Origin of the sequence: Gottfriedia acidiceleris (assembly GCF_002128425.1) — a bacterium.
GTDB classification, from domain to species: domain Bacteria; phylum Bacillota; class Bacilli; order Bacillales; family Bacillaceae_G; genus Gottfriedia; species Gottfriedia acidiceleris.
Window position 1 is genome coordinate 115,344 of sequence record NZ_NESS01000002.1, and the last position, 57,671, is coordinate 173,014.

58 protein-coding genes, 3 pseudogenes and 2 other annotated features (1 of these 63 only partly in view) are annotated in these 57,671 nt (G+C 32.5%); of the genes and pseudogenes, 49 read left to right on the top strand and 12 right to left on the bottom strand.

Annotation, left to right across the window (positions count from 1 at the left end; genetic code table 11):
- On the top strand, window positions 1–200 hold the end of the coding sequence (locus B6K90_RS04445) for an ABC transporter ATP-binding protein (RefSeq protein WP_088011550.1). 508 nt of this gene lie to the left of the window's left edge; 200 of the gene's 708 nt are visible here — the last part of the coding sequence; the start codon falls outside the window, past its left edge; the stop codon is at window positions 198–200.
- A 51-nt stretch (window positions 201–251) separates the two neighbouring features.
- On the opposite strand, the gene B6K90_RS04450 is transcribed toward B6K90_RS04445, so the two are convergent.
- Window positions 252–680, bottom strand: a complete 429-nt coding sequence (locus tag B6K90_RS04450) for a hypothetical protein (RefSeq protein ID WP_088011551.1) — start codon at window positions 678–680, stop codon at window positions 252–254.
- A gap of 211 nt (window positions 681–891) precedes the next feature.
- Window positions 892–1,071 (top strand) — a binding site (T-box leader).
- Window positions 1,072–1,151: 80 nt separating this feature from the next.
- Between B6K90_RS04450 and B6K90_RS04455 the strand changes: the two genes are divergently transcribed.
- The 4 genes from B6K90_RS04455 (at window position 1,152) to B6K90_RS04470 (ending at window position 4,000) form a co-directional block, all read left to right on the top strand.
- A complete protein-coding gene (locus B6K90_RS04455) occupies window positions 1,152–2,537 on the top strand; it encodes a glycine--tRNA ligase (protein ID WP_088011552.1) in 1,386 nt (461 codons plus the stop codon).
- A gap of 126 nt (window positions 2,538–2,663) precedes the next feature.
- Window positions 2,664–3,386, top strand: coding sequence for a Bax inhibitor-1/YccA family protein (locus tag B6K90_RS04460; RefSeq protein ID WP_088011553.1), 723 nt, complete (start codon window positions 2,664–2,666; stop codon window positions 3,384–3,386).
- Window positions 3,387–3,500: 114 nt separating this feature from the next.
- Entirely contained in the window at window positions 3,501–3,695 is a 195-nt protein-coding gene (locus B6K90_RS04465; protein WP_088011554.1) for an NETI motif-containing protein, read from the top strand.
- A gap of 62 nt (window positions 3,696–3,757) precedes the next feature.
- Window positions 3,758–4,000, top strand: a complete 243-nt coding sequence (locus B6K90_RS04470) for a DNA alkylation repair protein (RefSeq protein ID WP_088011555.1) — start codon at window positions 3,758–3,760, stop codon at window positions 3,998–4,000.
- A 261-nt stretch (window positions 4,001–4,261) separates the two neighbouring features.
- Here the strand turns inward: B6K90_RS04470 and B6K90_RS04475 are convergent.
- The 4 genes and pseudogenes from B6K90_RS04475 to pyrE all read right to left on the bottom strand — a co-directional run bounded on the left by B6K90_RS04475 (window position 4,262) and on the right by pyrE (window position 7,336).
- Window positions 4,262–4,731, bottom strand: a pseudogene (locus B6K90_RS04475) (GNAT family N-acetyltransferase).
- A gap of 226 nt (window positions 4,732–4,957) precedes the next feature.
- On the bottom strand, window positions 4,958–5,503 hold the full coding sequence (locus B6K90_RS04480; RefSeq protein WP_088011922.1) for a GNAT family N-acetyltransferase: 546 nt from the start codon (window positions 5,501–5,503) through the stop codon (window positions 4,958–4,960).
- Between the two features lie 46 nt (window positions 5,504–5,549).
- Window positions 5,550–6,794: an MFS transporter gene (locus B6K90_RS04485; RefSeq protein ID WP_088011556.1), complete on the bottom strand. Its 1,245-nt coding sequence runs from the start codon at window positions 6,792–6,794 to the stop codon at window positions 5,550–5,552.
- Window positions 6,791–7,336, bottom strand: a complete 546-nt coding sequence (gene pyrE / locus B6K90_RS04490) for an orotate phosphoribosyltransferase (protein ID WP_088011557.1) — start codon at window positions 7,334–7,336, stop codon at window positions 6,791–6,793. The genes B6K90_RS04485 and pyrE overlap by 4 nt, the downstream gene beginning before the upstream one ends.
- A gap of 258 nt (window positions 7,337–7,594) precedes the next feature.
- Here pyrE and B6K90_RS04495 point away from each other — a divergent pair, with 258 nt between their 5' ends.
- From B6K90_RS04495 to ileS, 5 genes and pseudogenes are all read left to right on the top strand, one after another.
- A complete protein-coding gene (locus tag B6K90_RS04495; protein ID WP_088011558.1) occupies window positions 7,595–8,209 on the top strand; it encodes a Type 1 glutamine amidotransferase-like domain-containing protein in 615 nt (204 codons plus the stop codon).
- Between the two features lie 144 nt (window positions 8,210–8,353).
- Window positions 8,354–8,756, top strand: a pseudogene (locus B6K90_RS04500) (GrpB family protein).
- Window positions 8,757–8,976: 220 nt separating this feature from the next.
- The gene (locus tag B6K90_RS04505; protein WP_088011559.1) at window positions 8,977–9,882 is read left to right on the top strand and encodes an alpha/beta fold hydrolase; all 906 of its coding nucleotides are present in this window, start codon (window positions 8,977–8,979) and stop codon (window positions 9,880–9,882) included.
- Between the two features lie 79 nt (window positions 9,883–9,961).
- Window positions 9,962–10,555, top strand: coding sequence for a DUF2441 domain-containing protein (locus B6K90_RS04510; protein WP_088011560.1), 594 nt, complete (start codon window positions 9,962–9,964; stop codon window positions 10,553–10,555).
- A gap of 184 nt (window positions 10,556–10,739) precedes the next feature.
- Window positions 10,740–10,985, top strand: a binding site (T-box leader).
- Between the two features lie 51 nt (window positions 10,986–11,036).
- On the top strand, window positions 11,037–14,117 hold the full coding sequence (ileS, locus tag B6K90_RS04515) for an isoleucine--tRNA ligase (RefSeq protein ID WP_088011561.1): 3,081 nt from the start codon (window positions 11,037–11,039) through the stop codon (window positions 14,115–14,117).
- 107 nt (window positions 14,118–14,224) lie between these two features.
- On the opposite strand, the gene B6K90_RS04520 is transcribed toward ileS, so the two are convergent.
- Entirely contained in the window at window positions 14,225–14,827 is a 603-nt protein-coding gene (locus B6K90_RS04520; RefSeq protein ID WP_088011562.1) for a LysE/ArgO family amino acid transporter, read from the bottom strand.
- Between the two features lie 99 nt (window positions 14,828–14,926).
- On the opposite strand from B6K90_RS04520, the gene B6K90_RS04525 reads away from it, so the two are divergent.
- A complete protein-coding gene (locus tag B6K90_RS04525) occupies window positions 14,927–16,348 on the top strand; it encodes an aminotransferase-like domain-containing protein (RefSeq protein WP_088011563.1) in 1,422 nt (473 codons plus the stop codon).
- Window positions 16,349–16,508: 160 nt separating this feature from the next.
- Here the strand turns inward: B6K90_RS04525 and B6K90_RS04530 are convergent, their stop codons facing one another.
- A complete protein-coding gene (locus tag B6K90_RS04530; protein ID WP_088011564.1) occupies window positions 16,509–17,714 on the bottom strand; it encodes a cytochrome P450 in 1,206 nt (401 codons plus the stop codon).
- Window positions 17,715–17,942: 228 nt separating this feature from the next.
- Here B6K90_RS04530 and B6K90_RS04535 point away from each other — a divergent pair, with 228 nt between their 5' ends.
- Both B6K90_RS04535 and B6K90_RS04540 read left to right on the top strand, forming a co-directional pair.
- A complete protein-coding gene (locus B6K90_RS04535) occupies window positions 17,943–18,485 on the top strand; it encodes a GNAT family N-acetyltransferase (protein ID WP_088011565.1) in 543 nt (180 codons plus the stop codon).
- A 133-nt stretch (window positions 18,486–18,618) separates the two neighbouring features.
- On the top strand, window positions 18,619–19,275 hold the full coding sequence (locus B6K90_RS04540) for an HAD family hydrolase (RefSeq protein ID WP_088011566.1): 657 nt from the start codon (window positions 18,619–18,621) through the stop codon (window positions 19,273–19,275).
- Window positions 19,276–19,326: 51 nt separating this feature from the next.
- On the opposite strand, the gene B6K90_RS04545 is transcribed toward B6K90_RS04540, so the two are convergent.
- Window positions 19,327–20,841 (bottom strand): MDR family MFS transporter, encoded by a 1,515-nt coding sequence (locus B6K90_RS04545; RefSeq protein ID WP_088011567.1) that lies wholly within the window; start codon window positions 20,839–20,841, stop codon window positions 19,327–19,329.
- Between the two features lie 647 nt (window positions 20,842–21,488).
- Between B6K90_RS04545 and B6K90_RS04550 the strand changes: the two genes are divergently transcribed.
- The 9 genes from B6K90_RS04550 (at window position 21,489) to B6K90_RS04590 (ending at window position 29,676) form a co-directional block, all read left to right on the top strand.
- Window positions 21,489–22,961, top strand: coding sequence for a flavin monoamine oxidase family protein (locus B6K90_RS04550; protein WP_407920499.1), 1,473 nt, complete (start codon window positions 21,489–21,491; stop codon window positions 22,959–22,961).
- A 238-nt stretch (window positions 22,962–23,199) separates the two neighbouring features.
- Complete coding sequence (locus tag B6K90_RS04555) at window positions 23,200–23,529, top strand: hypothetical protein (protein WP_088011568.1); 330 nt, start codon at window positions 23,200–23,202, stop codon at window positions 23,527–23,529.
- 31 nt (window positions 23,530–23,560) lie between these two features.
- Window positions 23,561–24,046 carry a hypothetical protein gene (locus B6K90_RS04560; RefSeq protein WP_088011569.1) on the top strand — a complete coding sequence of 162 codons (486 nt, stop codon included), beginning with the start codon at window positions 23,561–23,563 and terminating at the stop codon, window positions 24,044–24,046.
- A 2-nt stretch (window positions 24,047–24,048) separates the two neighbouring features.
- Entirely contained in the window at window positions 24,049–24,972 is a 924-nt protein-coding gene (locus B6K90_RS04565) for an ABC transporter permease subunit (protein WP_235821709.1), read from the top strand.
- On the top strand, window positions 24,969–25,961 hold the full coding sequence (locus tag B6K90_RS23580; RefSeq protein WP_088011570.1) for a peptide ABC transporter permease: 993 nt from the start codon (window positions 24,969–24,971) through the stop codon (window positions 25,959–25,961). The genes B6K90_RS04565 and B6K90_RS23580 overlap by 4 nt, the downstream gene beginning before the upstream one ends.
- A 220-nt stretch (window positions 25,962–26,181) precedes the next feature.
- Window positions 26,182–26,604 carry a GNAT family N-acetyltransferase gene (locus tag B6K90_RS04575; protein ID WP_088011571.1) on the top strand — a complete coding sequence of 141 codons (423 nt, stop codon included), beginning with the start codon at window positions 26,182–26,184 and terminating at the stop codon, window positions 26,602–26,604.
- Window positions 26,605–26,810: 206 nt separating this feature from the next.
- Entirely contained in the window at window positions 26,811–27,860 is a 1,050-nt protein-coding gene (locus tag B6K90_RS04580; RefSeq protein WP_088011572.1) for an ArsR/SmtB family transcription factor, read from the top strand.
- Between the two features lie 56 nt (window positions 27,861–27,916).
- Entirely contained in the window at window positions 27,917–29,182 is a 1,266-nt protein-coding gene (locus B6K90_RS04585; protein WP_088011573.1) for an MFS transporter, read from the top strand.
- Window positions 29,183–29,256: 74 nt separating this feature from the next.
- Entirely contained in the window at window positions 29,257–29,676 is a 420-nt protein-coding gene (locus B6K90_RS04590) for a hypothetical protein (protein ID WP_088011574.1), read from the top strand.
- Window positions 29,677–29,746: 70 nt separating this feature from the next.
- Here the strand turns inward: B6K90_RS04590 and B6K90_RS04595 are convergent, their stop codons facing one another.
- The gene (locus tag B6K90_RS04595) at window positions 29,747–29,980 is read right to left on the bottom strand and encodes a hypothetical protein (protein ID WP_088011575.1); all 234 of its coding nucleotides are present in this window, start codon (window positions 29,978–29,980) and stop codon (window positions 29,747–29,749) included.
- A gap of 915 nt (window positions 29,981–30,895) precedes the next feature.
- Between B6K90_RS04595 and B6K90_RS04600 the strand changes: the two genes are divergently transcribed.
- The 3 genes from B6K90_RS04600 (at window position 30,896) to B6K90_RS04605 (ending at window position 32,186) form a co-directional block, all read left to right on the top strand.
- A complete protein-coding gene (locus B6K90_RS04600) occupies window positions 30,896–31,390 on the top strand; it encodes a DinB family protein (RefSeq protein WP_088011576.1) in 495 nt (164 codons plus the stop codon).
- Window positions 31,391–31,640: 250 nt separating this feature from the next.
- Window positions 31,641–31,817: a hypothetical protein gene (locus B6K90_RS23585; RefSeq protein WP_167555274.1), complete on the top strand. Its 177-nt coding sequence runs from the start codon at window positions 31,641–31,643 to the stop codon at window positions 31,815–31,817.
- Between the two features lie 168 nt (window positions 31,818–31,985).
- The gene (locus B6K90_RS04605; RefSeq protein ID WP_069032402.1) at window positions 31,986–32,186 is read left to right on the top strand and encodes a cold-shock protein; all 201 of its coding nucleotides are present in this window, start codon (window positions 31,986–31,988) and stop codon (window positions 32,184–32,186) included.
- A 176-nt stretch (window positions 32,187–32,362) separates the two neighbouring features.
- Here the strand turns inward: B6K90_RS04605 and B6K90_RS04610 are convergent, their stop codons facing one another.
- Entirely contained in the window at window positions 32,363–32,530 is a 168-nt protein-coding gene (locus tag B6K90_RS04610) for a DUF3934 domain-containing protein (RefSeq protein WP_088011577.1), read from the bottom strand.
- Window positions 32,531–32,879: 349 nt separating this feature from the next.
- Here B6K90_RS04610 and B6K90_RS04615 point away from each other — a divergent pair, with 349 nt between their 5' ends.
- Complete coding sequence (locus B6K90_RS04615) at window positions 32,880–33,398, top strand: DinB family protein (RefSeq protein WP_088011578.1); 519 nt, start codon at window positions 32,880–32,882, stop codon at window positions 33,396–33,398.
- Window positions 33,399–33,490: 92 nt separating this feature from the next.
- Here B6K90_RS04615 and B6K90_RS04620 read toward each other — a convergent pair whose 3' ends face one another.
- Window positions 33,491–35,122 carry a P-loop domain-containing protein gene (locus tag B6K90_RS04620; RefSeq protein ID WP_088011579.1) on the bottom strand — a complete coding sequence of 544 codons (1,632 nt, stop codon included), beginning with the start codon at window positions 35,120–35,122 and terminating at the stop codon, window positions 33,491–33,493.
- 781 nt (window positions 35,123–35,903) lie between these two features.
- On the opposite strand from B6K90_RS04620, the gene B6K90_RS04630 reads away from it, so the two are divergent.
- Both B6K90_RS04630 and B6K90_RS04635 read left to right on the top strand, forming a co-directional pair.
- Window positions 35,904–36,479 (top strand): LysE family translocator, encoded by a 576-nt coding sequence (locus B6K90_RS04630; RefSeq protein ID WP_088011581.1) that lies wholly within the window; start codon window positions 35,904–35,906, stop codon window positions 36,477–36,479.
- Window positions 36,480–36,504: 25 nt separating this feature from the next.
- Window positions 36,505–37,282 (top strand): annotated as a pseudogene (locus B6K90_RS04635) (AraC family transcriptional regulator).
- A 233-nt stretch (window positions 37,283–37,515) separates the two neighbouring features.
- Here B6K90_RS04635 and B6K90_RS04640 read toward each other — a convergent pair.
- Window positions 37,516–38,439, bottom strand: a complete 924-nt coding sequence (locus B6K90_RS04640; RefSeq protein ID WP_088011582.1) for a DMT family transporter — start codon at window positions 38,437–38,439, stop codon at window positions 37,516–37,518.
- A gap of 228 nt (window positions 38,440–38,667) precedes the next feature.
- On the opposite strand from B6K90_RS04640, the gene B6K90_RS04645 reads away from it, so the two are divergent.
- The 21 genes from B6K90_RS04645 to B6K90_RS04745 all read left to right on the top strand — a co-directional run bounded on the left by B6K90_RS04645 (window position 38,668) and on the right by B6K90_RS04745 (window position 57,633).
- Window positions 38,668–39,150: an Lrp/AsnC family transcriptional regulator gene (locus B6K90_RS04645; protein ID WP_088011583.1), complete on the top strand. Its 483-nt coding sequence runs from the start codon at window positions 38,668–38,670 to the stop codon at window positions 39,148–39,150.
- A 155-nt stretch (window positions 39,151–39,305) separates the two neighbouring features.
- Window positions 39,306–39,575: a helix-turn-helix domain-containing protein gene (locus tag B6K90_RS04650; RefSeq protein ID WP_235821710.1), complete on the top strand. Its 270-nt coding sequence runs from the start codon at window positions 39,306–39,308 to the stop codon at window positions 39,573–39,575.
- Window positions 39,576–39,866: 291 nt separating this feature from the next.
- Window positions 39,867–41,132, top strand: a complete 1,266-nt coding sequence (locus B6K90_RS04655) for a S1C family serine protease (RefSeq protein ID WP_167555275.1) — start codon at window positions 39,867–39,869, stop codon at window positions 41,130–41,132.
- 483 nt (window positions 41,133–41,615) lie between these two features.
- On the top strand, window positions 41,616–42,389 hold the full coding sequence (locus tag B6K90_RS04660; protein ID WP_088011586.1) for an SDR family oxidoreductase: 774 nt from the start codon (window positions 41,616–41,618) through the stop codon (window positions 42,387–42,389).
- 35 nt (window positions 42,390–42,424) lie between these two features.
- Entirely contained in the window at window positions 42,425–43,174 is a 750-nt protein-coding gene (locus B6K90_RS04665; RefSeq protein ID WP_088011587.1) for a 2-phosphosulfolactate phosphatase, read from the top strand.
- 63 nt (window positions 43,175–43,237) lie between these two features.
- Window positions 43,238–44,476 carry an acyl-CoA dehydrogenase gene (locus B6K90_RS04670; protein ID WP_088011588.1) on the top strand — a complete coding sequence of 413 codons (1,239 nt, stop codon included), beginning with the start codon at window positions 43,238–43,240 and terminating at the stop codon, window positions 44,474–44,476.
- Window positions 44,477–44,509: 33 nt separating this feature from the next.
- Complete coding sequence (locus B6K90_RS04675) at window positions 44,510–45,262, top strand: SDR family NAD(P)-dependent oxidoreductase (protein ID WP_088011589.1); 753 nt, start codon at window positions 44,510–44,512, stop codon at window positions 45,260–45,262.
- Between the two features lie 60 nt (window positions 45,263–45,322).
- Window positions 45,323–46,945, top strand: a complete 1,623-nt coding sequence (locus tag B6K90_RS04680; protein ID WP_088011590.1) for a long-chain-fatty-acid--CoA ligase — start codon at window positions 45,323–45,325, stop codon at window positions 46,943–46,945.
- A 163-nt stretch (window positions 46,946–47,108) separates the two neighbouring features.
- Window positions 47,109–47,678, top strand: a complete 570-nt coding sequence (locus B6K90_RS04685; RefSeq protein ID WP_088011591.1) for a TetR/AcrR family transcriptional regulator — start codon at window positions 47,109–47,111, stop codon at window positions 47,676–47,678.
- A gap of 82 nt (window positions 47,679–47,760) precedes the next feature.
- Window positions 47,761–48,162: an acyl-CoA thioesterase gene (locus B6K90_RS04690; protein WP_088011592.1), complete on the top strand. Its 402-nt coding sequence runs from the start codon at window positions 47,761–47,763 to the stop codon at window positions 48,160–48,162.
- Window positions 48,163–48,192: 30 nt separating this feature from the next.
- Window positions 48,193–49,260 carry a phosphotransferase family protein gene (locus tag B6K90_RS04695; RefSeq protein ID WP_088011593.1) on the top strand — a complete coding sequence of 356 codons (1,068 nt, stop codon included), beginning with the start codon at window positions 48,193–48,195 and terminating at the stop codon, window positions 49,258–49,260.
- Window positions 49,261–49,284: 24 nt separating this feature from the next.
- Entirely contained in the window at window positions 49,285–50,064 is a 780-nt protein-coding gene (locus B6K90_RS04700) for an enoyl-CoA hydratase/isomerase family protein (protein WP_088011594.1), read from the top strand.
- 21 nt (window positions 50,065–50,085) lie between these two features.
- Window positions 50,086–51,069, top strand: coding sequence for a quinone oxidoreductase family protein (locus B6K90_RS04705; RefSeq protein ID WP_088011595.1), 984 nt, complete (start codon window positions 50,086–50,088; stop codon window positions 51,067–51,069).
- A gap of 47 nt (window positions 51,070–51,116) precedes the next feature.
- Complete coding sequence (locus B6K90_RS04710; RefSeq protein ID WP_088011596.1) at window positions 51,117–52,295, top strand: acyl-CoA dehydrogenase family protein; 1,179 nt, start codon at window positions 51,117–51,119, stop codon at window positions 52,293–52,295.
- A gap of 18 nt (window positions 52,296–52,313) precedes the next feature.
- Window positions 52,314–53,072 carry a 3-oxoacyl-ACP reductase FabG gene (fabG, locus tag B6K90_RS04715; RefSeq protein WP_088011597.1) on the top strand — a complete coding sequence of 253 codons (759 nt, stop codon included), beginning with the start codon at window positions 52,314–52,316 and terminating at the stop codon, window positions 53,070–53,072.
- Window positions 53,073–53,092: 20 nt separating this feature from the next.
- A complete protein-coding gene (locus B6K90_RS04720) occupies window positions 53,093–53,542 on the top strand; it encodes a MaoC family dehydratase N-terminal domain-containing protein (protein ID WP_088011598.1) in 450 nt (149 codons plus the stop codon).
- Entirely contained in the window at window positions 53,539–53,943 is a 405-nt protein-coding gene (locus B6K90_RS04725) for a MaoC/PaaZ C-terminal domain-containing protein (protein WP_088011599.1), read from the top strand. Before B6K90_RS04720 ends, B6K90_RS04725 begins: the two co-directional genes overlap by 4 nt.
- Window positions 53,944–54,085: 142 nt before the next feature.
- Window positions 54,086–54,928: a hypothetical protein gene (locus B6K90_RS04730; protein WP_088011600.1), complete on the top strand. Its 843-nt coding sequence runs from the start codon at window positions 54,086–54,088 to the stop codon at window positions 54,926–54,928.
- 250 nt (window positions 54,929–55,178) lie between these two features.
- Window positions 55,179–55,610: a GNAT family N-acetyltransferase gene (locus B6K90_RS04735; protein WP_088011601.1), complete on the top strand. Its 432-nt coding sequence runs from the start codon at window positions 55,179–55,181 to the stop codon at window positions 55,608–55,610.
- A 34-nt stretch (window positions 55,611–55,644) separates the two neighbouring features.
- The gene (locus tag B6K90_RS04740) at window positions 55,645–56,709 is read left to right on the top strand and encodes an undecaprenyldiphospho-muramoylpentapeptide beta-N-acetylglucosaminyltransferase (protein WP_088011602.1); all 1,065 of its coding nucleotides are present in this window, start codon (window positions 55,645–55,647) and stop codon (window positions 56,707–56,709) included.
- Window positions 56,710–56,808: 99 nt separating this feature from the next.
- A complete protein-coding gene (locus tag B6K90_RS04745; protein ID WP_088011603.1) occupies window positions 56,809–57,633 on the top strand; it encodes a GNAT family N-acetyltransferase in 825 nt (274 codons plus the stop codon).
- The last annotated feature ends 38 nt before the right edge of the window (window positions 57,634–57,671 follow it).

Consider the following 57,671-nt stretch of genomic DNA (forward strand, 5'->3'; position numbering starts at 1 on the left):
TTATCGTTGAACAAATATTTGAAATCATTGAGCAACTAAACAAACAAGGGATGACAATTTTATTAGTAGAACAAAACGCATACCAAGCATTACAAATTGCTCACCGTGGCTATGTTATTCAAACTGGAGAGATTCAAATGGTTGGTGAAGGTAAGACATTAATGAATAATGAAGAAGTGAAAAAAGCATATTTAGCTTAATTAAAAAAGTCAGTTCATTTATCAATAATGAACTGACTTTTTTGTGAAATATTATCTATTAGAAATAAATTCCGAAATTTTTAATTGCTCTTCACTTGAAGCATTGTTAATTGAAGATTGAAGTGATTCCTCTAGTAAACTACGATTCTTGTAAAAATCTTCATGTTTACTATTATAATAGTACTTCACTGCTTCTAAATCTGAGAAAAACTCTTTTCCAACCTTTAGAAGAAATGTTACTGGAAGTCCTTCGATCACTACTGTATTTACATTTTCAGAAATTTCATTTACCGTACTGTTTGAAGTTGAAATCATTTCCTCGTTTAATTCTTTAACAAGTAATTGTTCGAACCCTTTTATTTTATTGTTTCTTTTGTTTACGATTCGCTTTTTGTTTGTCTTTAATAAACGAATGGAATGATGTTTATCAAGCAATACTGCTGAACGTTTCTTTTTCTTTGAAAAAATGCTGCTACTCAAAACTAGCACTCCCTTCTGATAGTTAGGTATATAAATAAAACAACTTTTCTATCATACCAAGTAATGCTCATACTGTAAAGGTTTTATCTTTACATGTTAGTTTTCCAAAAAATATTCAAAAAATTCACCGTATTTTTTTATCATAAATGTTCATAATAATATTTGACTTAATCATTGTCACTTTGTTAAAATAACAACATATTATTTATTACATATAACGTTGACGGAAAGAAGTACCTAAAGATCATTTTGCTTAGCGAGTTGAGGATAGTGTGAGCTCAATCAAAACCTTTAGCGAAAGGCATTCCTGAGTTAATTCTTAAAGTGGACAATTTTTTTAATTGTCAACTAGGGTGGAACCGCGGGTGCATATACAGCTCTCGTCCCTAGGCAGAAAATGCCTAAGGATGAGAGCTTTTTTATTTCATTCTTGCATTTTCAAAAAACAATTGAAAATTGGAGGCGAATGAAATGTCAGAAAAATCAATGGATGTCGTTGTAAGTCATGCTAAACACAGAGGATTTGTATTCCCAGGTTCTGAAATTTACGGAGGTTTAGCAAATACGTGGGATTATGGTCCACTAGGTGTTGAATTAAAAAATAATGTGAAAAAAGCTTGGTGGAAAAAGTTTGTTCAGCAAAGTCCATATAATGTTGGTTTAGATGCTGCAATCTTAATGAATCCACGTACATGGGAAGCATCAGGTCATATTGGTAACTTTAATGATCCAATGATCGATTGCAAAAATTGTAAAACTCGTCATCGTGCAGATAAATTAATTGAAAATGCACTTGAAGAAAAAGGAATGGAAATTATCGTTGATGGTCTTCCATTTTCAGAAATGGCTAAATTAATTGAGGAACATAAAATTGCGTGTCCAGATTGTGGTAGCCATGATTTTACAGATATTCGTCAATTTAACCTAATGTTTAAAACATTCCAAGGTGTTACTGAATCAAGTACGAATGAAATTTTCTTACGTCCTGAAACAGCGCAAGGTATTTTCGTAAACTTTAAAAATGTTCAACGTACGATGAGAAAGAAAGTTCCATTTGGTATTGCTCAAATCGGTAAAAGTTTCCGTAACGAAATTACTCCAGGAAATTTCACGTTCCGTACTCGTGAATTCGAACAAATGGAGCTTGAATTCTTCTGTAAACCAGGTGAAGAGTTAGAGTGGTATTCTTATTGGAAAGAAACTGCAAATAAATGGCTTTTAGCTTTAGGAATGAAGGAAGAAAATCTTCGTTTACGTGAACATAGTGCAGATGAATTATCACACTATAGTAACGCGACTACTGACTTTGAATATAAATTCCCATTTGGTTGGGGCGAGTTATGGGGCATTGCGTCTCGTACAGATTATGATTTAAAACAACATATGGAATATTCAACAGAAGATTTCACATATCATGATCCAATTACAAATGAAAAATACGTTCCATATTGTATCGAGCCATCATTAGGTGCAGATCGTGTTACATTAGCATTTTTAATTGATGCTTATGAAGAAGAGGCATTAGAAGATGGTACTTCACGTACAGTAATGCGTCTACATCCTGCATTAGCACCGTATAAGGCAGCGATTTTACCATTGTCTAAAAAATTATCAGAAAATGCACAAGAAGTATTTGCTACTTTAGCTGAAGATTTTAATGTTGATTTCGATGAAACTGGTTCAATTGGTAAACGTTATAGACGTCAAGATGAAATCGGTACACCTTTCTGTATCACTTACGACTTCGAATCAATTGAAGACGGAAAAGTTACAGTTCGTGACCGTGACACAATGGAGCAAACTCGTGTTGCAATAAGTGAACTTCAATCATTCTTAGCAAATAAAATTAAATTTTAATTTAGTTTTTTAAATAAGGTGTCCTTTTGGACATCTTTTTTCATATATTTTACTAAAGCTTGTTTAAAGTTTAAGAAATTTACTAAAAATGGTAAAATGAAGGTATAAAATAAAGGAGGAGTTTAAATGAGGAGTTCAAATCCTATCTTAAATTCTGAACGATTGACAAAATCAAGACATTCAGCTCAAGCGATGACGTTAGGTGGGACAATTGGTAAAACAATAATCGCATTAATCTTACTAATCGCAACAGCAGGATACTCATTTTATTTAACGGCTACTGGAACACTTAATTCGAAAGTGTTTATAGGATGTTTAATCGTTGCATTTATTATTGGGTTAGTGACATCTTTTTCACCTAGAATTGCGCCGATTACTACACCAATTTATGCAGCAGTAGAAGGTATTCTAATTGGTAATATTTCAGCTGTTTACGAAGCAACTTATGGAATGATTGTACTACAAGCGGTTCTATTAACAATCGCAATTATTGCAGGAACATTAATTTGTTATGCTACAGGACTTGTGAAAGTAACGCACCGTTTTAGATCAATTGTTTTAGGTTTAACAATCGGAGTATTTTTATTTTATTTACTAACGATGGTCCTTCAGCTTTTCCATGTTCCAATTCCATATATCCATCAATCTGGTCCAATAGGCATATTTGTTAGTTTAGCGATTCTAGTTATTGCTTCATTAAATCTATTCTTGGACTTTGATCTAATTACGACAAGTGTTAGACAAGGGGCACCAAAAGAATTCGAGTGGTATTGTGCTTTTGGTTTATTAGTAACCGTCATTTGGGTTTATATTGAAGCACTTCGATTCCTTTCAAGGATTCGCGATTAAATAATTTTAGTCAGTCAGACCTTACTCTCAAATGAAAGTAAGGTTTTTTACTATATTTTGATTTAATTCGGATCTGTTTAAATAGAATTACAATAGTAGAAAGTAGGGAAATAGATGAGTAAGAAAAAATTTGAAGTCTTTGAAAACGAAACAATTAATGAGTGTTTAGAGAGAATGCAAAAAGAAGGCTACACACCAGTTAAAAGAATGGAAGTACCAATATTTTCAGAGCAAATGATCAATGGTAAGGTTGAAATCGAACCGACTGGAAGAAAGATTGTTTTTGAAGGAAAATTAAATAGGAATTAATATGAATAAATATAATAATTTAATGGAATAGTAACCTTATATGAATAAAATGAGGTGAAAATATGCATAAATTAGCATGTCCACGCTGTAAAACAAACAAAAGTAGATTTTATTTAATCGAACAAAACCCAAAAGCGGTTAAATTAAATGCTCAAAGCGGAGATGTTGAACGAGAAGAGTATGTTTCAAGTGGGCTTGATCCATTTTTTGTTCCATATAAGGGTCCAGAATATTTAGTTCAATGTGGAGCTTGTGGTTTAATTGACCAAAGTGTAATGTTTGAAAAAACAGCTGAGTCATTGTAAATAGATATTGTTTAGTGACAAAAATTAGTGCATGTCTAATCAATCACAAAAAAATAATAATATTAAAAAATTTTTTAAAATAATCAGATGAAAAGAATTTTGTATTTTATTTGGAAACCTTAAATATTACAACTTTTTTTACAACTGGTCAGAATGAAGAAGACTAAGCAGAATGCTTAGTCTTTAATTAATTTTGGAAGAAAGATATTCAAATCAACAAATAAAAAAATCCTTAAAACCTTGTCGTTGATTAAAAAAAGGTTAACAAATTTTTTTATAACCCACTAGTGTTAAATTTTCATTTAAACGTTTAGTTTCGCCAGTTAGGCTATAACCCATTTTTTCATATAAATAACAGTTACATTTTTCTTCTAAGATTGTTCTTAATTCCCAAGTAGTTGCTTGTGGGAATTGTCTTTCAATTAAATGGATAGCTTTCTGTGCAATTCCCATACCTTGGAATTCTGGTAAAATGAACATTGGACTGATCCAAAATTGTGTTTCTTCTTTGTAATAGATACATACCGCTCCTACAAGAGCACCCTCAAGCAAAATCTTATAAAATCCACCAGCAGGATAATTGATTCTTCTAATTACCTGATCAATTGTTCGTTCGCAGGACTTGTGTCATGATCTTGATATTTTTCTAACAAAGGTATAAAGGCTTTCACTTGCATTTCAAAAATGGATTGTGCATCTGAGTCTGTTGCTTTATCTAATCTTAAGTACATGTACATTCACCTCTTGTACTTTCGTGCCTTTATTAATTTCTAAATTATTTTTTGATTCGCTTGCTCAACTAGTCTAATAGTTAATTGTCTAAGCTAACTGAAGTTGTTAAAAAATGGTATAAATGCGTGAACTAATTTTTGATCCCATTCTTGCAAAACTTCTTCTGTAATTATGTTATGTTTGATTTTATACATGATTTCACACCATTTTTAATATCTATTTTTATCATTTCCACTCTTCTACTAAAAGTCCATAATTAATATGATCTACATAATGATCGTAGAGCCACTCAGCTTGCCTGAGTATACCTTCTTCAACGAATCCAAATCGTTCAGGAAGTGCCCTACTTTTTTTGTTTTTTACAGCGACTCTAACTTCAACTTTATTCAGACCAAGTTCATTGAATCCATAATCAATTAAATATTTAAATGCCTTAGACATAATTCCATTACCTTGGAAGTTTTCTCCTAACCAATATCCAATTGTTCCAGTTTTATTTGAGTTATTTATGTCGTTAAAACCTATTGTACCTGCAATATTTCCTTTATAAATTATAGCGAATGATCTTGGGTAACCACCATGTTCAGCAAATGCTTTAAGCCTTGCGTTAATGTTTTGAGCAGTATCTTCAACACTCTCAATGGAATTCAACCAACCGAGCCATTCTTTCAAATAATCCTTTGAACTAATCGTTAAATTGTAAAATTCTTCAGCATCATCTATATTAAACATTCTTAATGAAATATCTTCATCAATCTTATGTAGTAACATTTCCTTTTCCTCGCTTGTAATAACATTATGAAATAATTGATCGTAGTTAAACACTTTGCTTTTTATTACCTTCGTAAAGTACAACCGATGTTGGTAACATTAACGCTATCAATCCAGTTAACATTTCAACAAGTCCTGCAGCGATAAAAAGTATGTTAGGACTACTTATATCTATAACCCAGCCACCGAACGCTTGAGCTAACGGTACGACTCCTTGAGCAACCATCATATTAACACTTGAAACTCTACCCATCACTTCCATAGGGATCACTTTTTGAAATACACTTGGTATAAATGTACTTACTAATGCAGTTGCAATTCCGATAAAACCTATAGCGATCATTGCTTGCCAAACATTTGATGTAAATCCTAATAAAAGTAATCCGACTCCTTGAGCCGACACGGCAATCATATTAACCTTTAAACTTGGATTTTTAATGATAAAGACAAAAGCGAATAGCAGAGAAACAATTATTCCTCCTCCACCAAGCATTGATTGCATCATGCCAAACTCACTTTCACTTGCACCGAACGATTTTGCCAAAAAGGGTAATCCTACGAATAACATTCTAAAACTCGCATTAGCGAAAAGCATTGTAATAATCAAAGTAAGTACTAGTCGATTTTGGAGTATAAATCTGATGCCAAAAATGAAATTTTCTTTCAAATTCGATTTCTTTTCAGTCTGAATGGCCGTCTTTATAGGCATTAATTTTATTAAAAACAGTGTTATCGCAGAAATAACAAAAGAGATACAAATAAAAATAAAACATGTTTTACCATTATCCAATTGATATAAAAACGCTCCTATGATTGGCCCTATTAGAGCTGTAATTTGCCATGTCCCAGCAAATACACTATTCGATTGAACATACTTATTTTTTTCAATTACTCGTTGCTGGATCGATGTAACTGCTGGCCAATAAAAGGCATCCACAGTTCCAAAAATAAAGCCCAAAATAAAAATAAAGGACATATTCATACTATTTAACATAAGTAGAACTAACATCACTATCATTAAGATGGCACGAAGCATATCTGATAGCATCATTACTTTTCTTCCATCAAAACGGTCAACAATTACACCACCGAAAAGCATGAACATAATCCTAGGAACTCCAACTACCAGCAAAAATGTTCCCATCATTGTTCCTGAACCTGTTATCTCCTTAATCATCCATGGTATTAAGAAATAATATATAGAATCACCCAATGCAGAGAATAGATAGCTTAACCAATACTTTAAAAAATTTCTATTTTTAAAAAGATCTATACTTTTATTGAATCTCATATTCGTTCAATGAAATTAGATGCATTCGCAATTAAATCATCCAATGTAAGTAAGGAGTGTAAGTTTAATCCGACTTCAGATAAATTTTCTTTCCCATTTTGTTTTCGATCAATTACACATAAAACATCTTTTACGTTTGCACCAACTTGTTTTAAATCTTCAGCGCTAAGCTTAATCTGTCCGCCGGTTGTTACTACATCTTCAATGATACAAATCTTTTTATTTTGGATATCAATTCCTTCTGCGAGTTTACAAGTTCCATAGACTTTTGCTGCTTTTCGAACGAATACAACTGGAATACCTGTTTTTAGAGACAATGCTGTAGCGATCGGAATACCACCCATTTCTAACCCTGCCAATACTTCTGTACCTTCTGGTATTAAATACGCTAAATGTTCTGCAATTTCTCTTAAAAGTGTAGGATTCGATTCAAATAAATATTTATCAAAATACTCGTTTGATACTAAACCAGATCTTAATTTAAACTCACCAGTAAGATGGGAAACTTTATAAATCTCTTGCGCCAATTGAACTTTATCCATTCCATGATCCCCCTAATAAAATCATAATCAATATATTTTACCATAATTTTGGAATTATTAAAAAATACGAAATTTAACATGAATTATGGATAGTTTGTAATAAAAGTCCAATATTGAACTGAAGAGAAAAGTATATCAACAGTTTAAATCTGATTTTCCTTTAGCTAAACATTATGAATATTTTTTGTGTTATTAAAAGGAGTTTAATTACTTTTCTAGAAAAATTACCTTTAATAATATATAAATGAGGTTTGTTGAATGGTAAATCTATTATTAACTTCAAATGGTTTTTTTACCGATGAAATCAAGGAACAGTTTTTACAACTTACTAAAGGAAATATAAGTAATATGAGTGCAGGAGTAATTACAACTGCATCACAACAAAAAGAGAATAATAAATTTGCAATAAAAGCAAAACAAGACTTTGATCATATGGGTATAAAAAGTGTGGAGTTTATTGATATAGAATTTGAATCAGCAGAAAAGTTTGAAAAATATAATATTATCTATATTAACGGAGGTAATCCATTTTATTTGCTTCATCATATTAGGAAAAGTGGTGCCGATCTGATATTTAAAAGATTATCAAATAAAAACGTCATAATAGTCGGTGTTAGTGCAGGTGCAGTAGTTCTCGGCCCAAACATTAATGTTGTCAATTATTTTACCCCTCAGCTGAATATAGTAGAAACCAAGGATCTAACTGGTTTAGAAATGACTAATAAAATGATCTTTCCACACTATGACAGAGAAGACTTGTTTCCAGACACTACTAGAAGGTCTATCGAAGAAAGGTTAATTGAGTTTGAAAATTTGAATAAATGTAATGTAGTTAGAATAAAAGATGATCAATTTGTTTTAATAAATAATTAGTTCTTATGAAACTAACACATGCATATGTTGACTAACTTCCGGCTTTTTCAACTATTGCATGCTTTTATTCAATAGCATCAATAAAAATTTGGGGATGATTTATTGAGAAAAACAAATATAGTTCCATGGACAGCATTAATTGAAATGTACCATATCGGAAGTACATCAGTTAAATCGATAGGTTTTGCGAAACCAATTATAGATATTTTAATAGTAGTAAATAATATTGAATTAATCGATCAGTATAACAAAGAGTTAGAGTTACTTGGGTATGAACCACGTGGTGAGAATAGCATATCTGGCAGAAGATTTTTCCTAAAAGGTAAAGAAAATAGAACTCATCATATACCTATCTTCCAAGTTGGAAAAGACTCACTTGGATTTTAAAGAGAATTTGATTAAACACCCACTGGATGCCAAAAGTTATGGTGATTTAAAAATTAAATTAGCAGAACAGTTCCCTAGTAACACCAAAGAATATCAATTAGGTAAAGAACAATTCGTAAATGAGTTATTAAGAAAAGTTAAAAAATGGAGTTCTAAATGAACTTCTTATTAAACTAACGCAATGTATTAGTGTAACAAAAAATAGAAGATGATCATTAATTGATCACCCTCTATTTATCTAGTTTAATAAGGTAAAAGACTCATTGTATAACAGATAGATTATATGTTGTTAGAGCTTAAATTATAAACAACATAAGATTTAGTTACATAAAATCTCAATTATTTATTGTTGTAGCTAAAAAGGAGAGAGACTAGGTAGAATGGATGGTTATCAATATATTTTAATAAATAACAATAAAATTGAAGTGTTATACAAAGGGAATAAAGGACCATTATTTGTCATACTTACTGGTATGGGATGTTCTTTTGATGAGTGGTATGAGATTATAAACATTTTAAGCCAAACTAATAGAGTTCTAACATTTCATCGTCAGGGGCTTGGTAAAAGTGAAATTGGAGAAGGTGTTAAGAATACTGAATCGACAGTACGTGTTCTAGCTTCATTACTTGATCATTTTAAAATTGAAGAACCAATTTATTTAATTGGGCATTCTTATGGTGGTCTATGTGCACAACACTTCGCTAAATCATATTCTAAAATTGTGGCTGGCGTGATTTTGGTTGATTCTACTTCTATTGAATTGAAAGAGTTGGATAATTTAAATCTACCTGTAATAGATCAAGAAACTGATAAAGATTGGATCGAAAAATGTTTAAATTATGCGCTTAAAGATTTAAAACAATTATCGAAAATACTTAATCCAACTTTGAATGATAAACATCGCCAATTACCAATTGATATTCAACAGAGATTATTGGATTTTCAAATAAATCCTTCATTATATAAGGCGATGGCATCGGAAATTAAAGAGTGGAAAAAGGATGCTGAAGTTATTAAAAATCTTGGGGATTTCCCTGATATTCCGTTAATCGTAATTGGACGCGATAAAGATTTCACGATTAAGTCAGAATTGAAAACAGGAACTCCTTTATGGGAATTAAGAGTTTTTGAAGATAAGTGGTCGCAATTGATCACTAATCAAGTTAAATTATCTTCAAAGAGTGAATTGTTATTTGCAAGTAATTCAGGACATTCTGTATTTCTTGATCGTCCAGACCTAATAATTGAATGTGTACATAGAATTTCAAGTGAGCATCACAAGTAATTGTAATTGTTGAACAATGGACAAATTTTTTCTGGTAAAATAAGGTTAAATAATGATGTACTCAAGTAGGAGACGAGCCATGAAAGATACCGAAATGTATGTTTATCACATTGTTACTAGAAAAAAAATGAACCTTGGGCAGATAATTGATTTCGACGGTGATCAAAAAAATACCTTATATAGCTTCTTTTTTGAAAAGGAGCAATTGAATAATAAAGGTGAAGATTTTATACAGATATTTTATAGACATTATACAGAAGTCGGGTTTAAACAGGATGCAGAAAATGCTGAAGTTGCTAAGAAGTACGTAGGTCAAACTACTAGGGCAATTAGAGAAGTAATTTTAGAAATGGTTAGACTGCAAGAATATCCAGAATATCCGTCTAGATTGTCTTGCTTATACGCTGCCAAAAGTTATGAGGATTCTTTGAAATGGAAGGAAATATTCGATTCGTTCAATCGAAAAGTTTTGCAGATTGTTAAATTAAGAGTTAATGGGAGTTCTTTTGAGGGCGATGGAAATCTATTACCGAAAGAGGATGGGCTACCATTTGCAAAGAAAATTGAACAAGCTAGAGAATATTGGATGGGTAATGTTAAAAATGATCTTCCTGAGCTTTTAATTAATGGGAAAATTGAAGTGGTAGAAATTATTGATGATTTCGTAGTTTAATTTCATCATTTTTTAAAATTGATTTCTAATCTTAACTAAAACAGACCATACGGAAAGTTCACTTTACAATATCGTTGTAACAATAATTCAAATCGGCAATTATAATTAAGAAAAAAATAAATTTAAGAAAACTTTGACTTTTTATTAGTCGATGGATATAATAAATAACAATTAAAGCACACAAATGAATTCAATGACGAGAAAAGTAATTTTCGTTACTGTTCCACAGAGAGCCGGGGAAGCTGAAATCCGGTGAATGGTACTTAAATGAAGATCCTCTCCGAGAAGTCAAACTGAAAACATAAGTAAGTTTGAACGGGTGTCTACCGTTAAAAGGAACGCGTATGATTGTACGTGACTAGAGTGCTATTGAAGAACGGACTTTTTTCAATAGAATTAGGGTGGTATCGCGGTTAAACCCGTCCCTTATTATAGGGACGGGTTTTTGTGTGCTTTAAAAAAAGAAGAGAGGCGATATCATATGAAGGAATCTGTACAAAGTCGTGAAAAAAGAATAAGTGAACTTTGGTCTAAAAATAACACGTTTGTAAAATCAATTGAACAAAGAGAAAATAATCAAACTTTTGTTTTTTATGAAGGCCCCCCAACTGCAAACGGTCTACCACATGTTGGTCACGCATTAGGTCGTACAATAAAAGATGTTGTAGCTAGATATAAAACGATGGCTGGTTTCCAAGTTGTTCGTAAAGCTGGATGGGACACTCATGGTTTACCGGTTGAACTTGGTGTTGAAAAGATGTTAGGCATTTCAGGTAAGGCAGAAATTGAACGTTATGGTGTAAAAGCCTTTCTTGATAAATGTAAGGAAAGTGTTTTTACTTACGAGAAACAATGGCGTGATTTTACTGAGCAGTTAGGTTATTGGGTTGATATGGATGATCCATATGTAACATTAGATAATTCTTATATTGAAAGTGTTTGGAATATTCTTGGGACAATTCATGAAAAAGGTTTACTTGTAAAAGGTCACCGTGTTTCACCTTATTGCCCTAGTTGTCAAACATCATTAAGCTCGCATGAAGTAGCACAAGGATATAAAGACGTTAAAGATTTATCTGCAACGGTTAAATTTAAATTGCAAAATGAAGATAATGTATATTTTCTTGGATGGACGACAACTCCGTGGACACTTCCAGCTAATGTAGCGTTAGCTGTAAATCCAACAATGGAATACGTTCGTGCTAAAAAAGGTAAGGAAGTATATATTCTTGCGAAGGCTTTATTAGATAAAGTATTAAAAGCTGATTATGTCGTAGTATCTGAATTTCTCGGGGCTGATCTAATCGGTACCAGCTATTTACCACCATTTAAATTCGTAAATGTTGAGGTCGGACATAAAGTTGTGAAAGCAGATTTTGTGACGGAAAGTAGTGGTACTGGGATTGTTCATATAGCACCTGCATATGGAGAGGATGACTATAAGGTTGTTCAAGAAAATGGTTTATCTTTTGTAAATGTAGTGAATGAAAGAGGCCAATATACGGATGAAGTACCTAATTTTCAAGGTCGTTTTGTTAAAGAGTGTGATGTAGATATAGTCAAGTATTTAGCTGAAAATGAATTATTATTTAGTAAAGAAAAATATGTGCACAGCTATCCTCATTGTTGGCGTTGTGATTCACCTCTACTCTATTATGCGAATGAAAGTTGGTTTATCAAAACTACAGCATTAAGGGAACAGTTTATAAAAAATAATGAAGAAGTAACATGGCATCCAGAACATATAAAACATGGTCGATTTGGTAATTTTTTAGAACAAATGGTAGATTGGAATATTAGTCGAAAAAGGTATTGGGGCACACCATTAAATGTTTGGGAATGTGATTCATGTAATCATCAATTAGCACCGAAAAGTATAAATGAATTATGCAACTATTCAGTTGAAGAAATTGACGATTCAATTGAACTGCATAAACCTTTTGTTGATGATGTCACACTTAAATGTCCGAACTGTAACGGGAATATGAAAAGAACGTCTGAAGTAATTGATGTCTGGTTCGATAGTGGTTCGATGCCATTTGCCCAGTATCATTATCCTTTTGAAAATAAAGAGAAATTTGCAAAGCAATTTCCAGCAGATGTTGTCATTGAAGGAATTGATCAAACGAGAGGTTGGTTCTATAGTTTACTTGCTGTATCTACTTTATTTACTGGGAAAGTACCTTATAAACGAGTATTATCACTAGGCCATGTATTAGATGAAAATGGACAAAAAATGTCTAAGAGTAAAGGGAATGCACTTGATCCAGTAGAATTAATTCAAAAATATGGTGCAGATTCATTAAGATGGGCTTTATTAGTAGACAGTGCGCCTTGGAACCCGAAGCGTTTTTCTGAAAGAGTAGTTCAAGAGGCGAAATCGAAACTCATTGATACAATCGACAATGTGTATAGTTTTTACAGTTTATATGCAAATTTAGATGGATTTAATTTAAAAAAACAATATGAGTATCAAACGAGTAAATTGGATCAATGGATCATTTCACGTTTGCATAGCACAATCAAAAATGTAACTAACAAATTGGAGGACTATCAATTTACAAATGCTGCTAGAGACATCGCTAAATTAGTGGATGAAGTTAGCAATTGGTATGTAAGAAGGTCAAGAGAACGATTTTGGTCAAATGGGATGAATAAAGAGAAGGCAGCGGCTTACTACACACTGTTTGAAGTTTTAACAAAAGTAAGTCAATTATTAGCACCGTTTACGCCATTTTTAGCAGAAGATGTTTATGTTAATTTAACAAAACAAAGCGTCCATTTAGCTGACTTTCCAGTGTACGATGACAAATTAATCGATTCTCAGCTAGAAAAGGAAATGGATGCGGTCCTAAAAGTTGTGGAACTTGGAAGAAGCATCCGAAATGCAAATTCATTAAAGATTAAACAGCCTCTAGCTAGTTTAACTTTAGTTAGTAACAATGAGGCCATCGATTGGGAAGTATATAAAGAAATTGTCTTAGAAGAGTTAAACGTAAAAAAATTCCAACAAGTAAACAATGAAAATGAGTTTTCAATCTTAAAATTAAAATTGGATTTTAAAAAATCTGGAGCAAAATTTGGAAAGCTTTCAAATTTAGTCAATAAATCACTTCAAGCATTAACAAATGAAGAAGCAAAAAATGTGGTTGAGAGCGGGTACGTTAATTTATTAATTGAAACAGGAGAAACTGTTAAAGTCGATGTACTAGATATTTTAGTTGAAAAAAGTGCAAAAGAAGGTTATGCATCTGCGACGAATGGTGAATTTACAGTGACACTCGACACATTATTAACAGAAAACCTGATCCAAGAAGGTACCGTAAGAGAACTAATACGGTCTATTCAAGAATATCGAAAAGAATTGAATTTACCAATCAATATGCGAGTAGACATCGGAATTACAGCTAATCCGGAATTTATTGAAATCATTGAAAAGTTTAAAGAAATGCTTGAAGAAAACTTATTAATGAGAAAATTGGTTGTTAAAAATCAAGTGAACGGAAAAGAAATTAAAGTTGGTGACTATCAATCAGAAATTGAATTAGTTGCTTCTAATTAATTGAATAGTTTAAGAAATGACAGACTAATAACAAGATTTAGTCTGTCGTTTTTCTATTTAAATGACAAGGAATATAGTGCAGAAATATAATATCCTCTAATGGACAATTAAGTTAATCCAATTAAAAGATAAATGGCCGTTCCCCAAATAAACAAGGCGGAGCATTTGTTGAATATGTTCATTAAACTTCCTGTACTGTCTACCTTCTTCATGACTGAGCCTGCGATTGTTAATCCACAAAACCAAATCCAGGATACTGTAATACATGCGATCGTAAAGAAAACTTGTTCCTTTCCGACATATTTTAATGCACTTGTTCCAATTACCCCTACTGTATCTAAAATTGCATGTGGATTTAATAAGGAAACTGATAAAGCAAAAATGATTTGCTGACGGCCAGGTAATGCGCTGTTCGATTCATTTGCTACAGGTTTAGACCTCCAAATAACATACCCCATGTAAATTAAAAACAAAATACCAGCAATCATCAGGCTAATTCTTAGCCATTCAAATTGTAGAACGATAGTGGAAAGTCCAAAAATAGCTAAAAGAATTAACAAAGTATCACATAGCGCAGCGGTAAAAGTCGCAGGAAGCGCTCGAATTAGTTTTGGCTGTGTTGCACCTTGTGAAAATATAAATACATTCTGTACCCCTAAAGGTAAAATAAGTCCGAATGCTAAGACTAGGCCATGAATAATAGCTTCCATGTAATCAACTCCCTTTCAATTACTATCGTACTATGTTAAAACTAAAAGAAAACAACCAATTGGATGGTTTTATATCCACCCAATTTAAGGGGGAGTTAGATGAAATGGAAACCAAATCGCGATTCTCATTTGACTGTTCAAGAGCAAATTGTAGATTGGATAAAATCTCGTATTGAACGAGGTGATTGGTCTGTAGGCACAAAGATTCCAACACAGCGTCAACTAGCAACGCAATTTAATGTGAACCGCAGTACCATACAACTTGCACTTGATGAATTAAGGGCAGAGGGTTTGATTGAATCAAAAATGGGTTCAGGGGTATTTGTGACTAACAATTCTTGGAACGTACTTTTGAGCAAATATCAACCTAATTGGCAGAGACATATTGAATCAAGTATTCATAAACCAAACTACCATACGATTCAACTCATAAATGAACATGAGCAAATGGATCATATCATACGTCTTGGAACAGGTGAATTATCACCTGAGTTACTACCAACTAAACAAATAGAAGATTCGTTAAGACAGATTACACTTGATTCCAAAGCAATCGGCTATTCATCTCCGCAAGGAAGTGAAAAGCTCCGCGGAATTTTAAGTAATTATTTAAAAAAACGTGGAATTGAAACAGCACCAGAGAACATTTTAATTGTTTCGGGTGCACTTCAAGCACTTCAATTAATTGCAGTTGGATTATTAGAAGAGGGTTCCATTTTATTTCAAGAACAATTTTCGTATTTGAATTCAGTACATCCCTTTCAATCTAATGGCATGCGAATGATTTCAGTTTCAAGGGAACATCAATTAAAAGATAATTTACGGGCACATAAAGGGAAGAGGCAATCTTTATTCTACTGTGTTCCAACGCTAAACAATCCAACGGGTTATAATTGGACATTCAAAGAAAAGCAAAATCTATTTAATACATGCAAAGAGCTACAAATTCCGATAATTGAAGATGATGTGTATCATGAATTGCTTTTTGAATCATCTTCACCAGCTATAAAATCGCTTGATACATCAGGACAAGTTCTTTATATAGGGAGTGTATCAAAAACACTAAGCCCGGGATTAAGAATTGGTTGGGTTGTTGCACCTTCACCTGTAATTGAACGATTAGCTGATATTAAAATGCAAACAGATTACGGTTCAAGTGCCTTTTCGCAAGAAATCGTATCACACTGGATCTCAAATGGTCTATACGAAAAGCATCTTGTTAACCTTCGTGAACAATTGCAAAGAAGAGCTAAATACGTAGAAGAAATTTTAGAAAAGGAATTTAAAAAAATAGCTTCATGGAAAAAGTCTGAAGGTGGTTTCTACATATGGCTTAGGTTTCATAATCCAATTGTAAATAAGACTTTATTTTTAAAATTACTTAAACAAAATATATTGATAAATCCAGGTTATATTTATGAACCAAGAGACTTACACCATATTCGTCTTTCTTATGCCTATGCGTCATTGGAAGATTTAAAAAAGGGATTAAATATTTTACTACAATTAAGCCAACTGTGATTTCATTTAGAATTTTATTACTTTGGTCCTTTTAATGAAGGATAAAACCATTGGAAAGTAGTTATGTTCATTTATCTGAAAGAGTTGATAATAAGAAACCGTTATTGAACAGTAAAAAAGAGCACCGAAAATTCGATGCTCTTTTTTATTACTAGAAACTTCATTGGATATTTGCCTGAATCTTTAAACTTTCAAACCCACGAAATGCAACATTTGCACGTCGAGTCGGCTCTTCAATTAGAACTGGATTAACTAAATGTCTAATCAGTTTTTCAATTGCAATTTGTCCTTCTAATCTAGCAAGAGGGGCACCTAAACAAAAATGCGGGCCAGATGAAAAGGATAAATGTTTTATATTTTTTCGAGTGATATCAAATGTTTCAGGATTAGTTGTGACTTTTGGGTCGTAATTGGCTCCTCCTAAAGAAACCATAAAGTAATCGCCTTTTTTAATCGAATGTCCAGCGAACGCAAAGTCTTCTCTAGCCCACCTGGATGTAAAAATAACCGGTGATTCGTATCTTAATATTTCTTCAATTGCTGAAGGAATTAACGTTAAATCATTTTTTAATAGCTCAAACTGCTTAGGATGTTTTATTAAAAGATAATAGCCATTCGTGATTAAATTTACCGTAGTTTCATGACCGGCAATTAATAAAAGAAGACAACTTGCAATCATTTCATCCTCACTTAATTTATCACCTGATTCCTCTGCTACAATTAAACTACTAATTAAATCCTCTTTTGGTTCTCTTCTTCTTTCTGATATAAGACTTCTAAAATAATTAGAAGCATCACGCAGATCCTTTGATACTAATTCTAAATCCTCCATAGTCGTATTAAAATCAATAAATTTAATAAATGCATCAGACCAATTACGAAATAAATCACGATCTTCTTTAGGAACACCTAATAAGTCAGTTATGACAAATACAGGTAATAAATATGAAAAATCACGTATTAGTTCGTGGCTAATTTTTCCTTTCATATTTGCTATTAAATGATCAGCAATTTCATTTACCGTAGTTCGTAAATTTTCAACCATTCTTGGAGAAAAGGCTTTGTTCACAAGATTTCTCAATCTAGTATGATCAGGAGCATCTCGAAATAACATCATTTTTCGATTTATTGCTATTGCAGGCATAACACTTTTTGGTAATTGTTCAGGTGGGGTAACTTTAGTTGCGTCTTTTATAAATCGTGGGTCTTTTAGCATGTTTTCTGCTTCTTTATAGCCTGTTACTAACCATCCAGTTCTCTGAAAAAGCTCTGTGTAAAGCACAGGACTTATTTTTCTAGCGTTTTTAAAATACGAATATGGATCCTTGTAAAAATGCTGTGGATTTACTTTTAATTGATTGTTCATGTAAATGTTCTCCCTTGTGAATGAAATGAGTCTATTTATTTCTATTTCTATGAAAATGGATTATTCCCAAATTTTGGATAACATAAAAAAAGAATACTTTTGTAAAGAATGATTTTCAAGAGGAAATAGGCTGAAAGAATAAGAAATAAATTGGGTAAAAATTAAGAAAATTAAATCATAATTTATGGTAAAATAAGGTACTTCAAGTATTAAGAAAGGGGTAACATGATGGATTTTCCAATTTTAGAAACAAAAAGATTATATTTAGTGCAAATTTCACCAAAAAATGTAGAAGAGATTTTTTCCATTTTTTCAAACGAAGAGGTAATTAAATACTACGGTATGGACCCCTTTATTGAAAAAGATCAAGCGGTTAAAATGATAGATTCCTTTCAAACTAGATTTGAAAACCAACAAGGAATTCGATGGGGAATCGTTGAAAAAGATTCAAAAAAATTAATCGGAACAATTGGTTTAAATAATTTAGTCTTACACGCTAGAAGAACTGAAATTGGATATGATTTATTACCTGAATATTGGAGAAAAGGATTTATGTCAGAAGCAATTAAGGAAATTACAGCTTATTGCTTTGATAAACTAGGACTTTATCGAATTGGAGCGAATATTTTTCCAGATAATAAAGCCTCATCTACATTAGTTGAGAAGTTAGGCTTTCAAAAAGAAGGATTACTGAGAGGCTATTTAGTTCAAGGGAATCAGTCTCATGATTTAAACGTATTTTCACTCATTAAACCTGATTGGCAAAAATAAAACGAATTTTATAGAATCTTTTTAAGATAGATTTGACTCGTGAAACTAATAAATTTTGTTGCTCTAAAAATATGGTAAACTGAAAAAACTATAAAATAGTAAAATTGTCCAATTAAGGAAAAGGAGACATGGAATGATTAAAGCTGTAATATTTGATTTTGATGGGTTAATTGTCGATACGGAATCTGTTTGGTTCGAAGCATATAAAGAAGTACTACATCGCTATGAAGTGGAGTTAACTCTTCAAAAGTTTTCAGAAGTTGTGGGAACAAGTGATGAAATTCTATTCGATTTTATTAATTCAAATTTAAAAGAACCAATCGAAAAAGAACTGATTGAACAAATGGCTAAAGAGCTCGTTGATGCGAAACTACTTGAGCCGGCATTAAGAGATAGTGTAGAAGACTATTTAATTTCAGCTAAAAATGCAGGATTACAAATAGCTTTGGCTTCTAGCTCTTCAAGAGAATGGGTAGAAAGCTTCTTGAAAAAGCTAAATATTTATGAATACTTTTCAGTAATAAAGACGAAAGATGATGTAAAGAAAGTTAAACCTGATCCGGAGCTATATTTAAAAGCAATTGAAGAAATTGGAGTTCAAGTAACAGAGGCAATCGCATTTGAAGATTCGTTGAATGGATTAATCGCTGCAACAAAAGCAGGATTACATTGTGTAATTGTTCCTAATTCTGTTACATCACATTTAGCGTTTGAGAATCATAGTTTAAGATTATCATCTATGGCAGAAAAATCTTTAGAAGATGTAATTAAGCATATAACAAACAAATAAAATAAATTTAAAAAGTAAAACCATTCCAAAAAAATTGGAATGGTTTTTTAGTTAAATAGAATTTACTTCTTTTACTTCACTTGCTTCATCTTTCTTTATTAAAATTTCCTTTTTCAGACCCCAACAAATTAAAAATGTTAAAATGGCAAGTACGAAAGATACCCAATATAAATCCTGGAATGCATGAGTAAAGACTGTTTTTACTTTTTCAAGTAAGTTAGGATCAAGATTAGATGGAATCATCCCGTTTTGTACATTTTTTAATTGTAGTAATTGATCCACGGTAAGACTTCCAGCTAGTGATTTCATCCCTGATGTAATTTTAGAAGCTAATAGAGAACCAAATAAACTAAAGCCAATCGTCATCCCAATGGATTGAAATAACATTACGGCAGATTGAGCAATCCCTACATTTTCTTTTTCAACTGATTCTTGAACAATTAATGCATTGTTAAATAATGCACCAAATCCTAGTCCGAGAATAATGAAATAAATAACGAATGTAATAATTGATGTGTGAGCCGTAATACCTGTAAGTAAATAGAAACCGATTATTGGTATAATAAATGAAACACCGTAAATATTTCGATAGGGGAATTTATTCATTACTCGACCAGCAACTACACTTGCACCCATTGCACCAACCATAATTGGTAAATTTAAATAGCCAGATTCAGTAGGTGTTAAACCGAGTACATTTTGCGAGAAGAATGGGAAAGATGAAAGTGACCCCATTATCGCAAGAACAAATACAAATACAAGAGCCGAAATGACAACAAAGTTTCTATTTTTAAATAAGTGCAATGGGATAATTGGTTCTTTTGCTTTTGACTCGACAAAAATAAATAATCCAAGTAAAATGGTTCCTAAAATTAGTAAACCAATCATTTGAGGATCACTCCATGCATATCCTTCTGTTTGATGAAGAACAGGAGTGAGCAGATAACTGATTAATGTGGTAACTAGTAAGATCCCACCAAACCAGTCGATATGGATTTTTTTCTCTACTTTCGTTTCGTTTAATCCTAAAGCTAATAAAATTGCAGCTAAAACTCCAACTGGAATATTTACTAAGAAGATCCAGTGCCATGAAATATGCTGTACAAAATACCCCCCAATAAGCGGTCCAAGTAATTGAGGTATAAACATAACAGCTCCGAAAATACCTTGTAGCTTAGCACGTTGTTCAACTGGGAAACTATCTCCGAAAATGACCATCGCAAGTGGCATTAACCCTCCTGCACCAATCCCTTGAATCCCACGTCCAATTAAAAGGACTTCCATAGATTGGGCAGTACCACTAATAATTGAGCCAGCCATAAATAATCCCATACTAAATAAATATATTTTTTTTCGACCGTATAAATCCGCAAGTTTGCCGAGTATCGCCATAAAAGAGGTCATCGAAAGCATGTAAACTCCACCAACCCAGCCGTATAATGCTAAACCTCCTAAATCCCTAATAATTGTTGGCATAGCTGTTGAAACGACTGTTTCATCAAGCTCCGAGAAGATGACTCCAATCATTAGTCCTATTAAAATAAGAGTCTTGTTATTTTCTTTCATCCTTGACCTCCCTATTACATTTCAATATTATTCAATTGATTCATTGAATACTTAAAAAAGAAGAACTTTTATAAAATTTAAAAACTATTGCGAATGAAGCTATTATAGTTAATTTAATTCTGAACTAAGCAAAGAGATTATGTGTTTGGATAACGGAAATTCTTTTTGATTCTTTATGCCCACATTTAAAGATGAAATCTAAATATCAAGAAAATTAATCAATTATATCATTTTTGTTCTATTTAATTTATTCTTTACTTCGTTTAAAAATCCTTTAGTTAGTATCAATCTTCTTTGTGGTTGTTTAAATACCAGGTGATGCATGGGAAACCTTAGAATATGGTCCACTTTTTTCTAAAAAAATAGAAAATGTTTATAAAATATTTGTAATTAATTATTTTAAGCGTTTGTTAGTAGAAGGTGAAAGTAGGTTCTGATTACAAAATACCCTATTTCTTATTCAACTAGTTCATACGTTAGGTGGACAACGTTTGACTGCTTCTGCGGTCGTTTTTATTGAACGAAATGGCAGTATAGTTGAACAATTTAATAATATCCTGGATCATTTTATAAAAACTTTTTGGAAATTCTACTTCAACTTGTAAACGAATATCATTCTAATGAGACATATTCTAGAGCAAGAAGAGGTGATAGTTTTGATTCAAAAACTACTGCTATCAATGGATCAAATGATTTCCATCATTCAAAATGGATTACAAAAAACGAACTCTCCAAAACATGTAACCATTATAGGTGCAGGAATTTCTGGTTTAGTTGCTGCTTCACTTTTAAAAGAAGCTGGACATCAGGTTATTATTATTGAAGCAAATAACAGAATAGGGGGGAGAATTTACACAAAAAGGGAACCTTTTATTAATAATCAATATATAGACCTTGGTGCAATGCGTATACCTTCTTTTCATTATTTAGTTATGGAATATATAAAAAAATTCAATTTACAAGTAAATGAATTTATTAATAGTACTCCTAATGATTTGATTTTCATCAATAATGTATTAACAAACCAAAAAAATTATGAAGCAAATCCAGACCAATTAAACTTTAAACTAACATCAAGTGAACAAGGAAAAACTGCAACAGAATTACTCTTATTAGCTATTGGCCCAGTTATTGATTTTATTAACCAAGATCCTGAGAAGAATTGGGATATCGTTATTAAATTATATGATCATTATTCAATGGCAAACTTTTTAAAATATAACCCGGTTGGTGTATCACTATCAACTGAAGCTGTTAACCTAGTTGAAACATTTGTTGGATTAGAAGGATTTTCTGAACTTGCATTTACTGCAATATTAAGAGAAGTTTTAGTACTCCTAACAAAGGATCTAAAACTTTATGAAATTACAGGAGGGACAGATCATCTTATTAATGGATTTTTACCACAGCTTAAAGACGACATCGTTTCTAATCAAAGAGTAAAAAAAATTATACAACAAGAATCAAGTGTAACAATCTATACAGAAAATCAAATACTTAATACTGAGCATCAATTGTCTAGCGATTTTGTTATTTCAACAATTCCTTTTTCATTATTGAATTTTGTAGATTTACTTCCGTTTGAGTCTATTTCATATGAAAAGAGAAAAGTTATTAGAAAAATACATTATGCTAATTCTACTAAAATAGGTCTTCAATTTAAAACGAGATTTTGGGAAAAATATGGATTATATGGTGGGAAAATAACGACTGATTTACCAATCAAGTTTTCATATTTTCCTAGTCATGGTCAAGGGTCGTCGGTCAGTACGGGGATTATGTTAGCTAGTTACACATGGGAAGATGATTCTAGTATCTGGGATAATATGACACAACATGAACGGATAAAAATTGCTTTGAATGATCTATCGTATATATTTGGAAATGAAGTGTTTTCGGAGTTTTTAATAGGATATTCTCATAATTGGTCTGATTTTCCTTATTATGGTGGAGCTTTTGTCATGTTTAAACCCGACCAGGTAAAAGAATTAGGTCAATATATTAGTACTCCAGAAGGGAGAATTCATTTCGCAGGATCTCACTCGTCTACTACACCAGGTTGGATGCAAGGGGCGATTGAGGCTGGAATTAGAACAGCTTATGAAGTTAATAGTAGATAAATTAAATATTATGGATTTCCTTATTCAACTAAACGCATTCGTTAGTTGAAAATCAAAAGCTACTTAATTGTAGCTTTTTTAATGAACTAAATGGAAGTAAGTTGAATAAGAATTCAAACTCATAGAAGGAACTGATAGTAATTTATTGAATTATTATAAAATAAATATTGGAGAAATTTGCCATATTTTCTTGGTTTTCCATAAAAATTATATGAGTTTTTTAGAAAGGGAGATTTAGTTGAAAAAGCTTATTTTTGCAATTATTACACTAGGAGTATTGTTTGGTCTTACGTGGTTTGTTTCTGATTTAATGCACGCTAAAATGATTGATTTTGCATTTTTTGTAGGATTAGTAGTAACGATAATCATCCGATTTTTCACAAGTAGTGGCGGATATGCATCCAATAGCGTAAATTTAAGCACTCAAACTCAGACGGGGATGAAAGTAACGGGAGAGAATGCTAATCCTTTTACAGTGACTCAAAAATCATTTTCTTTTCTAGTGTCTTTAACATTTACAATAGTATCTTTGTTAATAACGTTAGCTTATTATTGGAAGGAATTTTAAATATAGAAAATAGATAAAGGGGATCTTTAGAATGAAAAAGGGGATTGTTTTATTAATTGTTTTAATTGGTTTAATAAGCACTTTAATAGGGTGTTCGATTAAAAGACCATCACAAAAAATCGAACTAAATGCAAATGGACTATACAATAATTCGAATATCCGTGTAAGTGGGAACACGAACCTACCAAAAGGAAGTATCTTGGTATTACAAATTAGTGAGATCGGTAAAAACGATTTAACTTATGATAAGAAGATCAAAGTGGAAGAAAAAGGTTACTTCAGCTGGCAGAATACAGATTTAGATACTTCTAAAGATTATAATGTCAACCTACTGTTTGATCCAAGTAAGCAATCCGGTGAAATTCAAAAAAAATATGGTGAAAAAGGAGAATACATAAAAGATGGGGAGTACTCCGGTCTAATCAAATCGAAAAAAGGTGTCCAAATTGTAAAAATATCAGGAACTATTGAAGGGAATAAAAAGGGTGATTTTTTTTACTTGCAGGGTCCTAAATAAAAATGGAGGAGACTCAAGTAGTTAATTCTTGGGTCGTTTTTAATATGAAAATCATTGGTTATATGTTTGAAAAACTTTTTCAATTTCTGCTAACGATCGTCATGATTGCCTTAATTCTTGCTTTTTCAGTTTCTTTACAAGGACCAAGAGAGGATTTGTTTTATACGTTTTGGGATCAGATTCAACTCTATCTGGGTAGTTTAGTATTTATAAACGATATCTCAATTCAAGTTACCAAAACAAGTTATGATCTCTTAATCAACGTAATGGAAAATCCATATGTTTACTCATTAATAGTATTAGGAACTTCATTTATAGCGTCTTTAGTGGTAGCAATTACTCTGTCGTTTTGTTCTTTTTTATTACCAATAAAACTCCGGAAATTTGTTCAAGAATGTCTATATTTTCTACAAAGCATTCCAGATGTCATGTTTATTTTCGCGACTCAATTAATATTCATTGGAATTTATCATAAAACGGGTGTGATGATTCTTGATCCAATTGCTGGATTTGATAATGTCTATATTTTACCAATTTTGGTCGTTTCGATCCTCCCTGGCATGATGTTGTCTCAAATGACATTACTTGCGATAGAAGAGGAAAGTCAAAAAACATATGTCGAATACGCAATTTCAAAAGGATTAACAAAGAAATGGATACTATTTAAACATATCTTTCGAAACGTGTTAGTAACAGTTTTCTCAAATATTCAATATTTGTTTTGGTTTTTACTTTCGAACCTGCTTGTACTCGAGTATTTGTTCAATATGAATGGATATTTTAAATTGCTATATTCCCTAATCGATCACCATAACCCAGAAGCATTTTTTGTCTGTTTAGTTTTTTTATTTATACCATTCTACTTATTCGACGTGGTATCTAAATTATTCATTTTAAAATTAACGGGTAAGGAGCAGATAATTTGAAGAAGTATCTAAAGAGTAGTTCCTTTCTAATCGGCTCACTATTTATTGTAGGATTATTAATTGTCAGTTTCATATATTCGTTTTATCTGAAAAAATTGATTCAACCTCCACCTACTTTTTTTTATAACGAGGAAGGTAGAGTGGTTGATACTTTCCCATTTCCTCCAAGTTTACGGTTTTTATTTGGTGTAGATCGGCACGGGAGAGATGTTTTTTGGTCTGTAATCGACGGTGCGAAATATACGATACTATTTGCGATCATTATTGGTTGCTTTCGTGTATTTTTTGGTATGCTTTTTGGCGTGATCTACGGGGTCTATTTACAAAAGTTCCGATTTCTTTTTCAAGCGTTCGAACGCGCTTTCCGATTTGTTCCGGCTGTCTTTCTAGTATTCATGTTTTTTAATGTGAATTTTTTCAGTCAAACTAGCAGTAGATTGACGTTGTTAATTTCACAAATAATGGTATTAACAATTGTTGCGTTACCACCTATAACAAGTGTGATTGGAAATGAAGTGAATTTCTATCAAAAAAATGAGTTTATCACTTCAACTAGGATAATAGGAGGTAGTAAATTTTGGGTGATTCGTAAGCATATCATTCCTTTTTTACGTTCTAGATTGCTTCTTATGTTTGTCCAACAAATTATACAAGTGCTGCTATTAATGGTTCACTTAGGTGTTTTTAAAATGGTAATTGGGGACAGTCAAATTGTAAACACAGGTGAAAGGGACGTTACTGTTTCATTATCAAATGAATGGTCTGGATTGATTGGCTTATCGTACGCTGAATTAATGTTGGATAAATGGATCGTAATTGGGCCGAGTATTGGATTCGTATTAACTATCCTATCCTTTACCTTGATTAAAAAAGGAATTGAAAATCCAACAGTTGAAAATAAGGAGAAAAAGTTGTTACGTAGACGTTCGTCAAGGAAAGCGAAACATGAGATAATGATGGATTTTTCATTTGTCAACGAAGAGAGATAAAATCTTTAATCTATTCATAATCTGCTTTTTATAACCAACTTGTTGGATTTTCTTTATTGAACTAAGGCATACATTAATTGAAGATCAACGAGGTGTATCGGCAGCTTGCTTTTTCGTATTCAAGCAAATGGCAGTTTAGGCATAAGGATAAAGGTGATTTTTAGAAAAATGTCGAAATCTATAATTATAGAATAAAGGTATTTATCGTGGAGGAAATAACATGAAACAAGAATTAAAAAGTAAAATTGATATAAATGTTCGTCCTTATGTTGATGGTGACTTTTCTAAGATTCATAATTTGAACGTACAGGAAAAATGGAATAATCTAGTTGAAAAAAGTGAGGATACTCAAAAAGCTTGGGAGAATTCAAATGTTAAATATGTAGCGTGTTTTAACGAATCAATCATTGGATATATCCGAGGATTAACAGATGGTAATATCACTCTATTTGTATCAGAATTATTAATAGATGAAAATTATCGTGGGTTAGGAATAGGGACAAAATTGTTAAAACATGTTCATCAAATATATCCTAAAACTCGAATTGACCTTTTAGCGACAAGTTCATCTCATACCTACTATGAGACAAATAAGTTTAGAAGTTTTTATGGATTTAGAAAGACAATCTTAGAGTGGGATTAACAAATTGAACTAACGCAGTCGTTAGTTCAATTTGAAGTCTCAAAGGCTAGCGATACATTGCTAGTCTTTTTTTCATTCAATTCTGTTGTTAGATCAGCCTAAAATGGATGAAATTATTTTTTATATAAATTCGAAAAAAATAGAAGGTTTTGTTCTATTTTTATAGAATCATTAATTCCATAACATTTTTTTATGGAGGAAAGATTATGCCAATGTTGGATTTGAGTTTAGAAAAACAATCATATTCTGTAAAAGTTTGTGCGTCATTACTATTTGAATGCGCTTTGGGAATAGCTGCTGTTACCTACACTGAAATTAGAGACACACTTGAACGAACAACGTCTGAATGGGATGAAATAATTTTGAGATTACATCCTGAAGCTAAACATGAATTAGATTATTGTGCGAAGCATAATACATGGCAGGCATTGCTACGCCTTATTCATGGAAGTAATAGTACGTATATAAACGAATTTCTGGATTATTTAAGCGCCATAACAGTTGAGGAATTTCGTTTTCAAGTGCTACCACCTCTTGAGGGGATACAAGAAAAAGATTTACGGCTTAAAGCTGCAAGGGGTGATAGGGATGCAGTAAACAAACTAATTGAGTTAGCAGCAAGTCATAGTTTCTTCTCAACCTATGTTCCTTTTTTCTTAAGTGAAGATGTAGAGAAGCTCAAAAAGCATTTGATTCTATTGATGGAAAGTTGGTTTGAAGCTGCCATTACGCCGAGAAAAGCAGAATGGGAAAACATTTTGCAACGTGAGTTAACTTCAAAACAGGACATGCAAAGTCGCTTGTCTTTTGAAGCATTTATAGAATGGGCAATCGGTGCAACATATGTACCGGAACCAGGTGAAAGAAATGTACTACTCGTACCTCATATTTCCTATAGACCATGGACTATTCAAGCAAATTTATCTGATACAAAAGTATTTTACTATCCAGTAAGTGATGAAAGTTTGTTTGGCATGAACGATCCATTTCGCCCTTCGGCTTCTCTTGTTTTACTTTATCGTGCGTTAGGTGACGAAAATCGTCTGCGTATTTTAAAGCTTTTACATGAAAAAGAACGTACTTTGCAGGAACTTACAGAAATCCTTGATCTTGCTAAATCAACCATTCATCACCATCTTGCACTATTGCGTTCTACTAGGTTAGTTAATTCAAATGGAACAACTTATGTATTGAAGTCTACTACACTACAACATGCGTACAAACAATTGGAAGCTTATTTTGAATGCAATGTTTAAATTACTTACATTTCAAGGAGGATTGTAATTAATGAAATGAAAAGGGGGCTTCTTACATGACTTCATCTGTTTGGAAAAATAGAAATTTTATGTGGTTATTTACAGGCAGAACAATCTCACAATTAGGTACATCGATTACAACATTTTCCATACCTTGGTTGTTATTAGAACTAACAAATTCCGCGGCACAAACTGGTCTAGCTTTTGCTGTAGGATTCATACCATATCTATTATTCTCATTACCAGCAGGTGTTTGGGCTGATCAATACAATCGTAAGACTTTAATGATTATGGCCGATAGTTGCCGGATGCTTTTACTACTTTCCATTCCACTTATGCATTTATATAGTGGAGAGATTCCCATATTTTTATTGTATTTTGCACAAGCTGGTGTGAGCGTATTCTCGGCAATATTTGATGCTTCATATGGGGCTTGTTTACCTAATATTGTTAATCGCTCACAACTACAAGAAGGAAACAGTGCATTGCAGATGGGATTTTCCTTAAGTAGAATTGGAGGCCCAATAGTCGCCGGTTTGTTGATTTCAATATTAGGTGCAGCGAATACGATTTCTCTTGATGTACTCTCATATGTAATATCGATACTAACGGTCTTTTTTATTCGTGCATCTTTTTCAGTTCCAGTAAATAAAAATGATGAACCTAAACTTGAAACTAAATTACATAAAAAAGTTCGGGAAGGTTTGGAGTATGTATGGCAAATTAAAATATTACGAACGTTAGCATTATTTACAATGCTAGTAAATTTAGTTGGTCCTGGAATAGACATTGCTTTACTATTCCATATTAAAACTGAATTACATCTAGCTTCAAATTGGGCTGGAATTATTATGGCGGGTTTAAGTTGTGGAATGCTCATTGGTGCGATTGCTATTGGTAGAATAAAAAAAGGTTTCAGTATGGGGATTTTACTTGCTTTTTCAACAATCGGACAAGTTATCCCGCCATTTTTATTAATAGTTTCCAAGGATCCATTCGTAATTTTATCTACCCAATTTATTGTTGGATTTTTACTTATAGCATGGAATATTCAAACAGTAACTCTAAGACAGTTAATTGTTCCTGATCAACTTTTAGGTAGATGTACAAGTCTATTCAGAATGATTGCTTGGATAACAATTCCGTTGGGTACAACTATTGCAGGTGTTATATCAGAAATATTTGGAGCATCTTATTACTTTTTACTAGCAGGTTGTGTACTTGGAGTGGTGTGTTTAATTTTCATAAGTTCAAAGGTATATCGTTTAAATGCAGAGGATATTGAGGCGAGTACCATACAGACTGCATCAACTTATAATTGATAGTATTAAATGCTTAAAAAGAACTAACTCATGTGTTATTTACATATCAATAGTATCTATAAGAAGGTGGAAACTTGAAAAATATAGAACAAATTAATGTGCTTAATATGTTTCATGATGGTACAATTACTCAACTTTTAAAAGGTGCTAAAACGACTTCAATGGAAATTGAGATTGAGTATTTAGCTGAGTTAATTAATAAAAATTTTACATCTTTTATATGTGAGTTTATCAACTTTGAAGAAATTAACTTCAAATTTTGGGAAGAAGATAATTTTACTGTAATTGATTCAGAGTTACTGCAAAATTATGAGTTGGAAATCATAGAAGCAGAAGAAATAGATAATACAGTAGTTTTAAAGTGTTTAAGTAATATAAAAAATGGTGGTAACTTCTATATACAAACAGAGACCATAAAAATTTATGATCAAGAAAAAAATGAAATTTCAATTAGCAAACTTGCAAGGAATAAGTCATCAATATTGGAGTACTAAATAATTCATCTTCTCTATTTGTTGTGTATTGTCATAGCATTTTTAAAATAAAGTTATGGATTGCTTACATTCAAGTCACTTTTTGGAAAATAGAAAAGAAAATTAAAAACAAACCAAAAATTAAATCGATAAGATTAGTTACTTTTTTATTTTTATAACTTAGAATTAAAGACTCTACTATAAGAGAACCACCTAAAATGCACATTAAAATTATTTTTAAATCAACATTTTGAGGTTTAATCATAAAAATACTTCCTATTATAACTCCTATAAAAAAAGGTTTTATTTTTTTAAAATATGCCATCGCAAACACCTTCTAAATCTGTAGTAATTATATAATTAGGGGGCAGACGATCAATATAAGTTTTCTTAAAAATATTGATGTAACTCTTATTATACTAAAAAATAAATCACCAATATATTCAAAAATGAAATAAAGAATACCATCTTTGAAACATCATTCCATCTATTAATTGGTTAACCTTATTAATAAGAATAAGTTTAGTTTTATAGAAATAAAGCTAGTTGTAGGTTTAGGAATTGAATAGAAGATCTAGATTAATATACGAATTCATGGATGTAGAGTAAAAAATACAAGACAGAGTTGCACTTAAAAAAGATATTTTACAAATAAAGGATTGTACTCTGAATTAGTGTATCAAGTTTTAATTGATACGCTGGATAAATTGAATTTAGAAATTGACGAATTAAATTCTGATATTAATAACAATATTGGACCTATTAGATTAGATAAAAAGGATTTTTGAACTGTTTAGACAAGTTAATACACTATTTTATTTGCATTGATTCATTAATTGTTAATTGGTTCCAAGTTTGGTGGCTTTATGACCGATCGTATCGGTAACCCTAAAACTCTTGTCGGATGTTTGATAATCCACGTTATCGCTTTAGTATTGCTAGCACCTATCGCTAAGACAGTCTTCGTTAATGTTTAAATTAAAACTTAACCCACTAATTAATCAAATTTCTTATTATAAATTCAGTAGTCGTAGTTGTTCGACGACTTTTTTATACCTAAGAAGTGTTTCATTAAAAAAGCAGTTTTCTTTTGTCGTTTGAAAAAACAGCAGTATTTATTAATAATTAAAGGATTTTTTTATCTAAAATGGAATTACATAAATTAATTAATGGTGTTATGCTGGATATTTTTCACCAACGGGATTATCCAGTTAAGAGATTAAATAGGGGGGATTAGAAATTGGATGTAAAAACACTTTTGTTACAGCAATGGGAAAGCTGCTTAGATGCAGAAGACTGGTTTCCACCACTTGAAAAAGTACTAGAGAATATCACTTATGAACAGGCGATTTGGAAACCGGCTGATGGGGCAATGAATTCCATTTGGGAATTAGTTTGTCATTTGCTTTTCTATGAAAAGAGATTTCTGATGCGATTTCTTGGTGAAACAGAAAATGAACCACAGGCAGAAAATAATGATTCTACATTTCAATTACCAACTCAGACGGTAGAAAATTGGAAGGAAACTAAACAAGAATACTTTTATGTTCATCGTGAACTTGGAAAAATACTAGCAAAATCAGATCATGAAGATTTGTATAGAGAAGTCCCTGGAGAAGATAATTCATTAGTTCTTGAATTAAAGAGTTTAGCAATGCACGACGCATATCATATTGGGCAAATAGTATTAATAAGTAAAATGCAAGGTGCTTGGGCAAGGAAACGCAGCTTTTAAAATGCTTTTTTAGCTATACACATATTACCCTATAGAGGGCTTTATAAAGGAATATTACTATTGTGTAATTCCTTTTTTAATTGAATGAACACATGCGATAGTTTAATAATACTTGGAGCTATAACGATAATCGACTTCTATTTTACTATCTGGCAGGAGGTTTTTTATTGAATAAAATTCCAGATTAGTTCATTGAAGGATTTAAGATATTGAAAATATTGTAAAGTGAGTTTGAAAAGGAGAGCGTAAAATGGATCATATAAGTCTAATCATTACGTTAGTACAATTAATAATTCTATTTGCAGTAGTGTATATCTTGATTAAGAGTGTTAAAAAAGTAAGCTTATTTGCAACAAAAAATTTGTTTGTTTCAAATAAAAAAATTGAAGAATTAGAGCAAAGAATAAGTAATTTAGAGAAAAAATAGGGATACCACTTATACAAACATGCTTGCGTTCGTTAAATAATAATGGACTTTTAATTAGCCGAATTTATTAGTTAATCTATTTCTTTTGATGACAATTTGATAAATCATAACTATATTGATAAAATTGAACTATTACAATGTGTGTAAGTCACACAGGGAGGTAACAAAATGGAACATGGTAAAGTAAAATGGTTTAATGCTGAAAAAGGATTTGGATTTATTGAGCGTGAAAATGGTGATGATGTATTCGTACACTTCTCAGCAATTCAAACTGATGGATTTAAATCATTAGACGAAGGTCAAGCTGTTACGTTTGAAGTAGAACAAGGACAACGCGGACCACAAGCAACTAATGTTAAAAAGGCTTAGTTGACTAAAAAGAGTCGGATTCTATCAAGTAGAATCTGACTCTTTTTATGTCGTGTAAATTAAAAAGCCCCTATTCGTAAAAAAATAAGGGTAAAATCTTAAGTGGATCTTGGTAAAGAAAATGGTTAAGTATTTAGCCCATAGAAAATGATGATAAAAATAACCATTAATTATTATTAGATATTTGAATTATTATTAGTTGTTTTGGAACTGCCATTTTTTTTAGTACCCTTGCTAACATATGGCTTCGCGTTTTTTGCTTTCTTTGCACTAGCTTGCCACCTATTCCAACCCTTCTTATCTGTACCTCTACCTGTACCGCCTTTAGCTTTAGCTTTACTCATATAAACACCTCATACCTATTATACACTAAGTATCATATAGTTTTTAGCGTTTGTTTTAGTAGAAGGGAAAAGTCTATTCTGAATACAAAATATTTTAATTCTTATTCAACTAACGCATTCCATTTGTTGAATAGGAGAATCGACTGTTTTGTGGGTCTTTTTTGAAGGGTAGTTCAATAAGCAGGAATTGAAACTAAATACATAGAATACGAACAACAAAGTATATTCCTAAATTAACAGGGGGGCAAATGTATGTTAAATAATTAGGAGTAGCTTCCCCGTAACGATAACAAAAATAAAAAATAATTTTAATAGAATGTAAGTTTTTTAATTAAAGGAGGTTGTCCCATTGGAAAGAAGAAAGTTACTGGTAAATTCATTACCAGGATATGAAGAAGAAATTGGCAGATGGCTATGGTGTTTAGAAGATGTTCGCCACTCTCTTATTAAAAAATTAACTGCAATCAACCAAAGTTTACTCGACACAAAAATTGATGAGAGACAAACGATTGGCTCGTTGCTATATCACATAGCGTTAATTGAGGCAGATTGGTTATATGTAGAAGTCCTTGGTACTGAATGGGATACCGAAATACGCTCTTTGTTTCCGTTAGAAGACCGGTCTGAAGAGGGTGCTTTAATTCACATTAGTGGTCAAAGTTTAGAAGAACATTTTTACCGCCTTAATAAAGTGCGTGAAGTATTTCTTTCTCACTTTCAAACAATGGACTTAAAGGATTGGCGTAAACCGAGAGTACTTGAACAATATGACGTCACACCTGAGTGGGTTGTTTACCATTTAATTGAACATGAATCACATCATAGAGGTCAAATTTTTCAAATGCTAAGGGAATTACAAAATGATTAAAATGTTAAATAAAGGGAACTTTTATTCCCTTACATTAGTTAAACAAAAATAGCAGCCATAGACTGCTATTTTTTTAATTATTTATGTCGCAATTAGAGTTGTTCAGAAGGCTCGGGCTGTATAAAATTTAAATTTTTCATTCGATTTATGACTGATAATACTTCATTAATTCTAGGTAATTCAAGCCATCTTTCGAAACCAGGAAAAAAGGAAGAAAATACGATATCTACTCCTTCTCTTTCCATTTCTTCGAGAGCTTTTTGAATCTTTTCATGTAGAAAGATGGTACGATCCTGATTTCTTATAGCTATTTTTCGAATTAAAAAGGCAATTGCTGCAAGCTGTGCGTGTGATGTGATATTGTAAAGCCCTCTGATATCAATTTGTTCATCACCTATCATCATGTATCCCATGGTTGAAACGATCAGCTTTTCTGTACCACTGCCATTTGGATAGCTCGAAAAGTGATCGGTAGTTATTTTTCTCTCTATATCCCATTTGGTATGGGCGATACGCTCGCGAGGTATTTCGTGTTCACATAAATTTTTTGCTTCCTGGGTTACGTTTTTTGGAACAAAATTGTCCATCAGGATGATTTGATCGGCTACTGATAAAAATTCACTGCTACCTCCAATAACAAGAATGGAAGATACGCCTACAGCCTCATAAAGCTCCCTGACACGTTCCGTAAAAGGTGTAATAGGTTCACGCTTAATTAATGTACGCATTTTAAAGTCTTGAATCATAAAATTGGTTGCACTTCTGTCTTCATCTATAAGAAGAAGCTTACATCCGTAGTTGATTGCCTCCATAATATTTGCGGCTTGAGATGTGGAACCGGAGGCGTAGTCTGTCGAAAACTGTTCAGCCGAACTATTTGGTATCCATTTTATGAAAGGTGTTATATTGATATTTTTGATAGAACGGCCTTCTTCTGCAGATATTTCCATTGCACTTTGATCTGTAATTACAAATTCTCGTCCGTCGCCTTTGATGTGATTGTAAATCCCTGAATTTAGTGCATCCAGCAAAGTACTTTTACCCGAATAACCACCACCTGTGATGACCGTCACACCTTGTTTTATTCCCATTCCTCGCAAACCACAAATTTCAATTTCAACATCTTCCGTGGATTTAAAAGGCAAGGCACTCTCGAGTGGTCCGCTATGGTCTTTATTTCTTGGCAAAATACTGCCATTTCCAATAAACGCACAATAACCACTGGATTTTAGCCATTCGCGAATCATATTTTGTTTTTTTACTAATTCATAGGCAGCATTTAATTTAATGAGATCAAACTTGGTAATAAACTTCTCCACTTCTTTTGGGAGCATTTTGCAGAGCATGCGCATCGCTTTATTATTATCCTTAAATGGAAGTTGAACGGTAATCATTATGCATAAATACCATTTATCCGAGATGACTTCGACAAAGGATGCATTACGTTGCAACAACACATTGGTTGGACGAAAACAATAAAAAGCACCATTTTCTTTATCAGAACGTGACCGGTTATAAATCACTTCATTTAATGTCTCAATATGATCAACCCATTCTCTTAATGCAAAATCTGAGAGAACAACTTGATTCATATTTTCATATAAGCCGAGACGGTCAAATGGAATTTTTATGGTGATACATGGTTTATCGAGTGTGAGTTTATGTGTCCTTTCAATGTAATAGGCAACATCATTATTCCAATACGTTGGGTCTTCATAAATCATACTGTAAGATGATTGACCAGATTGTAATGAGCGAAAATATTGAGCAAGTCTTTTAATAAAGCATCATCCTTTCATATTTGGAAAGCGGTGTATAACGGAAAACGATTCCGAATTTGAAACAAAATCCGAAGAAGGGGGGCCTTTATCCTTTGGAACAGGGTAACGACTAACCAGATAGGCCCATAATCCCCTGGTATAAACCTGTTCAAACATAAACCAGCATTGTTTGAAATTTTCCGTGGAAAATGAATTCCATCCTAAGTAATTTAAATTCAATAAATATCCCCCTAATAGAGTTCAGATCAATTTGTAAAAAAAAAGATTAATCTAAACCAACTTCAAAATAAAACCAATATTATTGCCTTGAACAAGCTTTTATCCAAAAAAAATGACAGCCACTCTGTAAGTGGCTGTCATAGGTCGGCAAGAAAGTTTGCTCTTTCTACCAAAATATAAAAGCTCTGAGAGTGAATCCTACCCTCAGAGCCTAATGTATTAGTAAAAGAATAACTAAAAAGCAATATGATGAGGATAAAATGTATATTTTTTTGTATTCATTTTCCTCACCTCGTTATGATTTATTTTAAAGCAAAGCAATCGTAACATTAATTTAACTATTTGACAATAGGTCATTGTAGCATGTTTATTTCAAAAAAATTTATAACTTAGTATCAGTACCCAGTATTTGTAGGATTAATTTATAGAATAAATCTGCAATAATATACTATATAGCATTTAAATTTAAGATGTAAGATGAGAATAACTTGAAAGGAGTTACCTCATGAATTTTACATCTTTTATAGTTTATTGTTTTATTGTTACTTTTACACCAGGGCCTACTAATATCGTAATATTATCGACAGTGCATAATAATGGGACAAAAAAGGCATTGGAATATACGTATGGTGCAACGCTTGCTTTTGGATTATTACTTTTAATTTCTGCAATGGTAAACACTATGCTGATTGAGATAATTCCCAAAATTTTAATTTTTATGCAGGTAATAGGAAGCTTTTATATGATCTATCTTGCTTATCAAATTTACAAAATGGATTCATCCAAATCATCCGAAAAGCAATCAGGTACTTTTTTGTCAGGCTTTTTTATGCAGTTTTTAAATCCAAAGGTAGTATTATTTACAATGACAGTTATTCCTAGCTATATATTGCCATATTATGTCGCAATGCCTGCTGTTACAATTAGTGTTATGGTGATCACAATGATTGGATTTTTAGCATTTATTACTTGGGTTCTTTTCGGTTCAATCTTCAAAGTGTTTTTACAGAAACACAAAAAGACTGTTAATATCGTGATGGCCTTATTTTTAGTTTATGCTGCAGTTATGATATGGATGTAAGTAAGCTTTTAAAGAGGTGAATTTAATGGAGAAATTTATCTATAAAAAATCATCAGGTATTACGGCGCTATCAGCAAGAATTACTGATTTTAAGTATAAGAAACACTCCCACAAGGAGTATGCAATAGGTGTTACATTACGAGGTATTCAACAGTATAATCTGGATGGAAGTTTACAGTCATCACATCAAAATGGTGTCATGCTTTTTAATCCAGAACAAGCTCATGACGGAATGGCATATGATGAGTCTGGCATTGATTATGTAATGCTATATATTGATCCACAATTGCTATTAGAAGTTAATGAAAACAAGGGTTTAGTACGTTTTTCAAACCCTATTGTGTATGATCATATTCTTGAACAAAAAATAGTAAAGTCTTTCTAATGCAATATTAAGTGAAAAAGATGAGGCATTTTGTAGTGAATTACTAGTATCTCTTACAGATGGTCTAATTAGAACTAATCTTTCAACAAATTTTAAGAAAGATAACGCACTAATGAAAAAAGCGAAGAATTTGATCCATACCAATTTGGAAAATGTTCTTAAGCTTGATGAGATAAGTAAAGAACTAAATTTATCGAAATTTAAGTTTATTAGATACTTCAAGACTCATTCTGGAATATCACCGTACCAATACTATCTTAACTGTAAGATCGAACGCGCAAAGCAGCTGATAGAAAAAAATAGAGGTATTTATTCAGCAGTTTTGGAATGTGGCTTTGTAGATTTAACCCATTTAAATAAACATTTTAAGAGCGTATATGGAACAACAGCATATGAGTATATGTCATATTTAAATTAAGGAGAACGGATGATTGTCCTTTTGATATTATTTTAAGTGGGAAAGAACGAAAGCATATTTATCTTATAGAAAACAAGTATAATATAAAAAGCCTGAATCTATGATTACCAAGTAATTGTAGATTCAGGCTTTTTTAATATGTTAATTCAATTATGGGCTATGCATTAGCTGAACAATAGTTACATGATATCGATTTTTAGATCGTTCACTTTAACCTACAACTGGATAACATTTTATGCAGGAGATTTCATTGCTTTCTTTATAATCCGTTTGTTTTTAGAAATTCCATTTGTTTTAAAGTAAGTGAATAAGAAACTACCTACAATAACAATTATGCTCCCAAGTGCTTGAACCCATGTCATTTTTTCATTTAATAAGAAAAACGCTAAAATGGCTGTGAAAATGGGATTGAAGTTTAAGAAAATACCTGCTGAAGTTGCCCCAATTTTTTGGACACCAATATTCCAAAAGAGCATACATAAGACAGTTGAAATAATCCCAGTATATAAAATTGAGAAAATAAATGAGCCATTTATATTTACGAGTGTAAAATTTGAGAGATTAAAAGGGATGATTGTAACAAGCCCAAATATGCCCGAATATAGTGTAGACAGCATAGGTGATACCAACCTCGTTGCCCATCTACTACATACCGAATAGATTCCCCATATACATACGGCAATGACCATCCATAAATCACCTAAATTAAACTTCATTGAGAATAGTAGATTCATATCTCCTTTTGAAAGCACAAGAATAACTCCTAAGAAGGAAATAAACATCGAAAATATTTGTAAAAAGTTCATTCTTTCTTTTAAAAATAAAGATGAGAATAAAGCAATGGAGATTGTATTTAAGGTTGAAATTAAACCAACATTCGTTGCAGATGTCTTTTCTAATGCCATAAATTGAAAAAGATTGAAAAGAACAACACCTGTTACTCCCATCATGATTAATGGGAGAATAGCTTTACGTGGAGGTAAAATCTTCTTTTCTTTCCACCATACTATTGGTAATAATACGATAATTGCAATCCCCCATCTAAGAGTCGTCAAAGTCATTGGTGAAGCATGACCAACAAGTGATTTTCCAACGACAAAATTTCCTCCCCATAACAAACTTGTTAATAATAACAACAGTATATATAAAATTGGCATATCCAAACCCCCTATTTCACTGTTCTTAAGGTTTAAAAAGACTTTACACAGTGATTCCTTACTTTTTTTAAATAGTTTAACATAATTGTTTATTTTACCGTGTATTATTTTGTATAATGGTCTAAATACAAAATAATCTTAATTTAAAGAGGTGTTTTAAGAAAAAAAATTCAATTTAAATGTTGAATTCAAACTATTTTCCGAATAATTGAAAGGGAGTAGATAATAGTGGAATACCAAGGAAGTAAAGTGTTAGATGAAGTAGATCTTAAAATTTTAGATAAGCTACAAAAGGAAAGCCAAATAAGCAATACGGAACTAGCGCGACATGTAAACTTGTCACCACCAGCTACACATGCAAGGGTTAAACGATTAGAAAATGAAGGGTATATCGATCGGCAAGTTGCGATTTTAAATCAAGAAAAGCTAGGCTTTGACTTACTTTGTTTTATATTTATCAATACAAATATCCATCAAGCTAATAAGTTAGAAGTGTTAGAGAAAGAGTTAAAATCCATGCCTGAAGTTTTAGAGTGCCACTTATTAACAGGAGAGTATGACTATCTATTAAAAGTTGCGAACAGAGAACGAAAGGAATTGGAGAACTTTATCCGGAAGCTAAATCAGCTTGGAATTACAAGAATACAAACAAGTTTAGCTTTAAGAGAAATTAAATATTCTACCGTTTTGCCGATATGTGAAGAAGAATAATATTTTTCTAATTCTCAATCTGTGGTTGTGATTACACAAGGGAAAAGTTTATTAAAAAAGGTTAATGTGTGCCTATGTTGAATAAAATTATCAGAGGTGATCATATGAAAAATTATATTATAGCTATATCGATATTTCTTTTAGGAGTATGCATTGTGATCGGAAGTTGGATGATTTCTAGTGGATTGAAAACAAAAGTTTCAACCAAACAAGTTATACAACATCAACTATTAACACAGTCAGAATTAGTTGAATATTTAGGATTAAGTAAGGAAGAAATTCAAAAACTAACAGAGTTATATGATGGAGATGGTAGTTATACGAGTGAACTCCCACATATAAAAATTGGATCTGAATTTTACTATCCTAAATCAGCAATCGATAAATGGTTATTAAATGTACAATTAACAACGATCCCTAACTAAGTAATGTTTCAATTACTGTATGTGGCCGGTATTTTTTATTACTGTATTTTTATAGAGGTAGAAGTTATTGCAGCTGCTTAAATGCGGCTTTTATTATTGCATTAAAGATAAAGTTAAGGAATATATATAACAAAATTTAGTTTATTTAAAGCTCGATATTAATAGCCCAAGAAATGATTGATTTTAAGTGCCAATTTCAGTTAGGTTTTTTTTTATGTCATTTTTTTGCTTTTGTATATATACTCTCGATTGGGAGTGAACGTAAGCAAAACAAATGAAAGGATGTTTAAAATGAAAAAAAAAGCATTCGTGACCATTCCGTTTTGTATCGTTTTGGCCATCTTAATCGCTACATCGCTTGTGCTCATTTCGACTAAACCAGCTGCCCCTAGCGTACTCAAACCTCAACGATTAGCTGAAACCACAAAACCTGCGGTTGTCCGAATTGTTGATTATGCGATTGTGAAATGGACGATTACTTTAGATGATGAACGTGTAACGTGTGTGTTGAAGAAATGGGATTATAAAACCGAACTGGACGGTTTTGGATCAGGCGCAATCATTAATTCTGATGGCTACATTGTCACAAACGCTCATGTTCTCGTTTATTCACAGCAATTGTCAGATAAAGATATTGTCTCTGAGGCATTTTCATTTCTAGTGGATGATGTTGCAACGGCAAACAAATGGACACACAAATTCACTGATGCGTACTTGAAACAGTATACTAGTTACGAAATTTTCGAAAAAGGCGTCGATGTATATTTACCGACTATAGATGATCCTATTAGCGCAGTCGTCAAAAGTTATCAACAACCTACCGATCATGGAAAAGATGTCGCGCTCTTAAAAATAGATGGCTCCAACTATCCAACGATTCCACTTGGAAACAGTGACTCCATTTTAAATCAAGACAATATTTGGGTGATTGGATACCCAGCCGCGGCAGATTCTGAGTTGTTATCTATGCATAGTTATGTAATCCCAACGATGAATAAAGGGCAAATCTCAGCCATCTCAAAAACAACCTTAGCTGGTAGCCCAGTACTTCAAATCAATGCAGCATCTACCCATGGAAATAGTGGCGGACCGATCATTAACAACAAAGGAGAATTGATTGGCTTACTCACGTTTAGAGGGGATACGGTGAATGACCAAGAAGTGCAAGGATTTCATTTTGCGGTACCTGTGAACACGATGAAAAAAGTTGTCAAAAAAGCGGATGTACACTTCACAGAAAGCCAAACTGATAAATTGTTCCAAGAAGGGTTAACTTTCTATTGGTCGGGCTATTACAAAGATGCTCTGTCGAAATTCGAAGCTCTCCAACAAATCTATCCAAAACACCCAGAAGTAAAGCGTTACATTCGTGAATCAAAAGAAAAAATGGGCTCAAGCAAAACACTTTGGGCTGATCACAAAACTAGTTTTTACATTCAAGATACTATCGCATGTATACTGATCCTCATTCTTCTTCTTTACACTTTCATGTTTAACAGCAAACGACAACTAATTACCAAACCGAATCCAACATCTTCCGAAAATGTATCCGACTAAACGCATCGTAAATGGTTCTTGATATTCCGGTCCCCAATAGCATTGTTGACATTCATTATAGTCACAATGAATGAAACGGCTCCATTTTGTTGAATGTAGATTGCAATTGGCATTAAAAAGATTGATAAAAAACTAGCAAAACAAATTGTAGAGGGATAAACAAAATGAGCCGTTTATTATTTATAGCAAAGAAGAGGATTGGTTATGAACTTATCAAAAATCCACCCGGTTAAATGGAAAATCAAGGATGTATCTAACCAAAACCAAAATAGTAAGCAATTAATCTTGTAAATATGAATATGGATAAAAAGTAACATAAAAAAATAAACAGTATTTAATATTGAATATTCAGAATTTATCTAGTATTATCTAATTAACAAACATACCGACTGGTTAGTATCTGAATCGTTTGTTTAAATGAGTCTAAAGTTTTGAGTAAAATAGGGGTTTTGTATAATAAATACTATTTTAGGAGGTTTTGAAATGCACGTAAAAGAGTTATTTGATTTAACCGGGAAAGTAGCAATTATAACTGGTGGTGGACGAGGTCTAGGTGAACAAATTGCGAAAGGATTTGCTGAAGCAGGAGCAAATGTAGTACTTTGTTCTCGAAATGTAGAAGCATGCCAGGAAATAAGTGAAGAATTGAAAAGTTTAGGTGTGGAATCTTTCGCTCTCAAGTGTGATGTAACAAACAAAGAGAATGTGCAAAGAGTAGTAGATGTAACGAAGGAGAAATTTGGTCGAATTGATATTTTAGTAAATAACAGTGGTGCTTCTTGGGGGGCTCCAGCTGAAGAGATGCCATTAGAAGCATGGAATAAAGTAATGAATGTTAATGTGACCGGTACGTTTTTAATGTCTCAAGCAGTAGGAAAAATAATGTTAGAACAAAAGAGCGGAAAAATTATAAATATTGCTTCAATTGCTGGTTTAGTAGGAACGAATCCAAAAGTATTGAATGCTGTTGGTTATAGTGCTAGTAAAGGAGCAGTGATCAGCTTTACAAAAGATTTAGCTGCGAAATGGGGTTCAAGTGGCATTTATGTAAATGCATTAGCTCCTGGATTTTTTCCAACAAAAATGACTAAAGATGTTATTTCTCATGGTACAGCTGAAATGTTAGAAACGATTCCACTTAAGAAATTTGGGAATGAAGATGAGTTAAAAGGAGCGGCTTTATTTTTAGCAGCGCCAGCTTCAAATTATGTGACTGGATCTGTCCTTGTTGTTGATGGTGGAACATCAATCGTGTAATGTTTCAAACTTCATAATCAAAAGGAGTTTTGTAAATGGGCAAACTTCATCTTTTGATGAAAAAAGAGGAAATTGATGATCAAAAACTAAACGATGAAAAGTTAGTAGTCGTTTTTGATATATTGCTTGCTACTTCAACGATTACAGCCGCATTAGCCTTTGGTGCTAAAGAGGTCATTCCAGTTATGAGTGGACAAGAAGCAGTTCAATATACAAACAAAAATAAGAGCAAAGAATATTTATTAATAGGTGAATATGAAGGGAATACAATTGAAGGTTTTCTTTCACCGAATCCATTAACGCTAAAGAAAGTTGTTTCCAATCAGTCAATTGTATTATCAACAACAAATGGAACAGTGGCGTTAAAAAATTCTCAAAATGCAAAGAGAGTCTACGCTGCATCGATTTTGAATGCAAACGCAGTTGCAAATCATTTAAGACAATCCTATAAAGATGAGTCTGTTATTTTAATATGTTCTGGATCGTCTGGACAATTTAATATGGAAGATTTTTATGGGGCAGGTTATTTTATTGATTGCCTATTAAATGAATCATATCATTTAGAATTATCTGATGCAGCTAGATCTGCCCATCATTTTTACTTAGGTTTAAAAGAAAAATGTAATGATATTTTAGCTGAATCGAATGTCGGTAAAATGTTAATTCGCTATGGATTTGAAGAGGAATTAAAATTTGTAAGTAATAAAAGTATTTTTGAAGTAGTACCGATATTTATAGATGGTATAAGCGTAGTTAATGCTAATTTTTCAGAGGAAACTATTTAACTATTTCTATATAAAACACTGTAACTTGTTAGGCGAAAACAAAATAGTGAAAGGGATGATTAAATGGATTTTTTATATTCGCAAAAAAGTAAAGAGCTTCAATTAAAATTAACTAAATTTATGGAAACTTATGTTTATCCTAATGAGCGAAAATATGAGGAGCAGTTGAATACTCAAGAAACTCGGTGGAGTGATGTTCCTCCAATTATGGAAGAATTAAAACAAAAAGCAAAACAAGCAGGATTATGGAATTTATTTTTACCTGAAAGTGATCTAGGAGCAGGATTAACGAATTTAGAATACGCTCCATTATGCGAAATTATGGGACGATCTATGATTGGACCAGAAGTGTTTAATTGTAGCGCACCAGATACAGGGAATATGGAAGTATTAGAAAGATATGGTACGAAAGAGCAGAAGGAAAAATGGTTGATGCCACTTTTAAATGGTGAAATTCGCTCATGCTTTTCAATGACAGAGCCTGAAGTCGCTTCATCTGATGCAACAAATATTGAGGCAAGTATCAAAAAAGATGGCGATTATTATATCATCAATGGTCGAAAATGGTGGTCATCAGGAGCGGGGGATCCTAGATGCAAAATTGCAATATTTATGGGCAAAACGAACCCCGATGCACCGAAGTATGAACAGCAATCTATGATTCTAGTACCGTTAAATACACCTGGTGTAAAAATCGAAAGGGTATTACCAGTATTCGGTTATGATCATGCACCGCATGGACATGCAGAAATTACGTTTACAAATGTAAAAGTTCCTGCAAGCAATATTTTATGGGGAGAAGGAAAAGGATTTGCAATTGCACAAGGTAGACTAGGACCAGGTCGAATCCACCATTGTATGAGATTGATCGGGGCTGCCGAACGGGCACTCGAAGAAATGTGTAAGCGTGTTCAAAACCGAGAAACATTTGGTAAACCTATTTCAAATCAAGGCGTAGTTCAAGAATGGATTGCTAATTCAAGAATAGAAATTGAGCAAGCTAGATTACTAACCTTAAAAGCTGCATATATGATGGATACTGTTGGTAATAAAGAGGCGAAAGCAGAAATTGCTATGATAAAAGTCGTCGCGCCTTCAATGGCTTTACGAGTGATTGACCGTGCTATTCAAGCTTTTGGAGCTGCAGGTGTATCTGATGACTATACGTTAGCAGCTCAATGGGCTAATGCTCGAACGTTAAGATTAGCCGATGGTCCAGATGAAGTACATCGGGCACAGTTAGCAAGATTAGAATTAAAAAAACATGCCTCAGAAAAAAACTTCTCTACAATAAAAAGTTAATAAAATTAAATGACAGATTGAGAGAGGATCAAAATGAGACTAAAAGATAAAATTGCAGTTATTACAGGTGGAGCTAGTGGAATCGGACGTGCTACTGCTATTCGCTTCGCAAAAGAAGGAGCAAAAATTGTTATAGCTGACATTAATGAAGTTACTGGTGAAGAAACACTAGGTGTAATAAAAGAACAAAATCCAGAAGCTATTTTTGTTAAAACTAATGTTGCAAAGAGCAAAAGCATTCAAAATTTGATTCAGCAAGCTGTCGAACATTTTGGTAGAATTGATATTTTATTTAACAATGCTGGAATAGGAAACTCCGAAGTAAGAAGTGTAGACTTAGAGGAAGAGGAGTGGGATCAGGTAATTGATATAAATTTAAAGAGTGTTTTTTTAGGGATAAAGTATGCAATTCCTGAGCTAATAAAATCTGGCAATGGTGTAATTATTAATACAGCAAGTTTACTAGGCTTAAAAGGAAGAAAATATGTAAGTGCTTACAATGCTTCTAAAGGTGGAGTAGTATTATTAACGCAAAATGCAGCATTAGAGTACGGAAAATATAATATTCGAGTAAATGCAATTGCTCCAGGAATAATTGATACAAACATTATTGAAGAATGGAAAAAAGATGAAAGAAAGTGGTCAATTTTATCTCGTGCAAATGCATTAGGTAGAATTGGAACTCCAGATGAAATTGCATCAGCAGCATTATTTTTAGCATCTGATGAAGCATCGTTCGTGACTGGAGCAACGTTATCAGTTGATGGTGGAGGATTAATATTCTAATCTATTAGCTTTGAATAGTAGTTTTAAACAATATTCATGATCTGAAATGGAGAGTTATGTATGCTGACAAATAAAGTTTGGTTATCTCACTATCCTGAATATATTGCAAAAGAACTATCAATTCCGAGAAAATCAATTCCTGAAATGTTTAACGAAACCGTCGAAACCTATCCTAATCATTCATGTCTATCATTTTATGGTAACAAAAAGACTTATAAAGAAGTACAGTCGGCAGTAAATTCATTTGCTTCTGCTTTGCAAAAAAACGGAATTCAAAAAGGTGACCGTGTAGCAATCATGCTTCCAAACTGTCCACAATATGTTGTTTCATATTATGGAATTCTTACGATAGGTGGAATCGTAACCCAAGTAAATCCAATGTCCGTTGAAAGAGAACTAAAAGATTTATTAAATGACTCAGGTACTGAAACGATTGTAGTATTAAACAGTTTGTACCCTACCGTCAAATCGTTAGTAGAAGAAACGAATGTACGAAAAATTATTGTCGTAAATTTAAATGGTACAGAAGAGAATTATAACGTAGGGATATCATTTGAAAAATTTTTACAAAGTGGAGATCAAGAATTGAAGCCAGTCACAATTGATTCTCATGAAGATGTTGCAATTCTTCAATATACTGGGGGAACAACTGGACATTCAAAAGGAGTAATGCTAACGCACCGAAATCTATATGCAAACATAATGCAGCAAGCAGAATTTTTTAAAGGCGCATTTGATCCTGGTCGCGAGCGGGTCTTATCAATCATACCGTTTTTCCATGTTTATGGAATGACAGTATGTATTAATTTAAGTGTTTTTATGGCAAATGAAATGATCATCCTTCCTCGTTTTGAAATTGAAGAAGTTTTAAATACGATAAAAAATGAACAACCTACGCTATTTCCAGGAGTTCCAACAATGTATGTTGCATTAATAAATCATCCTGAATCTGAAAAATATGGAATAGATGCAATAAAACTTTGCAATAGCGGCAGTGCACCGATGCCAGTAGAACTAATGAAGCAATTCGAAAAAAAGACAGGTGCTACAATATTAGAGGGTTATGGATTATCTGAAGCATCTCCAACGACTCATAGTAACCCAGCATTTGCAGCAAGAAAGCCTGGCACAGTCGGTATTCCTTATCCATCTACTGATTCCAAAATCGTTGACCTAGCTAGCGGATTACACGAAGTTCCAGTAGGTGAAATTGGTGAATTAATTATTAAAGGTCCACAAGTGATGAAAGGTTATTGGAACTTGCCGGAAGAAACTGCAAATACAATTAGAGATGGATGGTTATATACTGGTGATATTGCGAGCGTCGATGAAGAAGGATACGTGTCAATTTTAGACCGAAAAAAGGATATGATTATCGCTAGTGGCTTTAATGTGTATCCTCGCGAAATCGAAGAAGTAATTTATGAACATCCTTACGTAAAAGAAGCTGTTGTAATAGGTGTACCCGACACGTATCGAGGGGAAACAGTGAAAGCAGTGATTGTACTTAAAGAGGATAAACATCTTACTGTAGAAGAAATGAAGGAATACTGTAAAAATAATTTAGCGACATATAAAGTTCCACGATTGATTGAATTCCGAAAAGAACTACCAAAAACAAATGTTGGCAAAATATTAAGAAGAACTATTAGAGAAATAGAAAGTACGATAAAGCAGGGGTAAGTAATAGTATCCTACTCTTAAGGAACCATAGTATATTTTAAAAGGAGCATCCATATATATAGTAAGATGTGATGTCCTTTTATTGAATTAATTAGATTATTATAAAAACTTCCTTGTACTATGATATAATTCTATTGAATTTTTAAGATTGCGAGGACATCAAATGAAACAAAAGATAAAGGAACATTCAATACAGCTATTTGATAAAAAAGGATTTACAAGTACATCCATTCAAGATATCGTCGAATCGATCGGAGTTACAAAAGGAACATTTTACTATTATTATACTAGTAAAGAACAGCTTCTAATGGAAATTCACCTTCAATTTATTGATGAAGTATTAAATGAGCAGGAAGACGTTATTAATGATTCAAAGAAAAGCTTTTCAGATAAGCTGTTTGAAGTCATTTATTTAAGCTTAATGGACATTAAAAAGCAAGGTCCAAGTGCAAAAGTGTTTTATCGTGAAATGAGACATTTAAATCCAGAAAGTTTAACAGAAATTAAAGCAAAAAGGGATTTATACAGATTTAATATTGAGAAACTTCTTAATGAAGGAATTAAAAATGGTGATTTAAGATCAGATTTAGACGTACCAATCGTTACATTCGGTATTTTAGGAGTTATGAACTGGAGTTATGAATGGTATAACGCTGAAGGTGAAAAAAATGCATTTGAAATAGCGAAGTCATTCCAAGAAATGATCTTAAAAGGGATTAAAGTAGGAGAGTAGCCTATTGTCTCCTAATCCCTTACATACCGACTAGTTAGTATTGGTAAATACAAAATAATTTTGAAAAAGGTAGGTAGTTTTTATGGAAAAATTCACCGTTACCCCTAGATTTTGTGAAACCGATGCATTAGGTCATATTAACAATACTAGTTACTTTATTTATTTAGAAGAAGCGCGAATTAAATTCTTCCAATCGCTTGGCTATTCAATGAATCTAGATGATTGGAAGTTTATTCTAGCATCTACAAAGTGTGATTTTGTTAATCAAGGTCACTTTAATCAAAAAATGACAGTATCTACCTATATATCAAAAATAGGAAATAAAAGCTTTCATCTCGAACATGAAATTTGTTGTGAAGAGACAAATCAATTAATCGCAACCGGTAATGCGATTATCGTATTTTTTAATTTTAAAGAGCAGCGTAGTGAAGTACTTCCTAAGTTATTTAGAGAACAGTTAGAAAGGCATTTAGTTGTAAAATAAACTGAATTTTCTTAATAAAGGAGGGTTAAAATGGCTGAAAAAATAGAATTAGAAACGATTCAAGTTCGTAAAGGTGAAGAGTTAAATCCTCATGTTTTACATAAATTTTTAGAAAAAAATATTGATGATCTTCCAGATGGAGAATTAACGATTAGTCAGTTCTCAGCGGGTCATTCAAACTTAACTTATTTATTAAAAATTGGAGAATGGGAAGTTGTGTTAAGACGTCCGCCACTTGGCCCAGTTGCTCCAAAAGCACATGATATGAAAAGAGAATTTCGTATTTTATCAGAAATACATCCTCACTTTTCGGCTGCACCTAAGCCAATTTTATATTCAGAGAATGAAGTAATTGTTGGTAGTCCATTTTTCATAATGGAAAGAAAAAATGGTGAAGTATTTGACTCATCATTTCCTCCACATTTAAACGTAACGATTGAAGATCGTAAAAGGCTATCTACTGTAATGGTAAATAAGCTAGTAGAATTACACTCCATTGATTATACGAAAACGACACTTCTAGAAATAACTAAACCTGAAAATTTTATGGAAAGACAAATTAACGGCTGGATTGGGCGTTATAACAGGGCAAAGACTAGTGATATTGCTGAGGTTGATCGACTAATGAGTTGGTTGATCAATAATGTACCAAAGATGCATGACTCATCAATCATTCATTATGATTTTAAATTGAATAATTCGATGTTTAGTCAAGATTTAAAAGAAATGATTGGCCTATTTGATTGGGAAATGACAACAATAGGCGATCCATTGGCTGATTTAGGCGTGGCTTTATGCTATTGGATTCAAAATGATGATCCAGATTTATTAAAATATGGATTAGGTAAACCACCTGTTACGATTCAAGAAGGATTTATGACAAGAAATCAATTGATTGAGGCATATGCAAAGAAAAGTGGCAGAGATTTATCAAACATTAATTACTACATGGCTTTCGCCTATTTTAAATTAGCAGTAATTGTTCAACAAATCTTCTATCGATTTAAAGCTGGACAAACAAGTGATCAGCGTTTTGCGAAGTTTGACCAATTCGCAGAAAATTTGATTAGAATTGCGAATGAGTTAGCAGTTAAATAGATTCATATAAAGGGAGTGTTATAAATGAGTAATCAACATTTATTAGTAGACGTTAATGAGCGGATTTTGACTTTAACGTTAAATAGGCCCGAAAGTTTAAATTCTTTTAGTTATGAAATGTTAATTGGTATTACAGAGGCGCTTAATCAAGCTAAAATGAATCCGGAAATCAAAGCAATTGTATTAACGGGAGCTGGTCGCTCGTTTTCAGCAGGTGGAGATGTGAAAACGATGGGAAACGTCACTCCCAATGCTGTATACGAGCATATCGGAATCTTAAACACAGTAATTAAAACGATTCGAGAGATTGAAAAGCCAGTAATCGCTTCAGTTCATGGTTTTGCAGCTGGTGCTGGTTTTAACTTGGCTTTAGCATGTGATTTAATCATCGCAGCAGATAATAGTAAATTTGCATTAAGTTTTTCTCAAGTTGGATTAATTTCAGATGGTGGAGGTTCTTATTTCCTACCAAGGTTAATCGGTCCATATTTAGCAAAACAGTTTTTCTTTACTGCAGAGCCAGTTCCTGCTGAAAGAATGTATCAGCTAGGTATTATTAATACACTCGTATCACCTGAAAATTTAGCTGCAGAAACAGTAAAATTTGCGAATAAAATAGCCGCAGGACCTGGAAAAGCAAATGGCATGATGAAAAAATTAATTGATCAATCTTTTACATCCACATTAGATGAAATGCTAGAGCTTGAAAGAATTACTCAGCCATTAATGGTAGCAACTGAAGACCACCTGGAAGGTGTTGCTGCATTTAAAGAAAAAAGAAAAGCGATTTTTACTGGAAAATAAAAAGCTGAAAGGAAGTTTACGATGAAATCAATTCAATTTAAACAATTTGGCGGCCCTGAGGTATTAGAAAAAGTCGAACTTGAAAGACCAGTACCAAAGGGGAAAGAAGTATTAATTGAAGTACATGCAGCAGGTGTTAATTATGCTGATACAGCGCGAAGAGAAAATCAATATGTCGTCAAGACTACTTTGCCATATGTACCTGGTGCTGAGGTTGCCGGAGTCGTAGTGGAAATTGGAGAAGAGGTTACTTCAGTTAAAATTGGTGATCGAGTTGTTTCAATGCTTGAGTGTGGTGGTTATTCAGATTTTGCATTGACAGATGAGCGCTCGATTATTCATTTACCAAACGAAATGGATTTTAAAATAGCCGCCGCATTACCTGTCCAAGGATTAAGCGCTTATCATATTTTAAAAACGATGGGTATGTTAGAACCAGGTGAAACCGTTTTAGTTCATGCTGCAGCAGGTGGTCTCGGTACTTTAGCAGTGCAATTAGCGAAGCTTTTTGGAGCTGGCAAGGTAATCGCAACAGCAAGTACGGCTGATAAATTACAGCTAGCGAAAGAGATGGGTGCAGATGTATTAATCAATTACACAGAAGAAGGCTGGGATCAAAAAGTATTAGAAGCTACAAACGGAAAAGGTGTAGATGTTGCCTTAGAGATGGCTGGTGGCGATGTTTTTTATAAAACGTTAGATTGCCTAGCTTATTTCGGAAGATTAGTTATTTATGGTGTAGCAAGTGGCCAGCAAAGTAAGTTTTACCCATCATCTTTAATGGCAAAAAATCAATCAGTAATCGGCTTTTTCTTACCACCACTTTTGAGAAAAAAGGCATTAATTAAACAAAGCTTAGAAGAGTTATTTACTTATTTAGCTGAAGATAAATTAAAAATCACGATTGGAGAAGTATTTCCATTAAGTGAAGCAGCCAATGTCCATACGATATTGCAATCAAGAAAAACAGTTGGAAAAGTGATTTTAGAACCGAGAAAATATTGAATTTTTGATTTGAAAAATTTGATTTGATCGAAACGGGGGAAATTTAAATGCATTTACGCCTGACTGACGAACAAAAAATGATCCAAAAAACAATTCGAAAATTTGTTGAAAAAGAATTAATCCCTTTAGAGAATGAAGTACTTAGAAATGAGCGTGAAGGTAGACCAAGCTTAGATCCTGCAGTTGAAAAAGAACTTCAATTAAAAGCGAAAAAAGCTGGTTTCTGGGGAATTAATACACCTGCTGAATATGGTGGTGCTGATTTAGGTCAAATGATGTTAGCGATTATTTATATGGAAATTTCAAAAACATTCGTTCCTTTTAAATTTGGTGGATATGCTGATAATATTTTATTTTATTGTAACGAAGAACAAAAAAAGAAATACTTGATTCCAACTATAAATGGCGAAAAAAAATCTTGTTTTGCGATGACGGAGCCTAATGCGGGCTCTGATACGCAAAATATTAAAATGACCGCTGTAAAGGATGGAAATGAATGGGTATTAAACGGTGAAAAAACATTTATTACAGGTGGAAACGAAGCAGATTTTGTAATGGTCATTGCAATTACGGATAAAGAAAGGCATCAAAAAACTGGTGGTAGAGATGGTGTAACTTGTTTTATTGTCGACCGGGACATGGGGTGGAGGTCTGAATTTATCCATACAATGGGTGAATGGGGGCCAGCTGGTTTAGTATTTGATAATGTCCGTGTGCCTGAAGAAAATATTTTAGGTGAATTAAATGGTGGATATAATTTAGGTCTTGAATGGATTGGCTTTGCGAGATGGATTGTAGGAGCGACAGCGGTTGGAGCAGCTGAACGTTTATTACAAATGGCAATTGATTATTCAAAAGAAAGAGAAACATTTGGAAAACCAATTGCCGAACGACAAGCTATTCAATGGCAAATTGCAGACTCTGCTGTTGAAATCGAAGCTGCAAAATGGCTTGTATTAAATGCAGCGTATACACTCGATCAAGGTGAAGACAACAGACATTTAGCATCAATGGCAAAACTATATGGTTCAAATATGGGTAATCGAGTTGTTGACCGTGTACTTCAAATTCATGGTGGAATCGGTTATACAAAAGAACTTCCAATTGAAAGATGGTACCGCGAAGCAAGACTATGGAGAATATACGACGGTACTGATGAAATTCAACGCTTAATCATCTCACGTAATTTACTAAAAGGACATGTTAAATTAGGACAGTACGTTTAAAAGAGAGGAGAGAGGAAAATGGCAGGAAGATTTGAAGGTAGAGTAGCCTTTATAACAGGTGGTAGTCGAGGAATCGGAAAAGGAATCGTAGAATTATTTGCAAAAGAAGGAGCAAAAGTAGCCATTATTGATGTGAACGAAGAAGCGCTATCACAAACTTCTTCTGAATTTAAACAGTATGAAATATTCACAAAAGTTGCAAACGTTACAAATTCCAATGAAGTTGAAACTGCTATGAAAGAAGTACATGATACATTTGGTTCAATCGATATTATAGTCAATAACGCAGGTGTTATTCGCGATAATTTATTATTTAAAATGACAGACTCAGACTGGGATACTGTTATGGATGTTCACTTGAAAGGTTCTTTTAATGTTGTACGTGCTGCACAAGCCTATATGGTTAAACAAAAATATGGAAGAATCATTAATATTTCTTCAACTTCTGCGCTTGGTAATCGTGGACAATCAAATTATGCAACTGCAAAGGCTGGTTTACAAGGTTTAACGAAAACACTTGCAATTGAACTCGGTAAATATGGAATCACATCTAACGCTGTGGCACCAGGGTTTATCGAAACTGAAATGACGAAAGAAACAGCAAAACGAATCGGTATTACGTTTGAACAACTTGTTGAAGCAAGTTTAAGTCAAATACCAGCAGGAAGAACAGGTAAACCAGAGGATATTGCAAATGCGGTTGCTTTCTTTGCTGATGAAAAGTCTTCCTATGTAAATGGTCAAGTTTTATATGTTGCAGGTGGACCTAAAGCATAAAAAAAATTGAGGTGAATTATATGTTTAAATCTTTTATTGGTAAACGGTCTAAATCAGTAAAAAATACAGTGGAACGTGGTGCTGTGAAAAAATTTGCTGAAGCAATTGGTGATTTACATCCAATTTATGTTGACGAAGAATACGGAAAACAATCTAGATATGGACAAAATATTGCGCCGCCCACATTTCCTAGAGTATTTGACTATGGGAAAATAGAGAATTTTAACTTACCTAATGTTGGTCTAATTCATGGTGAGCAAACATTTGAATATAAAAGGCCACTTTTAGTTGGTGAAACCATTAATTGTTTTACAGAGATAAAGGATTATTATGAAAAACGTGGTGGACATGGGTTTATGGGTTTTCTAGTACTGTCAGATAACGGAGAAGATCAAGCAGGCAATATTGTATTTACTGCGAAATCAGTAGTTATCATAACAGAAGAGGTTAGGAAGGTGCTATCGGTATGACGGAATTATTAGATTTGCAAATTGGCGATTCGTTGAAACCAGTCGTACTTGAACCAGTATCTCGAATTGATCTAATAAAATACGCAGGAGCTTCAGGTGATTTTAATCCAATTCATACAATTGATGAAGAAGCAAAGAAAGCTGGTTTACCTGGAATAATTGCACATGGCATGTGGACAATGGGGAATTTAGCGAAGCTTTTTTCAGATTATGTAGAAGTCGGCTTTATTGAAAATTACTCCATTAGATTTAAAAATATGGTATTTCTAAATGATGTAATTACATTAAATTCAACATTCGAAAAAGTTGATGAAAACATACTACATTTTAAAGTAAACGCAAAAAACCAGAACGATGTATCTGTTATTACTGGTAAAATTTTATTTAAATTATATGAATGATACGCAATGTAATTGGGACTTCTAAAAGGAGTCCCTTTTTTATTTTAAAAATTGGACTATGACTAATGTTAATTTTACATTAAATACGATTTGGATACAGTGTATTTACACATAATATTAAAAAACGAAATAGGTGAGAAAAATGGATCTTTCATTTGATAAATTATTAGAGCAATTTGATTTAAAAAAAAATGAACACCAAAAAAATATGCATAAGGTTAACAAAAGAATAGATGAAATAGAGTCTCATATGGAAGAAATTAAAAAGCAATTACATAATTTTGACCATCAAATTGTTAATATAGAAAAAGAATTAAAAACGACTTTATCAATGATTAGCAGTGAAAATGAATCTGGTTCACATCACAATATAGATCAAAGTAAAGGACATGAACATAAGGAACATAAAGAGCATCATGAACAGCACAAACACCACAATCATCAAAAAGATCATGAACACCATCTTGATCATCCTAATTGGGCTGAAAATCTAATAAATAATGTAGAAGAATTTTCTGCAAGTATATTTGAACCTAACCAGGAAGGTCATAAAGAACATAAAGAACATCAAGAACATCAAGAGCATAAAGAATATCAAGAGCAACAAGTCCATGAACATCACGAGGAAAAGTCAAGTAACTCAAGAGTAGCTAATAGGAAAAAGTATAATAATCAAAATATAGAAAATATGAACCAGTATTCTGCAAGTACAATGGACGAAATTCAAACGAGCGGACTAACTACAGGATTAACGAGTCTGAACGAAAAAAATTATACGGAATTAACTTCTATTACAAATCATAATAACGAGCAACATCAAAATCACAATCATAGTTACAATCAAGAAAATCTCTCTAGTCAAAAGACATCTGAACAATTATTAGAAACGGATTTTTCTGATTTATCGATTGATGATTGGGAAGACACAACTACGAACTTATCAATGTCAGAATGGTTTGAAGTTGATCCTAATGATAAAAGATAGTATTAGTTGTTTGACTCTTGAATTTGGGAGCGCTAAGTCCTAATCTATTCGATACATTAGGTAAATATCTGATAACAGAGAAAATGCATTACTTCTAAAAAGTGAAGTAATGCATTTTTGCTTTTTAGAGGAAATACAGCCTGATTTGGTGAATTTATCTAGACAATATGTTACCTAACTATGCATTTTTTAGCTATAAAGGTTCATAAAGATAAAATTGAGTTTAAATAGAAAATAGTGGAGGGCGAAAATGATTATTAGGGAATCAAAAGAGAGAGATATACCTGATTTATCAAGATTAATGAACCAGTTAGGCTATCCTACCACTGAAGAAGAAATGGTGATTCGATATAATAAAATAAAAAATGATTCACATTATTTTACTTTTGTAGCTGAAATTAATGGTAAAATGACTGGAATGATTGGGATTTTTAAAGGTCATTTCTATGAAAAAAACGAAGTAAGTATTAGGATTGTTGCTTTTGTTGTTGATGACCGATATCGAAACATTGGTATAGGGAAAAAATTAATTCATTACGCTGAAAAATGGGCTAAAGAACAAGGTGCTTTAGGAATTGGATTAACAAGTGGTAAAAGAGAGGAAAGGAAAGTTGCACATCATTTTTATAAGCGTTTAGGCTTCTGTGATAGTAGTATCGGATTTGTTAAAACTTTGGAGTAAATAAAAGTACTTAATTAAATAGATAGGAGTTAATATGTCTAAGAAAAAAATTGTTTTTACCGGTGGTGGCTCTGCAGGGCATGTAACACCAAATATCGCCATTATAAATGAGTTAAATAAAAATGATTGGGATATACATTATATTGGATCAAAAAAAGGAATTGAAAAGGAACTAATAAATAAAATCGATGTACCTTATAACGGGATCTCAAGCGGAAAATTAAGACGATATATAGATTTCGAAAATATTATTGATTTGTTTCGTGTAGTAAAAGGATGCTTTGACGCAAGAAAAGTATTAAAAAAGATTAAGCCGAGTTTAGTTTTTTCAAAGGGTGGTTTTGTTTCTGTACCAGTTATCATTGCTGCTAGCACTTTGAAAATTCCAATTTTTATACATGAAAGTGATATGACACCTGGACTTGCAAATAAAATTTCTCAGCGATTTGCGACGAAAATTTTTACTTCATTTGAAGAAGCAAAAAATTATTTTCCAAAAAATAAAACAACAGTAATTGGTTCACCAATTAGAAAGGAACTATTAAATGGCTCAAGAAAAAAGGGCTTAGAATACCTTAATTTTAAAAGCTATATACCTATATTAACGATTATGGGTGGAAGTTTAGGAGCAAAGAAAATCAATGAAACTGTTAGAGAATCGATACAGGACCTAACGAAAAAGTATCAGATTGTTCACTTATGTGGTAAAGGAAATGTTGATGAAAGTTTAAAAAATATAAAGGGATATAAGCAATTTGAATATGTTCATGACGAGCTAGCGGACGTGTTGGCCTCATCCAGAATCATTATTACAAGAGGCGGTTCAAATGCAATATTTGAATTTTTAGCGCTACATAAACCGATGTTAATCATCCCACTTACAAAAAATCAAAGTAGGGGAGACCAAATATTAAATGCACAATCTTTTAAAGAAAAAGGCTTTGCATTAATGCTAGAAGAAGAGGATTTAACGATCAAAACACTTCAAGAATCAATTGAAGAACTTCAAACTAACCAAGACTTTTTCATTAACAATATGAAATCCTCTAATCAAAGTAATGCATTAGAAATACTTATTGAAGAAATAAATAGAAATTGATTATTTTAAAGCATTCTTCTAAATAAAGGAAGAAATGCTTTTTTGTTGAATATAGCTAATTGGGACTAAAGACATAATTGTAAGAAGAAGGTGGAAAAATTGATTACAGAAAAGCAATTAAACGAAATTAAAGTATTACAAGATGAATGCGAAAAATTTGAAGAAATTACTTTAAAGTTAAATTGGGAGATGTTAAGAAATCGACGAAATGATGTAAAGGAAGATTTCTTTTACTATGAGGAGGATCAATTAGTTGGCTTTTTAGCAACCTATTATTTTGGTGAAAAAGTTGAAATCTGCGGCATGGTCTATCCGAATTTTCGCCGAAAAGGTATTTTTGCTAGTTTATTAAATGAAGCACTAAATTCAATATCCTCTGTCACGACTATTTTATTAAATACACCTGAAGCTTCAAATTCAGCGAAGGAGTTTATTAAAAATCAAAATAAGTGTACATATTCTTTTTCTGAATATCAAATGGTTTGGAAAAACCAAGAAGTAAAAGAATTTACACCAATTGTTAATTTCACAAAGGCAGAGCAATTAGATTTCTCATTTATTTCATATTTAGATGTTGTATGTTTTGGATTTGAAAAAAATGATGCAAAGAAGTACAATCAACGTATATTAAATGAACCAGATCGTGATTTATTTATATTAGATGTAAATGATGAAAAAATTGGTAAAATGAGTTTGCTTCGTGAACATAATGAGAGCTGGATTTATGGATTTGCAATACTGCCAGAATACCAAGGTAAGGGTTATGGAAAAAATGCATTACTTCAAACCATTCAAAAAGAAAATGAGATTGGGAACGAAATTCATTTAGAAGTTGCCCTAGAAAATAGTAACGCGAAGAAATTATATCTAGATTGTGGATTTAAACAATATAACACGCAAGATTACTATAAAATTAGTCAATAGAGGTAAGTATTTCAAGAGGCCGTCTGTTAAGTTAAGAC

What these genes read in the sequence shown, in the direction of transcription:
- B6K90_RS04510 (WP_088011560.1), top strand. Translation starts at nt 9,962, where the DNA reads ATGAAAGATACCGAAATGTATGTTTATCACATTGTTACTAGAAAAAAA.
- B6K90_RS04685 (WP_088011591.1), top strand. Translation starts at nt 47,109, where the DNA reads ATGAAACAAAAGATAAAGGAACATTCAATACAGCTATTTGATAAAAAA.
- B6K90_RS04495 (WP_088011558.1), top strand. Translation starts at nt 7,595, where the DNA reads ATGGTAAATCTATTATTAACTTCAAATGGTTTTTTTACCGATGAAATC.
- B6K90_RS04575 (WP_088011571.1), top strand. Translation starts at nt 26,182, where the DNA reads ATGAAACAAGAATTAAAAAGTAAAATTGATATAAATGTTCGTCCTTAT.
- B6K90_RS04525 (WP_088011563.1), top strand. Translation starts at nt 14,927, where the DNA reads ATGAAATGGAAACCAAATCGCGATTCTCATTTGACTGTTCAAGAGCAA.
- B6K90_RS04720 (WP_088011598.1), top strand. Translation starts at nt 53,093, where the DNA reads ATGTTTAAATCTTTTATTGGTAAACGGTCTAAATCAGTAAAAAATACA.
- B6K90_RS04585 (WP_088011573.1), top strand. Translation starts at nt 27,917, where the DNA reads ATGACTTCATCTGTTTGGAAAAATAGAAATTTTATGTGGTTATTTACA.
- B6K90_RS04520 (WP_088011562.1), bottom strand. Translation starts at nt 14,827, where the DNA reads ATGGAAGCTATTATTCATGGCCTAGTCTTAGCATTCGGACTTATTTTA.
- B6K90_RS04690 (WP_088011592.1), top strand. Translation starts at nt 47,761, where the DNA reads ATGGAAAAATTCACCGTTACCCCTAGATTTTGTGAAACCGATGCATTA.
- B6K90_RS23585 (WP_167555274.1), top strand. Translation starts at nt 31,641, where the DNA reads ATGGATCATATAAGTCTAATCATTACGTTAGTACAATTAATAATTCTA.
- pyrE (WP_088011557.1), bottom strand. Translation starts at nt 7,336, where the DNA reads ATGGATAAAGTTCAATTGGCGCAAGAGATTTATAAAGTTTCCCATCTT.
- B6K90_RS04630 (WP_088011581.1), top strand. Translation starts at nt 35,904, where the DNA reads ATGAATTTTACATCTTTTATAGTTTATTGTTTTATTGTTACTTTTACA.
- B6K90_RS04695 (WP_088011593.1), top strand. Translation starts at nt 48,193, where the DNA reads ATGGCTGAAAAAATAGAATTAGAAACGATTCAAGTTCGTAAAGGTGAA.
- B6K90_RS04700 (WP_088011594.1), top strand. Translation starts at nt 49,285, where the DNA reads ATGAGTAATCAACATTTATTAGTAGACGTTAATGAGCGGATTTTGACT.
- B6K90_RS04480 (WP_088011922.1), bottom strand. Translation starts at nt 5,503, where the DNA reads ATGTTACTACATAAGATTGATGAAGATATTTCATTAAGAATGTTTAAT.
- B6K90_RS04730 (WP_088011600.1), top strand. Translation starts at nt 54,086, where the DNA reads ATGGATCTTTCATTTGATAAATTATTAGAGCAATTTGATTTAAAAAAA.
- B6K90_RS04735 (WP_088011601.1), top strand. Translation starts at nt 55,179, where the DNA reads ATGATTATTAGGGAATCAAAAGAGAGAGATATACCTGATTTATCAAGA.
- B6K90_RS04640 (WP_088011582.1), bottom strand. Translation starts at nt 38,439, where the DNA reads ATGCCAATTTTATATATACTGTTGTTATTATTAACAAGTTTGTTATGG.
- B6K90_RS04485 (WP_088011556.1), bottom strand. Translation starts at nt 6,794, where the DNA reads ATGAGATTCAATAAAAGTATAGATCTTTTTAAAAATAGAAATTTTTTA.
- B6K90_RS04680 (WP_088011590.1), top strand. Translation starts at nt 45,323, where the DNA reads ATGCTGACAAATAAAGTTTGGTTATCTCACTATCCTGAATATATTGCA.
- B6K90_RS04460 (WP_088011553.1), top strand. Translation starts at nt 2,664, where the DNA reads ATGAGGAGTTCAAATCCTATCTTAAATTCTGAACGATTGACAAAATCA.
- B6K90_RS04665 (WP_088011587.1), top strand. Translation starts at nt 42,425, where the DNA reads ATGGGCAAACTTCATCTTTTGATGAAAAAAGAGGAAATTGATGATCAA.
- B6K90_RS04580 (WP_088011572.1), top strand. Translation starts at nt 26,811, where the DNA reads ATGCCAATGTTGGATTTGAGTTTAGAAAAACAATCATATTCTGTAAAA.
- B6K90_RS04470 (WP_088011555.1), top strand. Translation starts at nt 3,758, where the DNA reads ATGCATAAATTAGCATGTCCACGCTGTAAAACAAACAAAAGTAGATTT.
- B6K90_RS04605 (WP_069032402.1), top strand. Translation starts at nt 31,986, where the DNA reads ATGGAACATGGTAAAGTAAAATGGTTTAATGCTGAAAAAGGATTTGGA.
- B6K90_RS04655 (WP_167555275.1), top strand. Translation starts at nt 39,867, where the DNA reads ATGAAAAAAAAAGCATTCGTGACCATTCCGTTTTGTATCGTTTTGGCC.
- B6K90_RS04455 (WP_088011552.1), top strand. Translation starts at nt 1,152, where the DNA reads ATGTCAGAAAAATCAATGGATGTCGTTGTAAGTCATGCTAAACACAGA.
- fabG (WP_088011597.1), top strand. Translation starts at nt 52,314, where the DNA reads ATGGCAGGAAGATTTGAAGGTAGAGTAGCCTTTATAACAGGTGGTAGT.
- B6K90_RS04740 (WP_088011602.1), top strand. Translation starts at nt 55,645, where the DNA reads ATGTCTAAGAAAAAAATTGTTTTTACCGGTGGTGGCTCTGCAGGGCAT.
- B6K90_RS04545 (WP_088011567.1), bottom strand. Translation starts at nt 20,841, where the DNA reads ATGAAAGAAAATAACAAGACTCTTATTTTAATAGGACTAATGATTGGA.
- B6K90_RS04725 (WP_088011599.1), top strand. Translation starts at nt 53,539, where the DNA reads ATGACGGAATTATTAGATTTGCAAATTGGCGATTCGTTGAAACCAGTC.
- B6K90_RS04540 (WP_088011566.1), top strand. Translation starts at nt 18,619, where the DNA reads ATGATTAAAGCTGTAATATTTGATTTTGATGGGTTAATTGTCGATACG.
- ileS (WP_088011561.1), top strand. Translation starts at nt 11,037, where the DNA reads ATGAAGGAATCTGTACAAAGTCGTGAAAAAAGAATAAGTGAACTTTGG.
- B6K90_RS04535 (WP_088011565.1), top strand. Translation starts at nt 17,943, where the DNA reads ATGGATTTTCCAATTTTAGAAACAAAAAGATTATATTTAGTGCAAATT.
- B6K90_RS04565 (WP_235821709.1), top strand. Translation starts at nt 24,049, where the DNA reads ATGGAGGAGACTCAAGTAGTTAATTCTTGGGTCGTTTTTAATATGAAA.
- B6K90_RS04610 (WP_088011577.1), bottom strand. Translation starts at nt 32,530, where the DNA reads ATGAGTAAAGCTAAAGCTAAAGGCGGTACAGGTAGAGGTACAGATAAG.
- B6K90_RS04675 (WP_088011589.1), top strand. Translation starts at nt 44,510, where the DNA reads ATGAGACTAAAAGATAAAATTGCAGTTATTACAGGTGGAGCTAGTGGA.
- B6K90_RS04465 (WP_088011554.1), top strand. Translation starts at nt 3,501, where the DNA reads ATGAGTAAGAAAAAATTTGAAGTCTTTGAAAACGAAACAATTAATGAG.
- B6K90_RS04595 (WP_088011575.1), bottom strand. Translation starts at nt 29,980, where the DNA reads ATGGCATATTTTAAAAAAATAAAACCTTTTTTTATAGGAGTTATAATA.
- B6K90_RS04705 (WP_088011595.1), top strand. Translation starts at nt 50,086, where the DNA reads ATGAAATCAATTCAATTTAAACAATTTGGCGGCCCTGAGGTATTAGAA.
- B6K90_RS04660 (WP_088011586.1), top strand. Translation starts at nt 41,616, where the DNA reads ATGCACGTAAAAGAGTTATTTGATTTAACCGGGAAAGTAGCAATTATA.
- B6K90_RS04560 (WP_088011569.1), top strand. Translation starts at nt 23,561, where the DNA reads ATGAAAAAGGGGATTGTTTTATTAATTGTTTTAATTGGTTTAATAAGC.
- B6K90_RS04505 (WP_088011559.1), top strand. Translation starts at nt 8,977, where the DNA reads ATGGATGGTTATCAATATATTTTAATAAATAACAATAAAATTGAAGTG.
- B6K90_RS04530 (WP_088011564.1), bottom strand. Translation starts at nt 17,714, where the DNA reads ATGAACAATCAATTAAAAGTAAATCCACAGCATTTTTACAAGGATCCA.
- B6K90_RS04620 (WP_088011579.1), bottom strand. Translation starts at nt 35,122, where the DNA reads ATGATTTATGAAGACCCAACGTATTGGAATAATGATGTTGCCTATTAC.
- B6K90_RS04710 (WP_088011596.1), top strand. Translation starts at nt 51,117, where the DNA reads ATGCATTTACGCCTGACTGACGAACAAAAAATGATCCAAAAAACAATT.
- B6K90_RS04670 (WP_088011588.1), top strand. Translation starts at nt 43,238, where the DNA reads ATGGATTTTTTATATTCGCAAAAAAGTAAAGAGCTTCAATTAAAATTA.